The following is a 46,984-nucleotide window of genomic DNA, read 5'->3' as shown; positions in this document are numbered from 1 at the left end:
AAGCCGGAGATTTTGGTAAAACCGATCGAAGAAGAAAATAAAGAAGAAACAACAGAAGAATTAACAGAAGAAAAACCGGAAGAGCCAAAGGTAACAGAAGAACCGAATGTGTTAGAGAAACCAGAGGTAAAAGAGAAACCGGAAGTATCAAACAAACAAGAGGTACAAAACAAACAAGAAGTACAAAGCAAACAAGAGGTACAAAATAAATCTGAAGTACCATCTAGTAAAGAAAATAATAAGCAATCAAAATTACTTCCTCAAACAGGAGGAGCATCAACTGAATCTACTTCTATTATTGCAGGTATGTTCGCATTAATTTTGGGAGCGAGATTGTTTAGACGCCAAAAAAATTAATGGTGAGAGTTAGTTCGGAAACAAAATGTATGTGAAAAAGCGGAGACTATGGGTCTCCGCTTTTTATTATTTTTGCACGCAGCTAAGTGGGATGCTGCTTATTGATGAAAGATTTAAATGAAATGATTATTGTTTTAATTTATACGTTTTAAAATCACATGCTTTATTTTTTTGCGAAATCGGGTGATTAGCGTAATGATAATAATACCGAAGATAATTTTCCAAATGTGTTGTTCAAGTACTAGGAATATAACTTCTAGGTTTTCCCCTAACCAGTAACCACTGATTAAGAAGAATGATACCCAAAATAGGGCGCCTGAATAAATTGTCATCGCAAAGCGGCGAAACGGTAAGTTGATAATTCCTGCAAAGTATCCTGTGAAGTGGCGAACGCCTGGAATGAAAAAGGCGATAAAGATTAGAAAATATCCGTATTTATCAAACCACATTTTCGTTAAATTAATTTTCCGTTCTGTTAAAAATACATATTTCCCGTATTTCTGAATGAAAGGCATGCCAAGTTTATTTCCTAAAAAGTATTGGAATGTCATACCTACGCTTGTCCCAATAAAGGATAAAATAATTAAAATGGGTAAACTCAAATCACCTTGATGTGATAAAAATCCTGCATAGGCTAATGTTGGCTCTCCTGGAAACGGAAGAGCAATATATTCTAAAAGCAATCCAACAAGTACTACATAATACCCATATTGCTGAAATAATTCGTGAATCCATTCCATATTGTGCGCTCCTTTTTACATTGAAGTTGTTACACATCTTCCTCTTTTTCGCGCTAATCGAACTGAAACAATAGTAGTAGAAGAGTTTGGCTGGAGGATTTAAGCTAGTATGATTTTTTGACAACCATTCGCGAGTGATATCATACTTAATATAGCTCTTTGCTAATTAGCAAAGAGCATTGAAGTGTAAATGTTACTATTAGTTAAAGTTATAGCGGTACAAAAATATGTTGAAATCTTCTTCTTTTGGTCCGAAATTAACTGCTTTTTCTTGTATACGTTGGAAGTTTTGTCTGTCATAAAATTCATAGTTGCATTCATTGTCTGTATATAAATATAAAGATGTTACATCTTCTTTTGTCATGTATTGGAATAAATAATTTAATAAAGATTTCCCAACTCCAAGACCTCTAGATTCTTCGGATACGATGAATAATTGTATACAGCCTTGAAAATGATCTTCTTTTCCTTGAATTAGTTCTTTATATGTTTTTTGAACTTTTATAAATGCTTTTAAAAATCCTCTATTCTCTTTATTCGTCATGAATAGTTTCAGCGTGTTAAAGGAAAAGCTAACAGTATTATGGAATCTCTTTAAACGGTTTTTATCTTTTTCAGAATCGCCTAAAATGACACCGATAACTTTATTATCTTTTTCAGCTACCTTACTAAAGGAACTTCCTAAAATGCAACTGTGTAGGTAGAAGTTTAATAGTGAATTTAAAAATTTTTTATCTGTAATGAATTTATTAAACCCAAATGCCTCACCAATTAAATGTTTTATAGGCTCATAGTCTTCCTTAACAAGACTTCTATATTTTACTGTGTTCATATTGTATACTCCCTTTATTAATGTAAATGACTTATTATAAATAGTAAGGTCTCCTCTAAGGGGAGAGTCAATGGTTGCATGCGAAAAAATAAAAAGGAAGAGATTCAGGTGAAAACATTATTTTCTATTGGAGAAGTTGCAAAAATAAAGGATATAACGATAAAGGCATTAAGGTACTATCATAAGATGGGAATTCTTATTCCAAAACATATTGATGAATCAACAGGATATAGATATTATTCTATAGATCAATTCATTCACATTGATATTATAAAAAGTTGTAGAGAGTTGAATACGAGTATAGTAGAACTTCAAGAGATTTTTAAGGAATGCAATACGGACAATTTGCTGCAATTCTTACAAGTAAAGAGAGCGGAAGCGGAAGAACATATAAAGAAAATGAAAGAGGTAATTGAAACGATTGATGGGTTAAATGAGAAAGTAGGGAGTTCACAGGAAATATTAAAAAGTGATGAAGTGTGTATTCAGTTCTTTGAAAAGCGGAATGTGATTGTAGCGCCATGCAAAGAAGTGGGGAGTTTACAAGAGTTACTGTATTATTCTAATTTAGAGAAAATCATTCAAGAGTATGAAGATAAGATGTCAATGGAAATGGGTATTCTATACAATGTCAATGAAAATTGGGATGTAGAGCCAAAGTATGTTTTTAATAAGGTGCAAGATCATGTCCATATGGAAGAGATGCCAAATATAAAAGTATTACCGGGCGGGAAATATGTAACATTAGCGTATAGTAAAGAAAATGAAGAAGAACGTAGAAATACTATGATTAAATATACAAAAGAAAACGATATAGAAGTGGAGAGTTTTATTGAAGTAGAGTTAGTTAATGATTTTTTTAATACGGAGTCTTATAGTTGTCAAATTCAAATTTTTATAGGGGATAGTGAAAATAAGAAGTTTTGATTCCATAATTTTATGGAGGGGAGTTATGTTATTATTGGGTAAAATTGCAACAGTGCATGAAATTAAGTCGACTTAACTATAAAATACGACAATGATAGTCTACCTATTAATAAAGGCCGTCCCAAAAAACTTTGGGACGGCCTTTATTAGTAGTAAGAAACATATTATTTACGTGAGAAACCTTCTTCATCAAGGTATTCCGCAGCTTCTGGATAAGAGTTGAATGTACCGTCTAAGTTTACGCCAGCGTAAACGTTCCACATATCATCCTCTTGAATAAGAGTTAGGATATGACCGTCTTCGTTCTTCCATTCTTCTTCTGCAGCAGGTTCCATTGGTGCTACAATTGCCTCTTGCTCCTGTGATAGACGTTCAATTACTTTTTCAATTAATGAACGCAGTTCTTCTTCTGAAAACTCACGGATGTTAATCATACCTTTATCATCTGTTTTATAACCTTTAATGAAGTTTGCATATACAAATCCGTTTCCATTTGGGTGTAAATGATATACAACGTTCTTTTTATCTAAACGACTTTCTTCAAAGTGAAAGTTTACGCGTTTTAATGATACGTTCTTTCTTTCTAATTCCGGGAAAGATTCAATAATTGATAATTTTTCTTCAAAAGTTAGCATAGTGCCTCCAAGTATATAGTAAAAGATTTAATTTGTTCATTATAGCATAGTCAAGTTTGTTTCCAAAGGTAGATTCGTCATATTGCTGTTTTTTAGTTTGATTTGGGAAGGCTATTTATCAATGTAGACGTTTACTTCACGAGACTGTAAAGAGTTTTTTATAAATACGCTAACGAATGATTTGTTTTAGATGTACAATGGAACGTGGACTTTATACAAAGGTGGTTGTTTATATGTTTCAAAAAATAGCAAAGGAATGTTTAGCAGGGTTTACTGTTGCGATTGTTGCTTTGCCGCTAGCAATTGCATTTGGTATTGCCGCAACGGGAACGTCTGAGGGAGCATTGGTCGGATTGTATGGCGCGATTTTTGCAGGTTTGTTTGCGGCGTTATTTGGCGGTACACCGGGGCAAGTAACGGGTCCTACTGGGCCGATTACAGTTATTGCAACAGGCGTTATTGCAACTCACGGATTAGAAGCAAGTTTTATTGCATTTATGATGGCAGGGTTATTTCAAATCTTATTTGGTGTATGTAAGCTCGGCTCTTACGTTCGTTACATTCCGTATCCTGTTGTTTCAGGATTTATGAACGGAATTGCACTGATCATTATTTTAGGTGAAATGAAGCACGTACAAAATAGCTTTCTACTTGTGTTATTAACGATCATTGTAATGATTGTTTCTGGAAAATGGATTAAGGCCATTCCATCAAGTTTAGTAGCATTAGTAGGTGTTACAGTAACGTTGCCGTTATTTTCTTCTATGCTACAAGGAATTACGGTAAACTTACCAGTTGTAGGAACTCTTTCTTTAAATAAGATGATTGAAAAGATTGGTGCAATTCCAGAGGCGATGCCATCGCTTCACGTACCGAATTTAGACGCAAATGGCATGTTAGCACTTGTATTACCAGCACTTAGTATTGCTTTACTAGGATCAATTGACTCATTATTAACGTCTGTCGTAATGGATAATGTGACAGGGACACGTCATAAAAGTAATAAAGAGTTAATCGGACAAGGTATTGGTAATGTTGCGAGTGGTTTGTTCGGAGGATTAGCAGGAGCAGGTGCAACTGTTAGATCCATCGTCAATATAAGAAGCGGGGGGAAGACGGCACTTTCAGCTTGTATGCATAGCGTCATCTTATTCATTTTCATTATGGGACTCGGTTCAGTGGTACAATATATTCCGCTTGCTGTATTATCAGGCATTTTAATTTTAACTGGCATCGGGATGTTTGATTGGGAAAGCATGAGAAAAGCACATGTAGCACCGAGAGGCGATGTGATTGTTATGTTCGTGACGATGTTTGTGACAGTGAAATTCGATTTAATGGTTGCTGTTGCGTTTGGCATTATTCTTTCCTTCATTATATACATGGTGAAATGTAAAGAACGTAAAGCTTCTATTATAAAAGAAAAAGAAGCGACGTATACGATTCAGGGACCACTTTCATTTCTATCAGTAGATCGTATTTTTGCTTCTTTACAAAATGTGAAGTCACCAGTTATTTTGCGTATGAAAGATGTACGTTATATGGATGTATCAGGAGCTATGGCGTTATTAAACTTTGTTGAGCAATCGAATAAAGTAGGAGCGGGTGTGACACTTGAACATGTACATCCGCATGTTGAAAAGACGATAGTAATGATGGCGAATGATGAGCAAAAAGAGAAATTACACTTTTTGAAAGCTGAAGCAATATAATAATAACCTTCACATGAATTGTATTATAGAGTGTGAAGGTTATTATTATTTGTATATGTTTGTAACATCCTTCTTTTCTCTAAAAAAAGAAAGTATTCAACATATAAGAAATTTGTTATGATAATTTAATGAGAGAAAAGGAAGTCTCTATAGTTCATAACAATTTGTTTGAGAATATATGCTTGAACGCCCCGCTAGTTATTTTAGTAGGCTTTATCCGTATTTCCTACAGTGCAAAAAATTGTACACTGATTGGATCCATACGTACCTGAATGGCTTGGTTTTCGCTAGGTCCAGAATTTTACGTTGAAGATTTTACATTGTATACCCGCTACAACCTCATATCTTCAGTTTTCAATGAGAAATTTGTACAAAAAAACATATGTTTTTCTATACAAAAAGCCGATTCATCTTCCTCAATTTGTGTTTTACACTTACATACAAATTAAGGAAGGAGTCTTCTTGGTTAAGAATGATAAAAGAAAAGAGAAGGAACATGAATAAGAAGTTTGTAAAAGGTGCAGCAATTTTAACAATTACAACTTTTTTGTCGAAATTGTTTGGGAGTTTCTTTCAAATTCCATTGCAAAATATTGCAGGAGATGAAGTGCTTGGTATTTTTCGTCTTGTTTTTCCTGTATATATGATTGCTCTTACATTATCAGTAGCTGGTGTTCCGCTAGCGATTTCGAAATTGATTGCGGAGTTGAATGAAAAAAATAATCAAAAAGGAATTGCGAAATTATTTAAATCGGCATCGATTATAGGAGTGGCATTTGGAGCCTTCGGATGTTTCGTGATTATATTATTTTCTACTGAAATTGCAAATATGCTTGGTGGACAAGAAACAAGGGTGCCGTTACTTGTTACTTCATTGGCGCTACTTGTTGCACCATATATGGCGGTTTATCGTGGTTATTTTCAAGGGTTCGGTGATATGAAACCGACGGGGATATCACAAGTAATTGAGCAATTTGTGCGAGTATTATTTATGTTAATAATCGCTTATATACTAGTATATTGGAATAAGAGTAGTGCGGTTATTACTAGTGGTGCAATGGTTGGATCTTTTCTCGGAGTAATTGGTTCACTTATATATTTGCGTATGAAGTATAATAAAAGCCCATACTATTATAAGGACAGCTCGTATTCGCTTCGAGATTTAAGAGAAGACGGGAAAAGGATACTACAGGTATCGATTCCAATTGCTATAGGGGCTTTATCAATGCCACTTTTAAACTTAGTAGACTCTCTTACAGTGCCACATGTGTTACAAGGATCATCGACAGAGATTCAAGCGCAATTTGGAATATATAGCCGTGGCTTTGCATTCACGCAATTAATTGTTGTTTTCGCAAGTGCAATTGTATTTCCGTTAATACCGCTATTAACGTCTGCATTAGCAAAAAGAGATATAAATTTAGCGAAAATAACAGTTCAAAATACAAACAGACTAGTGCATGTTTTGACAGCGCCATTAACAATATGGTTAATGGCATTAACAGTACCATTAAATGAGGGATTGTTCACAGATGCAAAAGGAAGCGGTATGTTAGCGGTTATAATTGGTAGTTCGTATTTTACATCGGTTATGGTATTATCAATAGGGATTTTACAAGGGATTAACCGCTCTGCACAAGCTGCATGGATTGTTATTGGAGCAAGCTCTGTGAAAGTATTGTTAAACATCGTATTAGTGAGAAAGTTTGGCATCGATGGGGCGGCTTATAGCACATTGATTATATATATGTTAATCTGCATCGTAAATCATCTGTGTATTCGAAAATCTCTTTCCTATCCTATTCATATAGGAAGATTTTTTGCTGTAATAGGAATAGCTTGTATTTTTGGATTAGGATTGTATGAACTATCTACTATTATAGAGGTTACATCGTCAAGAATAATTACGCTATTTTATAGTGGTGTAGCACTTACTATTACGATAATTTTGTATGGGGCATGTGCTTTGAAATTAAACTGGATATCAAAAAAACAAATACCATTTTTGAAAAAATAAATATATAACTACGAAATTATGGGCTTATTAAGAGGATACATTTTAAAGTATTTCGTTTTTTAGGTAAGGAATTGGCGCCAATTTATGATGGGTGAAAAATTGGTTGCCAAATGTTGGAGGAGATTAAGAGTGCAGTTAGTTTTATCAGGATATTATGGTTTTCATAACATTGGAGACGAAGCTATTCTACAATCGATTATCAAATCGTTAAAAAAAGAAATTCCGAATATTCAACTCGTTGTGATGTCAAATGATCCTGACTATACAAGGGAAATGTACGATGTAGAAGCTGTAGATCGCTGGGACATAAAGGCGGTTTATGACGTGATAAAAAAAAGTGACGGACTTATTAGCGGTGGAGGAAGCCTCCTTCAAGATCAAACGAGTATGAAGAGCATTTTATATTATACAGGTATTCTGGGATTTGCACGGTTATTAAAAAAGCCCTATTATATTTATTCACAAGGAATAGGACCGATTAGGAAAAGACATAATCGTTTATTAGTAAAATGGCAGTTGTCGAAAGCAGCTTACATATCTGTGCGAGATGAGGATTCTTTTTTCTATTTAAAAGAACTTGGAGTGAAAAAGGATATTGAACTCGTTCCAGATCCAGTTTTAACATGGAAAAGAGAGAAACAATCAGATTGGTTACAAAAGCATTCGCTACACGGGAAAATAATTGCGGTTAGTGTACGTTATTGGGGTGCAAATGAAGATTATATAAAAAAGTTAGCTATTGCACTGAAAAAATTGAAGCAAGAAGGGTACCAAATTTTATTTGTCCCGATGCACAGTCCATTTGATCAAGATGCTTCGCGTGAAGTAGCGGATTTAATGGATGAAGAGATTTATATGCTTCCAGATAAAATGGATATTGATGAGAAAATATCTATTTTATCAGAGTGTTCACTTTTAATAGGCATGCGTCTTCACGCTCTTATTTTTTCTGTCGTAGCGAAAACGCCAATGGTCGGAATTTCATACGATCCAAAAATTGATTCGTTCTCACGACAAGTGAAGCAACCAGTTATAGGAAGTGTAGATGGAGACTGGAGTGCCGAAGATTTATATAAGATTGCGAAAAAGCAAATGACGCAGCAAGACAATATACAGCAAGCTTTACACCGGACAATAGATGAGCTTCAGTTGCAAGGCGAACAGGCAACAAAGAAACTCGTTCATCATATAGAAAAAAACACTCTATTAAAAAAATAGAGTGTTTTTTGTATTGTTTTTCTTTACGTAGCAATTTATAAAAAATAATAGTGTTAATATTTGCAGTGATTTAAGTACAACAGAGCTATCCTACGTAGTTATTTCTATAGGAATAGAATTGAATATGAAATCATAAAGGATTCAATATAGGTTTGAAATATCTTAATATAATAAAAAATAAATAATGTTTTATATTAATTTTTGTTTATTATTCCGATATAATTAGTATATAATCAGTTTTGGAATAATAAATTCGTAGATTACGAGGAGGACAACCGTGAAGACTTTTTCAAAAGGTATAACAGCAGTGGCATTAACGGGATCATTACTTTTAACTCCTATTTCAAGCTATGCGGCAAATGATGATATTACAGGACATATGTTTGAGACTAATATGCGTTCGCTCATTACTAAAGGAATTTTGATGGGGTATGGAGAGAATCTATATGCACCTGATAAACAAGTAACGAGGGCAGAGTTTGCTACATTAATAGCAAGGGCTTTAGATTTACCGAAAGCGGATTCGAATTTCGAGGATGTGCCGAAGACTTACGGTTTATATGATGGTGTAAGTAGAGCATATGGAGCGAAAATTATTAATGGACGTACTAACGAGACGTTTTCGCCAAATGATGTGATTACACGTGAAGAAATGGCGATAATGGTAAAGCGAGCATTAGACTATAAAAATATTAAAATAGCTGTAAGTCCGCTTACCTTTACTGATAAAGATAGTATTAACTATAAAGAGCATGTACAAGTTATGGTGGCTACTCAAATTATTAAAGGATATCCAGAAGATAATACATTTAGACCACATTTATCAGCTACAAGAGGTATGGCTTCAGCAATGTTGGATCGAATGCTTCAGACGATTGAAAAAAATGGGAATAGTAATCTTGTAGAAACAAAGAAATATGTCGTGACAAATGTAAGAGAAAATGGGACAGAGCAAGAACTAGAGCGCTATAGTACGTATAAAGAAGCGGTTACAGCTGCGCAAAATAAAGGTATTAATGCAGTGAAGTATGAAAATGAATTCTTATGGATTAAAGATGGATTTGCAAGTGCGAAGCGAATAACTGGGCAAAACATCATTAATATTTATGATGAGAAATTGTCAGCAGTATATACGTATATTCAGTATGGAACAGAATTGAAAGTGTTAGAAGTTGGCGAAGATCGTGTGAAAGTTCAACTTTCTGATTTAACGGGTTATGTGAAGAAGAATGAAATCAATTTAATTCCTACAAATGAAATGAAACAGTCATCTTATTATGTGAAATCAGATGGATATTTATACCATAAATATTATACATATAATACAAGTTCACCTGGATATACAGAATTTAGATATGGTGTGGCACCTTCTTTCATGAAGCAAGGACAGCAAATGTATAGTGTAGATGGAAAGACATTTGGAGACGAAACTTTCTATCAATATTTCAATTATTTATCATTACGTTCGAAAACAGATTATACAGCTGAACAACTAGATAGTTATGTGAAATCGATTAAGCCAGACTCTCCATTAATTGGTTTAGGAAAGAAATTTAAAGAAGTAGAAAGTAAGTATAATGTAAATGCATTATTCTTATATTCATTAGCAATTCATGAGAGTTACTATGGAACAAGCGCTCTTGCAAAAGACAAAAATAATTTATTTGGTTTAAAAGCAACAGACGATAGTCCATATGGTAATGGAGAAGCATTTAATTCAAAAGAAGATTGTATTGAACATGCAGCAAAAGTATACATGAATGAAGGATATTTAAATCCAGGACATTGGCGTTATACAGCAACATATACAGGTGATAAAGCTGCTGGTTTAAATGCGAAATATGCATCTGATGCGAACTGGGGTAAAAAAGTAGCTGGGCATATGAATCGTTTTGATTCTTATTTAGGTAAAAAAGAATACAACAAGTATAAACTTGCACGTGTGATGAATAATGTGGAAGTGAAAAAGAATCCTAGTATATCAAATGAGCGACTGTATCGTTTAAATACAAATGCAGTTGTCACAGTTACTGGTGAAGAAATAATAAATGGAAAGGCATGGGTTAAAGTTATTTCAGATAATCCTACTGTAACTGAAGCGTATATCGCAAAAGAAAGTTTAGAATATGTAAAACACTAATTAAATATAAAAGAGAAAAACTGATTATCTAGATGTATTTTAAAAAAAGGTGCTCCAAAAGCCAGCATAACTGACTTTTTGGAGCACCTTCTTTTTTATTATTCAATTTCAAAATCAACAATTAAGTAAGCGAGTATAACGACGAAGAAAATACTAACGGACGGTGCTGTTAATACGTGGCCGGACATAAAGCCGATTCCGAGTGATAGTACAACGGTGCTAGCTAATAGCATATATTTCACAGTTAATATTTTCTTGAAGTTTGTTAGGAAGCGAATGAATAATTTAATACCGAAGTATAGAAGTGGTATTAAGTAAATAAGGAAACCGACGATTCCGAATGCAAAGAATAGATCGTGGAAGTCCATTTCGATTAATTTAATTTTAACCGTATAGTTACCAGCATAGCCCATTCCGAATAATTTTTGTGATAGTGGTGCGTCTTTATAGTATTGTTTGTATACTTTTAAAAACTTATCGCGATCACTGTAAATTAAACTTTTGACCTCAGAGTCTGTTAGCTCACCTTTTGCATGTTTTTTTGCTTCGCCCGGGTCTTCTTTAATTACTTTTCCTTCTTTTCTATCCTTTTCTTCTTGTACTGATTTTTTGTATTCGTACATTTGCATGTGGATGCCCATATTTTTTGCGATAGGAGTATGTGGTGTAAGTACAATTAAACCTCCTAGTACAATAGCGGCAACAACTGTATTTACGAGATATGTGAATCCTTTTCCTTCTTTTTTGCGATGAATCATATATTCAATGAATGAGAATAACAGTGCCACGCCAAGCGTTAGAACAATTGCACCATATCCTACTTTCGTTCCGACCATAATACTTGCATACATCGCAAGTATTGTTGGAATCCAGTAATAGATTTTCGAGAAAGAAGTTGTTTTATGAATCGAATAGAGCACTACGATTGGGAACATAATTGCAAAAATAGAACTTAAATCATTTCCAGCAAAGAACCAACCTCTTGAGCCAATCTTTGAGTGAGGGTAGCTTGGGAAATCTGTACCAGTTTGCATTGCAACAATCAGTGTGATGCTTAAAATTAAAGTTGTATATAAGAAATATGTAATGATTTTATGCAACGTATATTCTTTATTTTTCAACTCTTTAAAGACGATAATATATCCAAACAGTAGCACAATTGGATATATGCTCTTTAAAATAAATTTCACTTCTTCGCCAAATGAAACTGGAGATTTAATCATCATATTATTTGCAAGACCAATTGCTAGTACGATCCCGAGTAGGCATAAATAGAGAATGTACTTTTTCGCTCCAGGTTGTTCTCTATGAAGAAGTAGATAACCTAATGCAAGAAGCATAAAGGCGAAACGGACTACGATTCCAACTGTTGCGCTCATGTGTAATACATAGATTGAAAAAGACGTTAATAAATCTAAAATTGGTTGAAACACAATGAATAGCAATAGGAAATGCGGGAAGTAGTTATCCGTTTGTTTCAACTTATTAACCATATATTCCTCCATGTCTTCATTCCTTTAGTTCAATACCCAAGAGATGGGGATAAAAGCCTTATTTACATAATAAGGCGAATGAATTTCAATATTTGTTTTTTTGCATCAAACTTAAGAATACACCATTTCATTGTAATGGTAAATAGATGAAAAGCATTGATAAACCGACTTTAATTTCTATATTTTTTAACGAAATTGTATGTTTTATACGGAGATATATACAAATTACGAGAAAATTAGACAGAAAATTAAGAAAAAAGAAGGATTTTTAATATGCTTTCTATAATTATATAAGTATAATCTTTATGTGGAAAAGAGGGGTATATATAATGGAAGTAACAAGTAAAACAGAATCTGTTGTTGTGAAATATGAAGGGCGCGTAGCAACGGTTATGGTCAATCGTCCAGAGGTTTTAAATGCATTAGATGAACCAACGTTAAAAGAGTTATTACAAAAGTTGAAAGAAGTGGCGGAAAGTTCTGTTCACGTTGTTGTTTTATGCGGAAGTGGCCGTGGTTTTTCTGCGGGTGGAGATATTAAATCCATGCTTTCAAGTAATGATGAAAGTAAGTTTGAAGGCATCATGAATACAATTTCTGAAATCGTTGTGACGTTATATACGATGCCGAAGCTTGTTATTAGTGCAATTCACGGGCCGACTGCTGGACTTGGATTAAGTATTGCATTAACAGCTGATTATGTCATGGCAGATATATCATCAGTTATTGCGATGAACTTTATTGGAATCGCTTTAATTCCAGATGGTGGCGGCCATTTCTTCCTTCAAAAGCGCGTCGGTGAAAATATGACGAAGAAAATCATTTGGGAAGGGAAAAAATTATCAGCGACAGAAGCGTTAGATATAGGTTTAATTGATGAAGTAATCGGTGAGGATTTCCAAACGGCTGTGAAGCAAAAAATTAATGAATGGTTACAAAAACCAATCAAGGCGATGATTCAAACGAAACAAATTTTATGTGAAGTAAATCGTTCTAATTTAGAACAAACGCTTCAGCTCGAAAAGCGTGGTCAATATGCGATGAGACAAACAGCGGACCATAAAGAAGGTATTGCTGCTTTTCTAGAAAAACGTTTACCAGCATTTAAAGGGGAATAAAGGGAAGAAAGTGCTAACACATTTTAGTATAATTGTGTTAGCGCTTTTTTTAAGGAGTAATAAATGAAGAAAATGGTCGGTGTTGTCTCTATTATTTTACTTACAGCCCTTCCGGAACGAGAAAGCCCATCGCCTTTAGGCATGGGATGAAAGTGAGGTTGGACACGGAGTGCCACTAAAAATCGCAAGGTTCGTGGTACTTTAAGTATCCAAAGTATAAGTAGTTTCTTCGGGGCTTTTTATTGTGATTTTTTGAAAATAAATGATAAATTGTAACTAGAATCAATGATGATAGAAGTACGTTTCAAAGTGTTTGAGAGAAAAATCGCCTCGTCTCATATAGTTGCAAAGTTTATGGACACGTTCTTATTTTGTTTCTATTGCTAGAAATGTATCAAATGAAAGATGTTGAAAATTAAACACCAAGGGGATGAAACGTATGTCACAGACCCTAACAGTGAAAGTGAAATTGATCCCAACAAAAGAACAAATCCGTTTATTAGAACAAAGTAGTCAGGAATATATCAAAGTCATAAATACACTTGTATCAGAAATGGTTGAAGCAAAAGAAAGTACGAAAAAAAGCACGAAAAATATTGAAGCAAATATCCCAAGTGCGGTGAAGAATCAAGCAATCAAAGACGCGAAAAGTTTGTTTGCTACAAAAATAAAGAAAAGCCATTATAAAATCATTCCGATTTTAAAGAGGCCTGTTTGTATATGGAACAATCAAAATTATTCATTTGACGCCACTCATATTTCAATCCCGTTTAAGGTAAATGGAAAGTCCACGCTTTATTAATCGATAAAAACAATCGCAATTTGAATTTGTTAAAATATAAATTAGGTACACTTCGTATCACAAAGAAATCGAATAAATGGATGGCCCAAATATCTGTCACGCTTCCAACAAATGAAAAGGCAGGGATGAAGATTTTAGGAGTAGACTTAGGTCTCAAAGTCCCCGCGGTAGCAATCACTGATGATGATAAGGTTCGTTTCTTTGGAAATGGTAGGAAAAACAAATATAGGAAGCGTAAGTTTCGTAGTGTTCGTAAAAAGTTAGGAAAAGACAAAAAAGTAAATGCCATTCGGCGAATGGATGATAAAGAGCAAAGATGGATGCAAGATAAAGATCACAAAATAAGTCGTGAAATCATTAATTTTGCGATTGCAAATCATATTTCTGTCATTCGATTAGAACAATTAACGAATATAAGACAGACGGCAAGAACAAGCCGTAAAAACGAAAAAAACCTACACACTTGGTCATTCTATCGTTTGTCAAAATTTATTGAATATAAAGCGATATTAGCTGATATTCAGGTTGAATATGTAAATCCTGCTTATACAAGCCAAAGCTGTCCGAAATGCGCTGAAAAGAACAGGGCACAAGACAGAAAGTACAAGTGTCCATGTGGGTTTGAGACACACCGTGATATCGTTGGGGCGATGAATATTCGCTATGCAACTGTGATTGATGGTAACAGTCAATCAGCCTAAGCACCTATATGGTCTGGTTTAGGAGGGGCAATGAGATGCTCTCATCTTGAAGGCTGTTCAAAACAGAAATGGACTGCGAACGCTTAGTCATTCAAGAATCCCACCCGTAATTCCGTAAGAATTCGGGCTTGCGACTTTAGTCGTGGGAGTCTCAAATATTATGCTTTGCATAGTACACCATCTCTTACGGTACGGACTGCATTATTCTTTGAAGGACATCCAACTGTTGCTTTCTCTGGTGAAGTGAAGAAAGAACGGGATGTGAAAAAAGAGTGGTTTTTCTATAAAGCAGAGCTCGGGTGTTTTTAAAAATAGGAGGTAAGTGATGTCAACTTATAACAGGTTAGTAAGAGATCGTGTCCCGGAGAAAATTTTAATGTCTGGAAAAACATATACAGCACAAAAATTAACAGGACAAGCTTACATACAAGCGTTAGCGAAAATTGGTACAGAAGAAATTCGTGAATTTGCTTCGATGAAAGATCGTGAACATGCGCTAGATTCACTTGCAGATGCACTTGAAGTTATTGTTTCATTAGCTCGCGCAGAAGGTGCAACAATTGAAGATGTTGAGCGTATTCGTAAGCAGAAAGAAGAAGAGCGCGGCGGGTTTACAAGAGGGATTTATTTGATGGACGTTTCGGAAGAGTAGTTTTATAGAAAAAGCACAGCTTACTGAGTAGCGCTGTGCTTTTTTGTCATTAAGATTAGGGTAAAGTGAATTTTATTACAATTTAGAAAATTAAACTATATTAGTAGAGGTTTTATAGTAATTTCTGTATACTAAATAGTAGAAAAAGCGAGGGGGAAACGACAGTGGCACATCATGCGAAAGAAACGATGGAATTAATTAAAGAGCTTGTCTCTATTCCGAGTCCATCTGGAAATACGGCGAAAATTATTAATTTTATTGAAAACTATGTAAGTGAGTGGAATATAGAGACGAAGCGTAATAATAAAGGCGCTCTTATTTTAACGGTTAAAGGGAAGAATGATGAGCAGCATCGTTTATTAACTGCACACGTTGATACGTTAGGGGCAATGGTGAAAGAAATTAAGCCTGATGGCCGTCTTAGTCTATCTATGATTGGTGGATTTCGCTGGAACTCTGTAGAAGGAGAATATTGCGAAATTGAAACGTCAAGCGGTAAGACGTATACAGGTACAATTTTAATGCATCAAACTTCTGTCCATGTGTACAAAGATGCAGGGGAAGCGAAGCGCGATGAGAAAAATATTGAAGTTCGTATTGATGAGCGTGTGTTTTCAGCAGATGAAGTACGTGGGTTAGGAATAGAAGTAGGAGACTTCGTTTCATTTGATCCACGCGTTCAAATTACAAAGAGTGGATACATAAAATCACGTCATTTAGACGATAAGGTAAGTGTAGCAATTCTATTAAAATTAATTAAAAGATTGCAAGATGAAAAGGTAACATTGCCATATACAACACATTTCTTAATTTCTAATAATGAAGAAATTGGGTACGGTGGAAACTCAAACATTCCAGAAGAAACGGTAGAATATTTAGCAGTTGATATGGGAGCGTTAGGTGATGGACAAGCATCTGATGAATATACAGTATCCATTTGTGCGAAAGACTCTAGCGGTCCATACCATTATGCTTTACGTAAACATTTAGTTGAACTGGCGAAAGCGAATGCTATTGAATATAAAGTGGATATTTATCCATACTACGGATCAGATGCATCAGCTGCGATTCGCGCCGGATTTGATGTGAAACATGCGTTAATTGGAGCCGGTATTGATTCTTCTCACGCATTTGAGCGTACGCATGAAAGCTCGATTGCACATACAGAAGCGCTTGTTTATGCATATGTAATGTCTAATTTAATTGAAGAATAATTTCATAGCAAATAGAGAGGGCTGATTGAAAATATTATTTTTAATCAGCTTTTCATTTTGGGGACAAGATGAAAAAACTATTGATAGGCAGTATCGTTGTAAGTTTAGCGTTAAGTGGATGTTCTCAAGAAAGTTCGGGGGGGATTTTTTATATTCATAAAGGGAAAGTACTCGAAATGAAAATTGGCGAAGGTGATCTAGGTATTGCAGGAACTTGTTTTAAAGCTTTAGATAAAGGGAAGTTTCTTATTGGAAATTAGGATAACAGAGAAGGAATATGGTACTTCTCGACTTTCCAAACAAATCTTGAGACGGGAAAAGCAGAAAGGATCGATCAGATAAAGCTTCCTTTGGAGGAAGGGAATATATATGTTAAAGAAAATTTTAAATAATACATTAGGAAAAGCGATTAGAGTAATATGTACTAATCGCTTTTTTATATACATTCATTATCAGTTATATATATGCGGTTTTTGTTATGTGAAGGGAAAACGTATTTACTATACATATATAATGTTATAAACTATGAAAGGATTAATTATTAGTTAATATTTTATAGTTAGTTTCGTGGGAATAATTGTATAAATATGAAGTTTCGAGAGGAGATTTATTTTTCATGAAGTACAAAGCAATAGCCGCAGGTATATTAGCAGCAAATTTACTAGCACATCCAATTAGTAGTTTAGCAGAAACGAAGAAATTTCCCGATGTTTCAGACAATGCGTGGTCAAAAGACGCAATTTATTATTTAGTAGAGAGAAATGTAATTAATGGTATGCCAGATGGTAACTTTATGCCACAAGGAAATTTAACACGTGCTCAGGCGGCAAAGATTATCGCAACAGCAATTGGCGTTAAAGTGGATCCAAACGCGAAGCCATCTTTTAATGATTCAAAAAATCATTGGGCAGCTCAATATATTGCAGCGATTGAAAAGAAGGATATTATTAAAGGACGAGGACCAGGAGTATTTGATCCTGAAGGGCAAGTAACTCGCGCTGAAATGGCGGCTATGCTTGTAAGGGCATATGAATTGAAAAGCCAAGTAACAGGACCAGTTCCCACAAAATTCGCTGATTTAGAAAATCATTGGGGTAAAGAAGAAGTAAATATTTTAGTAGAATTAAAACTTTCTTTAGGTACAGATGACGGCTGGAAACCAGATAATTCTATTACGCGTGAACAGGCAGCTCAGCTTACTGCTCAAACAGATAAATTTGGAAAGAATAGTAATCGTCCAGTAGAAACAAAGAAAATATATATGGATAGAAAATTCATTACATATCACGGACCATCATTAACATCTGGGATTAGTGCAAATCAGCATGATCCACAAATGGTTGAAGTAAAAGAAGAGCGAGATGGATGGATCAAAATTGCAACAAGTAACGGTGATAAATGGACACCTTTAGTAGAGAAAACAGAAGCTATTAATGAAGGATTCACTACATATGTAGGGGCTTCCCATACTTCTAAAGTACTAGGTACATATGGAGCACAACAAGTAACTGTTATTGAAGAAAGCGGTAGCTGGATTCGCATTCGTACAAATAGTGGTTTCCAATGGGTTGATAAAAATCAATTGAACCCAGTGAAACAAGGGAACTTCTTAGAAGGAAAAGCAATTATTATTGATCCGGGGCATGGCGGGGTTGATCCAGGGCATTCTGGTGTGAAAATGGATGAAAGTGCTATCGTATTAGATACATCTTTACGCGTACAAAAACTATTTGAACAAAAGACACCATTTACTGTTTTATTAACACGTGATGATGATACACGTCCAGGAAATACCCCTGGTGAATCTTTGAAAAAACGTATAGAATTTGCGCAAGAAAATAAAGGTGATATTTTTGTAAGTATTCATGCGAACGGATTTAATGAACAAGTAGAAGGAACGGAAACATTCTACTACAGATCAGCAACAAATCCAAACTCAGAAGAGAGCCGTGTACTAGCAGAAAAAGTACAAAAACGTTTAGTACAAGCACTTCAATCAAATGATAGAGGTGTAAAAACAGAAGACTTCTATGTAGTGAAATACAATACAATGCCTGCTATTTTAGCTGAACTAGGTTTCATCGATGCTAAAGGCGAAGGTGAAAAACTAGCTACTGAAAAATGGAGACAACGTGCAGCAGAAGCTATTTATCAAGGTATTCTAGATTACTATGAAGCAATGGGTAATAACGTATCTTCTTACCGTTAATAAATATAGAGAATGATAGAAGAGATTGCTGAGAGGCAGTCTCTTTTATTTATTAAATGAATTATAAAGGTTTCTCTTTATTTCGGGCATGTGATATCATTTAATTTTATATAAATAGTATTCGAGTAATTGTAATCATAACAATTTAAAATGATAAAGGATGATCATAGATTGAATAATCATAGTAAAACACCTGCATGTATATATACGTATGCGTTTCGCGAAGAGGAGCGTGCTTTATGTTACTTGGAAATGCGCTCGTTCTTTGGGATGGAGTCTCACGTTAATATTTTGAAAAGTGAAGTCAAGATTGCTCCGAGTAGAAGTCCGTTTATTAAAGAGCGCGTTGAGGTTATGTATGAAGGAGACGACTTAGAAAGCATCTTGAAACAAGTGGAACAAATTGACTTGGCGGGAGCGACGTTCAAAGTCATCTTCGTTAAAATTAATGACCTTGTTGGAGAAAATAAAATTGAATATGGGGAAAGACGCCTTATTGAACGAGACCTTGGCATGCATATTGAAGGAGAAGCGGATGTTCGTAATCCAGAGCGTGTATTCGGGATTGTTCCTCTTGGAGGACGCTGGTACTTCGGACACTATGTAGAAAGTGATCCGGTTTGGTATCATCATATAAAAAAACCGCATAGCTATTCGACATCACTGAGCACACGTGTTGCTAGAGCTGTCGCAAATATCGCTGTACCAAACCCAGAGGGAGTACGAGCTATTGACCCGTGCTGCGGCATTGGAACAGTAGTAGTAGAAGCACTTTCTATGGGGATTAACATCGTTGGTAGAGATATAAATCCACTTGTAGTTCTTGGAACGAGAAAAAACATCGCATATTTCGGGTTTGAAGGAACAGTAACAAAAGGCCCAATTGAAGAAATTACTGAGAACTACGACGTCGCAATTATCGATATGCCGTACGACCTATTTACGCACGCAACACCAGAAGATCAACTCTCGATTCTTTCAAGTGCGCGCCGCATTGCAAAAAAAGTAGTCGTTGTCACGATGGAAACAATGGACGACATGATTCATGAAGCGGGATTTGAAATTACAGACCGCTGTATCACAAGAAAAGGATCATTTTCTAGACAAATTCTTGTTTGTGAATAGGAAAGAAAGGTCACCCGTTTGGGTGACCTTTTTATTGTAGCCTGATGTGTGATTGGTTGGTGGAATGGAGGGATGATTTGGCGGGATTTGTCGATAAGTTGATATTCCATGTCGAATCGCCGATATATTCAGAGAATCAACCGATATCAAATTATTCTTCTTGCGTCTTCTCTTGTTGTGCGATTAATAAATTGCGTAATACGTGTCCGCGGTAACTTTCTAGTTTTCGTCCTTCATGATAGCGAACACCTAATTTTTTAAGCTCAGCTACGTACCAGCCCTTTGTTCCGTAATACATTGGATCACTTCCTTTTTTCTTTTGAACAGTATATGTGGCGAGGTAAGAGAATTTTCTTTTTTTATTCATGAAATTTACAAAAGTGAATATTGAATATTCTGTTTATTTGTATTATGATTAGCTTATTATCGGATGACAGTGATTAGCCTCCCTGCAAGCCCGAGTTTACTTTTGTTCAATTGAATAGCGGAGCTTCTTTCCACTTGAACTTCCTTAGCAGGAGGACGAGCCATACGGATAGAGACAGTAAAATCCAATGTAAATGTGTACATTGTTTTTCTGGCTCTTTTTATTTTTTAGTCAAAGTAGGAGGGGATTTTTAGAAAGCGTTGTCAATGGAGTATGGTGCACGTTCACGCTAATGGAGGGGCTGGTGAATTGTTTGGCTAAAGAGAAAAAGGAGTTACAGAAGGATTTAAAAACTCGGCATATAACAATGATTTCGATCGGCGGGGTTATCGGTGGTGGTTTGTTTGTAGGAAGTGGAACGATTATTCAATCGACGGGTCCAGCAGCGATTTTGTCCTATATTATCGGCGCTTTAATGGTTGTGCTCGTGATGCGGATGTTAGGAGAGATGGCAGCAGAAAATCCTGATAGCGGTTCTTTTGCAACGTATGCGAATAAAGCAATTGGGCCGTGGGCAGGGTATACGATTGGGTGGTTATATTGGTTTAACTGGGTCATTATTATCGCAATTGAAGCGGTGCTTTTAGGCGTGATGATTAACAATTGGTTCCCGTCGGTTCCAGCATGGCTGGCGAGTTTATGTATGGTCCTTTTAATGACGATGACGAATGTATATTCAGTAAAACTCTACGGTGAGTTTGAATATTGGTTAGCGTTTATTAAAGTTATTGCGATTGTTGCGTTTTTAATTTTAGGAGTTTCGATGTTTTTTGGACTTGTTCCGGGAGTGGAGAGACCGAGTCTCGCTATGGTTACGGAAAATGGAGGCTTCTTCCCGAATGGAATTGTTCCTGTCTTACTGAGCGTTGTATTTATTTCTTTCTCTTTATCGGGAAGCGAAGTCGCCGCGATTGCAGCCGGGGAATCGGAAAATCCAGAGAAGAATGTTATACGAGCTATTAATAGTGTAGTATGGCGCCTTATGCTTTTCTTCGTAGGTTCGGTAACGATTTTAGTTATGTTTATTCCGTGGACGGATAAGGAGTTATTAAAACTTCCGTATGCAAGTTTATTTAATATGGCAGGGGTACCTGCAGCCGCAGAAATTATGAATGGTGTTGTATTTTTATCACTACTTTCCGTTATGAACTCAGGTATATATACGAGTTCGCGTATGTTATTTTCACTTGCTAAAAAAGGCGATGCTCCGGCTAGTTTCTCACGGTTAAATAGTAGAGGGACACCGGTTGTAGCGATCTATGCAAGTATCGTATTTGCATTTATTTGCGCGATGTTGAAATTTATATCTCCTGATAAACTGTTTGCGTTTTTAGCGAATAGTTCAGGCGGGGTAACGATGCTGATGTATATGTTCGTTGCCGTTTCACATGTCAGGTTAAGACGAGAGAGGGAAAGAGACGGGGCTGGAAAGCTGAAAGTGAAAATGTGGTTATTCCCTTATCTCACATATGCAACGCTTTTAATGATTATTACGATATTTGTTTCACAAGCATTTATAGCAGATATGCGGATGCAGTTTTACATGACGTTACTAGCAACGATCCTAGTAATAATAAGTTATTTTCTAAGAGTTAGAAAGTTCGATAAGCAAAAGTTGAATGATTTTACGATTATAAAAGATTCGGAAGTTAGCATAGAGAAAGAATAAGAAAAGGGGTTGTGTTCCATGTTGAAAGAAAAGAAAGATATTACAACTACAAAATCTAGCATATTACATGAAAGAAGAAAAAATGCGGTGCCAGAAGGTCCTTACAATATTACAGAGTTGTATGTGCAATCAGCAAAGGGAGCGATTATTACTGATGTAGATGGCAATGAATTAATCGACTTTGCGGGCGGAATTGGTATGCAAAACGTCGGGCACTGTCATCCGAAAGTAGTGAAGGCGATTCAAGAGCAAGTGGAATCTTCTATTCATAGTTGTTTTCACGTAGCGCCGTATGAAAGTTATATTGCATTAGCTGAAAGACTGAATGAGTTAACGCCAGGTGATTTCAAGAAAAAAACGATGTTTGCGAATAGCGGAGCTGAAGCAGTAGAAAATGCGGTGAAGATTGCGAGAAAAGCTACGGGAAGAAGCGCGATTGTTTCGTTTGAGCGTGCATATCACGGACGTACACTTTTGACGATGTCACTGACAAGTAAAGTGAAACCGTACAAGCATGGATTTGGGCCGTTTGTATCAGAAGTATACAAATTACCATATCCGTACTATTACCGCGCTGAAGAAGGACTGACACCAGAAGAAGTAGACGCGCAAATTTTAGCGTATTTCGAACGCTTTATGTTAGAGGAAGTAGCAAGTGATAATATCGCTGCAATTATTTTGGAACCGCTTCAAGGAGAAGGTGGATTTATCGTTCCGACGACTACGTTCATGCAAGGTGTTCGTAATATTTGTGATAAGTACGGAATCATTATGATTGCGGATGAAATTCAAACTGGTTTCGCTCGTACGGGCAGTTTATTTGCAATGGATCATTTCGGCGTAGCTCCTGATTTAATGACATTTTCAAAATCAATCGCTGCTGGAATGCCGCTGAGCGCGATAACAGGAAGAGCGGATTTGATGGATGCACCTGGACCAGGTCAATTAGGTGGTACTTTCTCAGGAAGTCCGGCTGCTTGCGCGGCTGCATTAGCTGTTTTAGATGTAATCGAAGAAGAGAATTTAGTAAATCGTGCTGTAGAAATTGGCGAGCGCATGATGGAAGTGTTTAATAGCTGGAAAGATAAATACGAACTAATTGGTGATGTCAGAGGCCTTGGCGCCATGACTGCAATTGAGCTTGTAAAAGATAAAGAGACGAAAGAGCCAGCAGCAGAAGAGGTTAAAGCGATTATGAAGGAAACGCATAGTAAAGGGGTCATTACGATAAGCGCTGGTATTTATAGTAACGTACTTCGCTTCTTACCGCCTCTCGTTATAACAGATGAACAGCTTGAAGAAGGGCTTACTATTTTAGAAGCTGCTATTGCGAAACTATCAAAATAAAAACGGTGGGGGCAGGGGAATGAGGTTTTTCAATTATATAAACGGTGAGTGGAGAGAACCTTCTACGAATGCATACGTGAAAAATTATAATCCGCATAACGGGGAAGTACTAGGTGAATTCCCGTTTAGTTCAGTAGAAGATACACGAGTAGCAATCGCATCAGCGAAAGAAGCGTTTCATAAATGGCAAAAGTTATCGTTTCAAGAAAGAGCGAGCTATTTATGGAAAGCGGCAGCTATTTTAAAAGAAAAGGTAAATGAAGTTGGCCTAGATGTAACAAGCGAAGAAGGAAAGACGATTGCGGAAGGAATAGGAGAGACGAAGCGGGCGATTAGCATTCTTGAATATTATGCAGGGGAAGCAAATCAGCCAATCGGAGAGATTATCCCGTCTGCTAATGAAAGTACAATGCTTTACAGTAAACGTGTAGCAGTAGGGCCAGTTGGATTAATTACACCGTGGAACTTTCCAATTGCGATTCCAGCGTGGAAAATGGCGCCGGCACTTATTTACGGAAATACGATTGTCATTAAGCCGGCCGAAGTTACGCCAAAATCGGTGTACCATCTTGTAAATGCCTTTCATGAGGCAGGCATTCCAGCAGGCGTTATAAATTGTGTATTCGGAAAAGGCTCTGAAGTTGGAGCAGAATTAACGGGAAATCCGGATATAAAAGCGGTATCCTTTACTGGTTCTAATCACGTTGGAAACATCATTCAAAAAGCAGCGGTTGAAACTCAGAAAAAAGTACAATTAGAAATGGGCGGAAAAAATCCGTTAGTTGTATTAAACGATGCCGATATTGAAAAGGCGGTAAGTATTGCGATAAAAGGTGCGTTTATGTCAACGGGGCAAAAATGTACCGCAACAAGTAGAGTAATCGTGGAAGAGGATATTTATGAAGCGTTCAAGGGTCGACTGTTGCAGCGCACTGAAGCTCTTACAGTTGGGAACCCGCTAGAACCGGATACATTTATGGGCCCATGTGTTTCCAAGGGTCAGCAGCAATCTATTTTATCAATGATTGAAGTAGGAAAAGGAGAGGCTAGCTTACTGTATGGAGGTAGCGTGCCAGGCGAAGCTAAACTGGAGCGAGGGTGCTATGTTTTACCGACTATTTTTGAAAATGTCGATAAAGATGCACGCATTGCGAGAGAAGAGATTTTCGGTCCAGTTATATGTTTATTTAAAGTGAATAGTTATGAAGAAGCAGTTTCTTTAGCGAATGATACAGAATACGGACTCAGTGCATCGATTTGTACGAATAATTTAAGTTTATCGCAAAGGTTTATTGATGATATGGAAGTTGGAATGGTACACGTGAATTCAGAAACTGCAGGAGCAGAACCACAAGTTCCGTTTGGCGGAATGAAAAACTCTAGTGCTGGACCGCGTGAACAAGGAAAAGCGGCGAAAGAATTTTATACAAGAATAAAGACAGTATACGTAGATCAAGTATAAGAGCCAAAAAACATAGTAACGGAGGATGAAATATGCGTAAAGGGACATTTTTTATGGCAGGACATTCGAGACTTCCGAAAGGGATGGCTGTTCGCAGTATGTACGAGACACTAACAATTACAATTGAGGCAGATCATAAATATCATGTCATTATTGAAGCGTCATGTACGCTTGCGACAGAGCATGGTAGAGACTTCGTCGCTCAAATGTTGAGAGGGCATAGTTTGCAAGATGGTATTGAAGAAATCGTTCAAGATATTATGGACCATTATCAAGGAAAAGCGCAAAATGCTATCGTTAGTGCGGTAAAGGATTTACATCGCCAATACGTAAGTTATTTAAATGATGAACAGTCTGGGCGTGAGTACGAGGAAACAACACCATAAAAACTGTCTAGTTTGTATAGCTATAAACGAGAGCCAGTTGTATTTCTTTTAAAGGGATACGACTGGCTTTTTATATTGAGGAGGCAAGGAATATGAAAAAGTTAAATGAAGTTCAAGTTGTAAAACAAGAGACGAAAAAAAGAGGATGTGCGGAAAGTAAGGGGATTTGCAAAATGTGTAAAGTATGTCGAGAAAATAATAAAAAACGAATTGACAGTTAGAATATTTTGAATTATTATTTAATTAATAAGGTCCATACGAGAAATTAGCCTTCTCTATATTCGATCTTGCTTTCCTGTTTTACAAATATTTTCATACAAACTGTCTATTATTATTGTACTTTAAGAGATTAAAGAACACTCGTAATTATGAGCCAGTTGTACGTTTCTACGATTTTATGTCGTGGATGCGTATGACTGGCTTTTTCGATGTTAGGGCAGTAAGACCGAATCTCAGCATAAGAAGATAAGGATAACTGTCTGTAAAAAACGTCAATAAGTTCTTCATATTTAAATTAGGGAGGAATTGAAATGTCGATTATTACAGAACAAAGTACGAAGATGAAATTTGCAAAGAAATATGAGGGATATGAGATTGTTCCTCATCCAGAGCATAAGCGTTTATACCATATTGTGTTAAATCAGCAATTGCTTAAGCAGTTTTTTGAAGAGGTAAAAGAGCATTCAGAGCAGTCATTACAATACATTCCTTATTCTCGGTTTAATCTTGCTGATGGAATGAGAAAGATTTTTGGGCAATCATTTATGGATAACATTCGCGGCATTGTTCATGACCGTGAAACGGGCGGATTTACAATTGGGGTACAAGGTGAAACGGCAGATCCAGCAGACTACGTGAAATTTGCAACAGCGTTAACACATTTAATCGGGGAGCCAAACTTTGATGCAATGACAGGAACGTATTATGCTAGATTTAATGTGAAAGATACAGATAGCAGTGATTCTTACCTTCGTCAAGCGTACCGATTGTTTACACTTCATACAGACGGTACATTCGTTGATGAACCGACAGATTGGCTTCTTATGATGAAAATTGAAGAACAAAATGCAGTAGGAGGGGAATCCCGTTTACTACATTTAGATGATTGGGAAGATCTTCAGAAATTTAGAGATCATTCGCTCGCATCTGTTAAAATTACGTATAAAGCACCACCAAGTAAAAATGCGCAAGAAATCGTCTATCGTGAAACGTTTTTTGATGTGAATAACGCACCATGTATTTGTTTTATTGATCAGTTCGCTTATCCAGATAATATTGAACAAGCAAACTATCTGAAAGACTTATCATATTCTGTTGAAAACTCACCAGCAACACATGCATTAAAATTACCAATTGGTGATTTAGTTCTTTTAAACAATTTATTTTGGATGCACGGAAGAGCTGCGTTTGAGAAAAATAAAGATTTATATAGAGAACTAATGCGTCAACGTGGTTGTTTTTCTAAATAATATGTACGGCGGGTCTTTTAAAGAGACCTGCCTTTTATACTATTAAGGGGGAAGTAGGATGTATGACTTTATAATTATTGGCGGAGGAATTGTTGGGCTTTCAACTGGGATGGCTTTAACGAAAAAGTTCCCTCGTGCGAAAATCGCGATCATTGAAAAAGAAAAGGAACTCGCACATCATCAAACTGGACATAATAGCGGTGTAATTCACTCTGGAATTTACTATAAACCAGGGAGTTATAAAGCGAAGTTTGCTAAAGAAGGAAACGCAGCTATGGTTCAATTTTGTAAAGAAAATGACATCGCTTATGACATGTGCGGAAAAGTAATTGTCGCTACAGAAAAGGACGAACTTCCTCTTTTACATAACTTATATGAAAGAGGCTTACAAAACGATTTACATATTTCAAAAATAGATAAGGAAGAATTAGCTGAAATTGAACCTCATGTAAAAGGACTTGGGGCAATCCGTGTTCCTTCTTGTGGGATTGCTGATTATAGAGGAGTAAGTTATGCGTTTGCTCGCTTAATTCAGGAAAGCGGTGGGGAAGTACATTTTGGAACAACCGCAGAGCGTATTACTGAGAAGAAAGACGCTGTAACAATTGAGACAAATCAAGGTGTATTTAAAACGAAATTTCTCATTAACTGCGCTGGATTACATAGTGATCGCATTGCGAAAAAGACAGGAATATTAACGGATATGAAAATTGTTCCATTTCGTGGTGAATATTACGAACTTGTCCCAGAAAAACGCCATCTCGTAAAACATTTAATCTATCCCGTTCCAAATCCAGAATTCCCGTTTTTAGGTGTTCATTTCACAAGAATGATAAACGGAGACGTACATGCAGGACCAAATGCAGTATTAAGCTTTAAGCGAGAAGGCTATACGAAAACAGACTTCGATATTAAAGACTTCATGGAAACAATGACATACGCAGGATTTTGGAAAATGGCGATGCCCAATATGAAAGAAGGCATAAAAGAAATGGTGCGCTCATTTAGTAAACAATCATTCCTAAAAAGCTTGCAGCACCTAATACCAGAACTTACAGAAAAAGATATCGTGCCAACCCATGCTGGCGTAAGGGCACAAGCCATTTTATCAAACGGAAATATGGTTGATGACTTCTGCATTATCCCTGGCATCAATTCTCTGCATATTTGCAATGCACCGTCTCCGGCGGCAACGGCTAGTATAAAGATTGGTGAGGAGATTGCTAAGCAAGTGCCGGATGTGGTGGCGGTGAGGGTTTGATGGGTCCCCCGAGGTTTCGGGGGATTTTTTTGTTGGGGTTAGGTGTGTGGGTTTGAAATAAAGTTACGATGTTGCTAAAAAAGATGCAAAAAACAAATAGAGCTACATCACTTTGTTAAATTAAGTAGTCGCCCTTATAATAGAGAAGTCCGCGCTATTATAAGGACGAATTAGTGCATTCTTATTTCCTTCCACTCAAAATCATTGCATTTCCTAATACTTTTTTGTTCAATAAGAGTTTTGGTAACTCCATTTCTTCAGCAAGCTTGTAGCTATTCAATTCAGATACACCATGTTTCTTTAAGACATTTAAGAGCTCTATTTCATCCCCAAATATTTTTTCATCCATAAACAAATCTAAGAAAACAAATTCACCACCAGGTTTTAACACTCTTAATGCCTCTTTAATTACTTCAGTTTTATTTTCTCTATCTTTTACTTCATGAAATGTTAGACAGCTTACAATTATATCAAATTCATCATCAGTAAAAGGGAGTTCTGCAGCACTTGCTTTCAGAAAATCAATTCTATCAGAGACCCCTTCTATTTCAGCATTCTGTTGGCATTGGGATTTGGAATATTCCCAATTTCCGCCCCAATAATCAATTCCAGTTAGAAAGGACTTAGGAAAAGTCTTTGCCAGTTTAATAATCAGTGAGCCACTACCGGTTCCTATATCTAGTATTTTTCCTTTTTCATCCCAATTCACTTTGGCAACAATTAAATCATGTATTTTTGACTGATAATTCCCCCCAACTGCTGCAAATTGGTAAACTGAATAAGAAAGTATAAATGCTATATAAATAAAAGGTAACGCAAAAATACCTGACAGGACTCGCAAATATAAATTAACAGGTAATAATGTTACCAAGAGAAGAATGAGTGAAATAACCAAAAAAATAATTAGTTTGTAAATTCGTATCCAAGTTTGATATTTAGTTTTTGTATTCAACATATCAGCCATCCTTAAATAACCTATCTTTTGTTTACTATAATTATATAGGAAATAAATAATCCCGTCCTATAGTTTAAGTACATGACTTCATAATCCCCATCTATTTTAATATTAATATCCAATTATTTTAGAAGAGACCCTCAACAATCTGGCCCGTTTGTTGCAAAAGAAAAGGAGGTGCCACAGCACCTCCCAAGAACGAATATGTAGCTTGAATTCCACAATGAATAAATGACTTTTTAATGGCTTATGAACATACACACACACCGCTGATTATCGCTCTACTTCATAAGTAATCCCATACTTCTTCAGTTTCTTATATAAATTAGCCCGGGACATGCCTAACTTTTTCGCAGCGATGCTTTTATTTCCGTACGTGTCTTCGAGAGTTTGTACAATTCTAGTTTTCTCTAAGTTCTTTTTCTCATCAGTGAGTGAGCGCTCTGTATGATAGACAGATTTTTGCGAAGGTAATAGTTGTAAAATATTCGCTTCACGTATTTCTTTCCCGTCATGAAGGACAATTAATCTTTCTATTATATTGCGTAGTTCGCGAATATTACCCGGCCAAAAATATGTATGTAGCCTGTTCATTGCTTCTTGATGAACGAATGGAGCGGGCTTGTTATAATTAAAAGAAAATTCCTTTAAGAAATGATGAGTTAAAAAGGAAATATCGTCTGTTCGCTCTCGCAGCGGCGGGATGTGCGCCGTAAAAACATTTAATCTATAAAACAAATCAGATCGAAACGTCCCGCTGAGCACCATGTCTTCTAAAATACGATTCGTTGCGGCGACAATTCTTACGTTTATTTTTTTCGGCGTTTGCCCACCGATGCGGTAAATCTCTTTTTCTTGTAAAGCGCGAAGTAGTTTTACTTGCATATCAAGCGGTAGTTCTCCCACTTCGTCTAAAAATAAAGTGCCGCCATTTGCTAATTCTAACTTTCCTGCCTTTCCGCCCTTAGCGGCTCCAGTATATGCTCCGGATTCATAACCAAATAACTCACTTTCAAATAGGGCGGCAGGAATAGCGCCGCAATTAATCGGGATAAAAGATTGCTTGTTTCTCGGGCTCGCTTCATGAATAGCCTGGGCAAAGAGTTCCTTCCCAACGCCGCTTTCGCCTGTAATTAAAATCGTCGCATCTGTTTTCGCTACCTTTTTCATGTTGTGGATAATGTGCTGAAGTGTTGCGTTACTTCCTTTAATCGTGCTGAAGGGGTCATCTTGTTGATGCTGAATCATTTGCTTTAATTGCTGTAATTCTTCAGAAGTGGAGGATAGTTTTTCATTTAACTTAATCGTTACGGTAATATCTCTTTCTACAGACATAGATCCAATTAATTCATTGCTTTCGTCATAAATAGGAGTCGTACTAATTAATACATGCTTATCTGGCCGAGGAAGATGATAAATATCTCGAACCGGTTGCCCGCTCTCAAGAACTTTCAAATTCATAATATCTTCTTTTGAAAAAAACTCTTGCACATTCTTTCCGATAATATCTTCCTTTTTAATGTCATACATTTTTTCTGCTGCCTCATTCCAGTACAACATAACGCCCTTCGTATTTACGATAGAAATCGCTTCTTCCACGTAAGAGAGGAGTGTATGCAACGTTGGAACTGCAAAGTTATCGAATTGTTTCATAACATGGCCTCCAAAGAATTTATCCCGCTATTTATGGGCTAATAATCAGTAGGAGATTTATAAAACCCCACTGATTTTATAAAAAAGTAGACAGTAGTATACAGATTTGTTGCCAAAAGGATACACCTTTTTCAGAAAAATGTAAACAAATTAACGCTTTGCACTTTGGCATGATAATTGCAATAAAAATAGTATCAACATATAGAGGAGAGATAGAAATGAAGGTTAGTAAAATATACACAACAATTGATGCGCACGTAGCTGGGGAACCGCTTCGAATTATTACGGGCGGCGTGCCAGTGATAAAGGGAGAAACACAACTAGAAAGACGCGCGTACTGCATGGAACATTTGGATCATCTTCGTGAGATTCTTATGTATGAACCGAGAGGACATCACGGAATGTACGGTTGTATCATTACTCCGCCCGCAAGTGCTCACGCTGATTTTGGCGTGTTATTTATGCATAATGAAGGCTGGAGTACGATGTGTGGTCATGGCATTATTGCTGTTATTACAGTTGGAATTGAAACAGGTATGTTTGAAGTGACAGGTGAAAAACAAAAATTCATTATTGATAGCCCTGCTGGGGAAGTTATTGCGTACGCAAAATATAACGGAAGCGAAGTTGAGTCAGTATCATTCGAAAACGTTCCTTCGTTCGTATATAAAAAAGACGTTCCTATCAAAATAGATGACTATGAATTCCAAGTAGATATCGCATTCGGCGGAGCATTCTACGCTGTTGTAGACTGTAAAGAATTTGGTTTGAAAGTAGATTTCAAAGACTTATCTGCTATTCAAACGTGGGGCGGTAAAATTAAACATTATATTGAAAGTCAAATGGAAGTAAAGCACCCACTTGAAGAAGATTTAAAAGGAATATACGGCGTTATTTTCTCAGATGAACCGAAAGAAAAAGACGCTACTTTACGAAATGTAACGATCTTTGCTGATGGGCAAGTAGACCGTTCCCCTTGCGGCACAGGAACTTCCGCAAGAATCGCAACCCTTTTTGAAAAAGATGCCTTACAAAAAGGAGAGATTTTCATCCACGAATGCATTACTGACGGCAAATTTGAGGGAGAAGTATTGTCGGTAACAGAAGTAGATAAATATGAAGCTGTCGTTCCGAAAGTGACGGGGAATGCGTTTATTACAGGATTCCACCAGTTTGTTGTAGATCCGAGGGATGATTTGAATCGGGGGTTTTTGTTAGCTTAATGTTTTCTTAAGGGAGGGACCTTTGGATGAAGTGGTGGCGAAAACAAAATTTACCTGTGAAAATTTTGATAGGGGCATTAATCGGTATTGCTTTAGGGATAGCATTTGGACCGAAAGTAGCTGTTTTAAAGCCGATTGGGGATATATTTATTCGCTTATTACAAATGATTATTGTTCCTTTAACTTTTTTAAGTATCGTCTCAGGTATCGCGCAGCTTGAAAATCCGAAAATGTTAAGGGCGATTGGCGGCAGGATTTTTATTTACTATGCAGTTACAGCGGTATTAGCGACAAGCATTGGCGTAGTGATCGCTTTTATTATCAACCCTGGTAAAGGAGTAGAAGGTCTTCTTGCGAATGGGCAGAACTTTAAAGAAGAGAAGTTTAGTTTTGTAGATAATATCGTGCAATGGTTTCCTTCTAACGTCATTCAAGCAGCTTCAGAAACGAGTATGCTTCAAATTATTATCTTTGCTATTTTTGTCGGGGTGGCACTTATTCTTCTCGGGGATCAAGCGAAAGGAATTCGTAAATTAGTGCATGAAGGATCAGGAGTCATGATTAAAATTGCAGAGCTCGTTATCGGATTTGCCCCATACGGAATTATGGCGTTAATTGCTCATGTAGTTGGCACATTTGGAGCTGACATGCTTACTGCGGTCGTTAGCTATGTAGTAGCTGATTATTTATCATTGCTACTCATTGTGTTCATTATGTACCCAATTGTACTGAAAGTTTTCGGGAAGATAAGCCCAATTCATTTCTACAAACAAGTGAGTCCAGCTATGCTCGTAGCTGCTAGTACGACATCAAGTAGCGCAACGCTTCCAGTAACGATGGAAGTTGCGCAAAAAAGACTTCGTATACCTGAATCGGTAGCTGGTTTCACCATTCCACTTGGAGCTACTGTTAATATGAACGGACTATCAGCAGCGCTCGGTGTTTTAGCGGTCTTCGCATTAAACGTATATGGTATTCCGATTACATTTGGGCTTATTATGCAAACTGTATTTTTAGGAATCGTCCTTGCGGCGGGCTGTGCTGGTGTAAAAGGTGCGGACGTTATTACCGCGACTATTTTACTTTCTACACTAGGGCTCCCGCTAACAATTATTCCGATCATTGCGGCGGTTTCTCCGCTCGTTGATATGGGCCACACAGTTGTAAATATTACGGGTGATTTAGTAGGGGCGCAGGTCGTGAATGAAAATATCACATCTAGTGAAGAAAAGAATTTAGAAAAGGGTGAACAAATATGCTAGTCATAAGCGCGAACGAACAAAAAAACTTAGTAAATATGAATGAAGTCATTGAATACGCGGCGCTTGCTTTAAAAGAATTTTCAGCAGAAAGAACGATTACACCAATTCGCGGCTCATTACCATTTGCGAACGAGCAAAATACCGCATTAATTATGCCTTCAGTAGCGGAAGGACTTGAAGCACTCGGCTTAAAAGTAGTAACAGTAGCTCCTCATAATAAAAAGATAGGAAAGAAAACGATAAATGGGATCGTTATGCTATCAGATTTTCAAACGGGAGAACCGCTTGCACTTTTAGAAGGATCGTACTTAACGATGATCCGAACAGGCGCTTTATCAGGTGTAGCGACAAAACATTTAGCTCGTCATAATGCAAAAAACTTATGCATTATCGGTACAGGTGAACAAGCGAAAGGAATTGCAGAAGCTGTGCTCGCCGTTAGGGACATTGAAAAAATCATCCTATATAACCGAACGGAAGAAAAAGCGTATGCATTCGCGCAATATATACAAGAAAAATTCGGCAGGCCGGCTTACGTTTACACAAATCCAAATGAAGCAATAAGCGAAGCAGACATTATCGTCACAACAACGAATGCATCCACACCAGTCTTCACAGAAACATTGCAAAAAGGCGTCCACATAAACGCCGTCGGCTCATTTAGACCAAGCATGCAAGAGCTACCATCTCACGCCATCGCGAACGCAAATAAAGTAGTAGTCGAATCAAAAGAAGCAGCACTTGAAGAAACGGGTGACCTCCAAGTACCGATAAAAGAAGGCTTATTTGAGGCAAGTGATATCCACGCCGAACTTGGTCAAATTATAAGTGGAGAAAGACCTGGCCGAGAAAATGATGAAGAGATTACTATTTTTAAATCAGTCGGTTTGGCGGTAGTAGATATTATAGTTGCGAAGTATTTGTATGAAAAAGCGGTGGAGCGTGGAGTTGGTACTACGATTCAGTTGTGAGGCTGTCTTTTGGTGGTCTTTTTAGTTTGGGTTGAAAGTTACTCTATTTGGCGATCTATATATATTTGTACATGAAAGTGTATTGAGATTGTGCTGTTCTTTTTGTTTATAATGCGTGTATGCATTTCAAATGTAATGCAAAAGCTAGTGTTAAAGGGCATTCACAAGTAGTTGTTGAACTCCTTCGCAAGGGAGAGCTTGAATGATAAGAAAGCAGCCGACTTTTATACAAAGAGTCGGCTGTTTTTCTGTTTATTTAATACTCTAAAGATACACATCTTAAAAAATATAAAATATTTATGTTCAGAACGCCTTGGTAATTGATTAGAGAAATGAGTTTGGAAAATAGATTAATTTTAGTTAGAGAAGAAGAACTTAGAAAAACATCTAATCATATTATTAATTTGAATGAAAATTTTAATATATCTCAGTATTTGATTCTATTGGAGTTGTCTTTGTTTGTCCCTTCTTTTCCAATTGGAGAAGAAGGGACAAAGTTTTATGAAGGAGTAAATTTAGACACCAAGTATGCAGCTTATTTACCATTCTCGCCATTCTTCTGTGATGTCTTCTTCGGATTCTAAGCCAGCTATTCGTGCTGCTGTATCGATAAATTCATAGAGATCTTCTCTTTCCATTGTTTCGATAAAATAGTCATGTTCGACATTTAATTCATTTATTTTAATAACTACCTCTTTAACGACTTGCATTATTTCGACTTCGGTTGGGTTCTCTCCCAATTGCTCTAAATTGTTAATGTAAGTGTCGAGCACTTTATTTGTTGCACTTATATTTTCTTCGGTGAAAAACTCCCCATCTTCATCATTCTCAATCCATGGGTTTGTTGGTTTATTTTTTTTCAATTCATCAAATGTCATGATAACCTCCTAAAAATGTTTTTTTATCTTTAATCTCATTCTACATTTTCAATTATATATAACAACCATTTCAGAGGAGTTTCTTGTAGGCTGCTAGTTTTTCAACTCATTTTACGAGGCCATCTATTCGTGGTCTTTTTATTTTATCCTCCGCATAAATATAGTTTATCGCAAGGATTCATTGATAGATTTCAAACTTTCTACCTTTGCGAAAAAGTTTGACAATACATACGGGCAGTGGTAATTTAAAACCTATAAGAAAACTCGGTATTAATTCCGAGTTTTCTTATAGGTGTAAATAGTCGAGAGGAGTCGAAATATGAAGAAGAAGTTGTTTGCATTACCATTTGTCCTACTATTACTTATTGCATTAGCGGCTTGCTCAGGGGAGAAAGATTCTTCGAAGCAAGCAAACACTAGTAAATCAGGGACTCCGAAAGATGGAGGAACGTTAACAGTTGGTGTTAGTGATAATCCAGATACGATGAATCCGCTTTATGCGAATGATCGAGTGTCATTAACTGTGCAGCAAGCTTTATATGCACCGCTGTATCATATGGAAGACGGTAAGAAAAAGTTTGTTCTTGCTGAGAGCTTTACGCCTTCAGAGGATCAATTAACATGGACTTTAAAACTAAAAGATAATTTGAAATGGCATGATGGTAAGAAAATTACATCAGATGATATTGCATTTACATTCCAATCTATTTTAGATGAGAAGCAAAATAGTTCAAGCCGTGAAAACTTTATTTTTAAAGGAAAGCCACTTGAGGTGAAAAAAGTGGATGAGCTAACGACTCAATTTGTATTACCACAAGTAAGTGCATCTTTCGAAGGGGTTATGAATGACTTTTTCCCAATTCCGAAACATGTATTTGAAGGTGAAGCGGATTTAGTGAAGAGTAAGAAAAACCTACAACCTGTTGGATCAGGTCCATTTAAATTAAAAGAGTTTAAATCAGATGAATATGTTGCGCTAGAGCGATTCGATGATTATTTTGCTGGTAAAGCGAAATTAGATTCTGTCGTGTACCGCGTTGTAAAAGATCGTAATACAGCAAATGTTTCACTTCAAAATGGTCAAATCAATATGAAGATGATTGAGCCGCAAGACTTTAAGAAATTAGATAGCACGGGGAACTTCTCAATGGTGACATTCCCTGAAGGTAGATTATTCTACTTAGCTTATAACTTTAATACAGACCTTATGAAGAAAAAAGAAGTGCGCCAAGCAATTGCGCATGCATTAGATAAGAAAGAAATGATTAACTCAGCGTTCGTTTCTAGTCAATTTGCAGAACCGGCAAATTCAATCTTAACACCAGACGCTATGTATTATGCGAAAGATATTAAAGAGTATAAGTATGATCAAAAAGAAGCGAAAGATTTATTAGCAAAAGCTGGTGTGAAAGATAAAGAAAAAGTACGCGTTATGTATGTAACGAATAATAAAATTATGGAAAGCTTAGCACTTTATACGCAGCAAAAATTACAAGAAGTAGGCTTACAAGTTGAACTAAATGCATTAGATGCAAGTGCGGCAAGTGAAAAAGGCTTAGATAAAGAGAATAAAGAATATGACATTACATTCGGTGGTTACATAATGGGACCTGAGCCTGACTCATATAAGAGCTTATTCTTAAGTAATGCGGAATACAATTATGCACGTTATAAAAATACTGATTTCGATAAGTTATGGGAAGAAGCTGCAGTTGAAACAGATAAAACGAAACGAGCTGAGCTATACCATAAAATTCAAGATACAGCGAGAGAAGACTTACCTTATCTTCCAATCGCATATCCGAAAGCAGTTATTGCAGTAGATAAAAAGTTTGATGGATTAAAAGAAGCAAAAGCAATTCCAGTTACAATGTTTGAAGATCTATCGAAGATTTATGAAGTGAAATAAGAAACTGTAAAGAAGCTGGTGAAAATCAGCTTCTTTATCTTGAGGGGGGAAGTTTGTGTATAAAGTAATTGCAAAGAGGCTTTTAAATGCAATTCCGCTTTTATTTGTTATTTCTATTATTTCTTTTCTATTAATAAAACTAGCGCCGGGCGATCCCGTTCGAAACTTTGTAACGCCGAATATGAGTCCGATTGACGTTGAACGTATTCGCAAAAGTTTAGGACTAGATCAGCCGATTTACGTGCAATATTTTTTATGGTTAAAAAATATTTTAACAGGGAATTTTGGATACTCACTTCAAAATCACCGTCCTGTTTTAGAACTTATCACAGAAAGATTACCCGCAACAATCGGATTAATGGGATCATCTTTACTCGTCTCATTCGTAATCGCAATACCACTTGGACTATTTACAGGGGTGAAAAAGAATTCGTTCTTTGACCGCATTGTGAACTTCATTTCCTATGTGGGAATCTCAATGCCAGTCTTTTGGTTCGCGTTACTATTAATCTATTTATTCTCTTTAAAGTTGAACATGCTTCCGAGTATGGGTATGCGCACAGTCGGTCAAGATTCCTTCTGGGATATTGTCCAGCACGGTATTTTACCTTGCATGGTGCTAGCGTTCCAAAACATCTCTGTCTATATGAGATATATTCGCTCAAGTACCATCCAGCAATTAGAGGAAGATTACGTACAAATTCAATATGCGTACGGTGCTTCACAGAAAACAGTTTTATTTAATCACGTACTTCGAAACGTATTAATACCGATCATTACAATTTTCGGATTATCTATTCCGAGTTTAGTAGGCGGAGCTTTTATTACGGAAACAGTATTCTCATGGCCGGGACTTGGTTCACTCGGGGTAAATGCTATTTTTAGATTTGATTATCCAATTATTATGGCAATCACATTATTATCATCGTTCATGTTAATTCTCGGTAATTTAATTGCTGATATTTTATATGGCGTAGTAGATCCGCGCATTCGAATGAGGGGATGATGGAATGAACAATAGGAGATTTCAAACGATAAAAAATAGTTTTACGAAAAATAATTTTGTAGTAATGGGAGTTATTATACTTAGTGTTTTAACAATAGCGTCTCTTTTCGCATTCGTATCACCGTATGATCCTAGCAAAATGTCTATTCCAGATCGTTTACAAGAACCGAGTATGAGTCATCCGTTCGGCACAGATGATTACGGAAGGGATTATTTAACGAGAGCGTTATATGGCGGACGAGTTTCGCTTGCTGTTGGTTTTCTAGCAATGATTGTTTCCATTACAATCGGTACGGCAGTTGGAACAATTAGCGGATATTTTGGCGGAAAGTTAGACAACTTCTTAATGCGAATTGTTGAAGTTTTAATGTCAATTCCATCATTCTTTTTAATGCTGTTATTAAATGCGTATTTAAAACCAGGAATTACAACGCTTGTTCTTATTATCGGATTATTAACGTGGATGGACACCGCGCGTATCGTAAGGGCAGAAACGTTATCTGTAAAAGAGCGTGAGTACGTTTTATATGCAAAAGTGTCGGGACAAAAGTCACTTATGATTATTGTAAGACATATCATTCCTAACATTTTATCGACGATTATAATCGCAGCGACATTAACAATTGCGACATCTATTTTAATGGAATCATCACTTAGCTTCTTAGGATTAGGTATTAGAGAACCAGATTCTTCTTGGGGAAGCATGCTAAATAATGCGCAAGGATACATAGGTGAAGCTTGGTATTTAACACTCTTCCCAGGGTTCCTTATTTTATTAACAGTACTAAGTTTTAACGTAATCGGTGAAGCGTTGAAAAAAGCTTTCGCACCAAAAGGGGCTCATCATGAGAACTAATGCTTTAAGTGAGGGGGAGTGAAAAGCGTGTCTGAAAAACTATTAGAAGTAAAAAATTTAAAGACTTCTTTTTTCATAGAAGACGGCGAAGTAGAAGCGGTCCGCGGCGTTTCATTTAGTTTGAAAAAGGGTGAAGTCGTTGGGATTGTTGGCGAATCGGGAAGCGGAAAGAGCGTTATGGCGAAATCCGTTATGGCTCTCGTTACGTCGCCAGGGAAAGTGAAAGAAGGAGAAATTCTTTTTCAAAATGAAAACGTGCTTTCTAAATCGGAGAAAGAATTGCGTTCTATTAGAGGAAATCAAATTTCACTCATATCCCAAGATCCAATGTCTGCCTTAAACCCAGTTGTGAAAATTGGGAAGCAAATGACAGAAGTAATTATACGTCATCAAAAAGTGAAAAAGAAAGAAGCAGAGCACATCGCGGTCAACTTGTTAAAACAAGTCGGTCTCTCTTCACCGGAAGAAAGGGTAAAACAATATCCGCATGAACTAAGCGGCGGTATGAAGCAGCGGGTTATGATCGCGATGGCAATGTCTTGTAATCCAGACCTTCTCATTGCGGATGAACCGACGACAGCGCTTGATGTAACGATACAAGCACAAATACTAGACTTAATGAAAAACTTAAAAAACGAAACGAATATGTCGTTACTTCTTATTACGCATGATCTTGGAATTGTTGCGCAAAACTGTACACGCGTCATCGTTATGTACGGCGGGCTTATTATGGAAGAAGGACATGTACTTGATATTTTCCAATCGCCGAATCATCCGTATACGAAAGGGCTATTAAACTCTCTGCCAAAAATATCGAACGGAGTAAAAGAAAGACTAGCTCCAATTCAAGGTGTAACACCAAACTTACTACACCCGCCGAAAGGGTGCCCATTCGCAGAGCGTTGCCCACATAAAATGGACATTTGTGAAAAAGAATGTCCACCATATTTTGAAATCGGAAACGGAAGACGCTCTATGTGCTGGCTAAACGATAGGGCGGTAGGTGATTCCCATGCATGAAGAAAACTTAATTGAAGTTCGGAACTTAAAAAAGTATTTTCCTATTAAAAAAGGACTATTCGGCAGAAAAACAGAGCAATTAAAAGCAGTCGATGACCTTAGCTTCACAATAAAGAAGGGTGAAACATTCGGATTAGTAGGAGAATCAGGCTGCGGAAAATCAACGACAGGAAGAAGTATCATTCGCTTACACGACGTCACTTCAGGTAACATTCTATTCGACGGAAAAGATATCGCAGATCTAAAAGAAAGCGAACTAAAAGATTATCGAAAAAGAATGCAAATCATTTTCCAAGACCCGTACGCATCATTAAACCCGACAATGAATGTATTCCAAATTATTAGCGAACCGATGAACATTCATGGCTCTTACGAAAAAGAAGAACAAAGAGAAATCATTTTAGACCTGCTGAAAAAGGTAGGCCTAAAAGAAGAACACTTATATCGCTACCCGCACGAATTTAGCGGAGGCCAGCGCCAGCGCATTAGCATAGCGCGCGCACTATCTGTAAAACCAGACTTCATCCTATGTGACGAACCAATCTCAGCACTCGATGTCTCAGTCCAAGCACAGGTCGTAAACATGCTGCAAGACATTCAAGAAGAAACAGGCGTCACATACTTATTCATCGCACATGACCTATCCATGGTAAGACACATATCAGACCGAATCGGAGTCATGTACTTAGGAAACATAGTAGAAATTGCCGACAGTGAAGACCTATACACAAAACCGGCACATCCATACACACAAGCACTACTCTCATCTATGCCAGAACCAGACCCAACAAACGCAGGCAAAGAACGAATCATCCTAGAGGGGGAAGTTCCAAGCCCGCTCAACTCACCATCCGGCTGCAAATTCAGAACGCGCTGCAAATTCGCCACTGGAAAATGCGCGCAGGAAGTACCGAAAATGGTCGAGATTGCAAAAGGGCATCAGGTAGCTTGTCATTTGTTTTAGGGGAAAGCACTAGGGGGACCTAGTGCTTTTTTCTTTTGTGTGGGGGTGTGGGATTGGTTGTAGACTAATGGTCAGTGACTGTTTATATTTGTATCTCCTATCATATACTTCTCTTTATTTTTCAACTATAATTTTAATGATGTGTTAGATTGTATATTTTGTCCTTAATATATTTAAAGGAAGGGGACTCTCTATGAAATTGCTTCGTTCATTTCTCATTTTCACTCTTGTTGTATTGTTAAGCGCATGTAATACAGCAACAAAAGTCACAAAGGTTCAAAAAAATGGCGAAACGACTTTAACAATTGGTTCTTTGCAGGGGTATTACGATTTACAAACGCTTAAAGCTGAAAAAGGAAATGTGGAAATTCCTTATGAGGCAGCAGTTGAAGAAGGTACGATTTTATTGCAAGTCACAAAAGACGATAAGGTCATTTATGAAGAAGAAGTCACTTCTCAAAAAGAAGGTTTGCTTTCTTTTGAAGCGCCAAAACCCGGATCATATGATTTAATTGTACGCGTGAAGGGTGAAGAAGAGAAAGCGAAAGGAATTCAAATACATACGAAGCTATGAAAAAACGGCAAGCGGAGTATACTCGCTTGCCGTGTCCATTTCCAGTTGGTTCTGGCATAACAAATGCTCATCAATTTTAAGAAACGTAAAGTGATTCTGAAATATACAATATTTTACTTTTGGCGATGTAATCCCTAATAGAAGATTCAATAAATTTTATAATATAAATATTTAATTCTAATCATTAAAAATCCTACTTTTTCTTACTTTAATTGTTTCTAAAGTATAAAGAAGAATACCTAAACCAAATATTTTTTCAGCATTAGAAATATTATTACCTAATTTAATAATCGGTACATTTAAGCCAAATCTTTCACTCCATTCTAAAGGCATATATCCCCTCTTGCAGTTTATTAATATACGATCATCCATTGTATGAAAAGAAGTTTCGAAAAAATCAAATTCCACTTCTATCTCAGAAATTTTTATCTCTTTTTCATTCATCAAAGAACCACGTACCATTCCAAATCCTTGTATCATATTTTCTTTAAACATACCTACACAATTATAATTCGAATCATAAATAGCCCAATCATAATTTTCAACTTCACTATGAAAATATGCAAGAATTTCTCCATCACTTGCTTCCAATCCAAAAACTTCTTTATTTTTTAAAATAGGTAATGTTGAAGAAATCATCTTTGTTCCTGCTACATATCTTCCATCAGGAGTATATAAACCTAAATGTTTATTATTGCCGGGTAATTCTAACAAAACATAAGTATCAATATCCCAAAATGTTAAATCATTTTTAACTATATTTTTTTCTAGTAAATTTCCTGTTCTTAATTGCCAAAATCCAATACTAAAAAATACAAGAGAAGCTATAATAATTAAGATTACTGGTCCCCAATTAATATTACCCCAAGTATTATACATACCAATTAATCCATAAAGAAAAAGCCCAGTTCCAATTAAACACTTAAACTTCCCCTTTTTTTTATAATACTCAAATAATTCCACACAAACACCTCTATCAGTTCGTCTTAATATTTCAATTATCCTTCAAATAGGGGTCACATTACCGAAAGTTAAAAATTGTACGCTAAGGGTGTAAAAACCTATTATAGCAGGTTTTATAGAGCATATAAGTCTATGTTGATGCTACCCCAATATAGACGTTATATTTACCTTTATAATAAAAGAGGACGTGGAGTAACTTGATTATTCTTAATCATTCGACAAGATGCAACAATTTAAGATGGTATTTTTCGCTATGATAAGTAAGGAATTTACATATCGTGTTATTGGGGGATAAAAAGAGATGTTGAAAAAATTTACTACATGTATTTTAGGTGGCGCTTTAGTATTCAATTTATCTGGTTGCGGCAATACATCCGACAAAACTTCTTCAGAATCTAAAGAAACCAATTCTAAACAAGAAGAAAAGAAAGTGCAAACAACTGATGAGGCGAAAACGAAAGAGAATACAAAGCAGAAAAATACAGAACAAACAAAAGAGAAATCAAAAATAAAAGAAAAAGAGTATGCTGTAAACAAGGATTTTCATACACCTAAATTTGATGTAACTGTAAAAAGAGTTGTAGAAAGAGATAAGGTTGGTAAAGAAAGTATAGGATTCCAAAAACCTGAAGATGGACATGTCTTTATTGTTGTAGAAGCAGAAGGGAAAAACATCACAAACGAACCGATGAAACTAGCCGTTTTACCATCAGTGGATTTAGTGGATGAAAATGATAATGCTTACCAAAGTGATGTGTGGGCAGCTAGTAGTTATGGGGTTGAAAAAGGCGAGACCTCTACTATTACTAAGGAATTAAAACCAGGGGAGGTAAGGAGAGAAAGTAAAGTTTACGTGATTAATAAAGAAAAATTTGATACAGGAAAATGGTATGTACTTGTTAACCATGAGTATAAGGAACAAATTAAGTAGTGTTTATTTATTAAGAGGAGATTGCTCCTCTTTTTTTGTTACAAGTTAACACAGAATTTCGTTCTGAGGACACTATTAAATTTTTAAGTTGATGGAGATAGGACGCTACCCCTAGATGAAGAGATTACTATTTTCAAATCAATTGGTTTGGCTGTAGTAGATATTATAGTTGCGAAGTATTTGTATGAGAAAGCGAATGATAATAAACAGCCTATTATGACTCGAGAATTAACATATGAAGTAAAAGGTCAAAAAATTATAATTCAAGATCATTCAGAGGGTCATAAGTTTGGAGAAGGTGGAATTGGAGATCAGCCACCGCATCATAATGTAAGACCTGAATACAATACACGAACAGGACAGGTAGATGGTATGGAGGATCATTATTATTTTGAGAAGAGAAATAAAAAATAGGGAGTATAAAAATGATTGATCAATTTAAATTTTTAAATCCACAAGCGTTAATTAGTATTTTTGGGAAAATACCAAAGTTTGAAGAATCAGAGTTATTAGATGTGCGTCTTAAAAGAGATGGTCCTACTTTAGTTATTCAATTGATGACAAAGGAAAATGTTGAAAACAAGCCAAAACGATGGAATAAGTGGGATGTAATTTATGTAGAGATATCTTTCTTTACTATTCATAATTTAACAATAAAAGGTTTAGGGACAGAAAATATAATTGATTATTTTGAAATAAATACGATAGAAGAAGAAGGTTTATTAAAAATTAAGTGTAAGAATCAAATGTTAGTTGAGTGCTCGTTTGAATGGGCAAAGGTAGAAGGGGTAACCCCAGGCTTAATAGGATTACCATAATTTTGATGGGAAGTAGATAGTTAATTTTTATAGTATTCATATTTTAATATTTTTGGATTAAATAAGGAATGTATCAAGGACATTATCTTTTTCTTCTTTATTGATACCAATGTATTTAAGTGTAATTTGTGGTGTGCTTTGATTGAGTATGTCTTACAACATAGCGACATCTTTTGTTTATTTATAGAACCAATAGCCGAAGGTTTTGCGCATGGTGTGAGTCCCAATAGATTCGATACCAGCAAACTCTCCGGCTTTTTGAAATTTTTGATAAGCCTAGATCTTATTAGTGGGTTGATCTCCTTTTCGAGTAGGGAATAATATTTCACAGAAGGTGTAAAATGGGATGTTGATTTAGATGGGGATGGTGAAGATGATAGTATTAAGGATATGGTGAAAACGGGTGCAAAAAAACTTGGTCAACAGTAGCGGGGTGGTTTAATTAACATGAAAAAAAATACAGATTTTAATAAAAAAGCTTTTGAATATTATATGGCTCTTTATGCTGTAAATGATATAAGATCGACTATAATTACTCTTGTGATTGGGATAGCAGATATATTTGTGCTTTTACCTGCTTTTGCGAATCCTGTTCAACCGATATATATGTACATAATAGTTCCACCAGTTGCTTTTTTAAATTTATGGGCAATATGGATTGTTATAAATCCTAGGAAGCGGCAATTACAATATACTCTATTTCGTGGGGTATTTGGCATCGTATGTTCAGTAGGATTATTAGTTATAACCCAAAAGTTTGCATATGGAATGTTAGGATTACAAACTCCAATCTATTTTGTTTTTTCAGTTGGTTTGTATATTTTTGCTTTGAATCATTATTATAAAAATCATATTAAAAAACTTCAGGAACCAATCAAAAAATCAAAGTCATCGAAAAAAAACTCTGGTTTCGGAGTAGTGGCTTTTGTAGGATTGGGTCAACTCGTTGCTAATATCAGCCTTGGTTTTGCAACACAAAAGATGGTAGCAATTGTATTAATGTGTGTATACTCAATGCTTTCGTTTATTTTGTTTCATTTCATTATGGAACTCCATAGGTATTATTATTTAAGGAAGCATATAGAAGATGGGGGTAGAACACATGAAACCTTTTAAAGAGTCTGTATTGAATATTCAGTATATAATTGCGGTTCTCCTATAGTCAGTAAAGACTACGGAAAAGAAAAGGGAGAAGCAACATCATGAATATAGAATTACATTTAGATAAAGGAAGGATAGAAAAATAACAAAGGAGAGTAAAAATGAAAATTTGGGAATTAAAGAGTTCATTTGATGACTATGAATCCTTTCAACTATTGAATTTAGAAGAAGATTCTAAAAAGTATTTTGAAGGAAAAATTGACTCGGCAGTAAAAGCATCTGATTCATGGGGAGAAATACGTATTAAATGTGTAGAAGAAGGAAATCAAAGTGATTTTCCTCATTTTTGGGGAGAAGTTGGTACACCAATGGTTAGTGGGAAAGCTAAAAAATTCTTAGAGTCTATGCTTGGTGATAATGTAGAATTTCTTCCCCTAATTCATGATGTGACGGGAGAAGTGTATTATATAATTAACGTTCTAAATGCAATAGATGCTATTGACTATGAGAAAGCTATACTAAAGAAACTACGTTCTGGCTTAGTAATAGATTTCAAAAAATACGCATTCTTACCTAATATGGTTAAGAACCAAACAATATTTAAAGTTTACTTAAATGAAATATTACATATTCCTTCCGTTTTTGTATCAGATGAATTTAGAAATACAGTGTTAGAAAGTGATTTAAAAGGTTTTGAATTTATAGAGGTATGGGATTCAGAAGCAAACATGTAAAAGAAAGTCCTAAAATAACTGATAGAAGTTGAAGCAATGGTTTACATTAACTAGATACTTACAAGATGGAGATAGTGCAGATATAACTTGGTCTATACCCAAATATAATACCTATCCTAAAGGAGAATAAATACTCTTAGAAAGAAGTTTTTTATATGTGGAAAAATATGATTTTAGAAATTGAAAAAATAGAGAAAAGTTTTAATGATAAACTGAATACACCAGTAACAGATAGTGAAGTTCAGAAATTAAGAGAACGCATGAAAGAGAGTTTTAATGTTGACCTACCGAGTGAATATGAGGAGTTTCTTAAAACTGTAAATGGATTAGATTTTAACGGGCTAGTACTTTATGGAGTTGACTCTTATTTGTTAGATACAGAAAGGGACGAATCAATTTGCGGGCTTATAGAAACCAATGAGATTTGGTATGAAAATGAATTTCAAAAAGAGTATCTTTTCCTTGGAGATTCAAATATAGCATGGTTCTGTAAAAACTTATCTGATGGTACTTATTTAGAACTTGATAAACCATCTGGTACAGTGATGAATACATATAATGATTGCAACACAATGCTTGAGGAAGCATTGAAAACAGCCCTTCTTTAATAGAGGGTATTAAAAGTTATGTTTAATTTTTTGAAAGAATATGTTGTAGCAGACAGAAGTGTCCGTTCTAAACAAAAACCTATTTTCTATCCTATATATCAAGATGAGATAAATGAGGCAGAAAGCTTATTACAAATGGAACTTCCAAAAGAACTGAAACGCTTTTATCAAGAAATAGGTTGTGGGTTTTTAAATTCTGATAAAAGAACGTTTTTCAACAGATTTATGGACCCGATTTCAGTTGCAGATTTCCGTTTAAGGCAAGATATTTATGAATATAATCCAAACCTAGATGATGATGAATCATTAGTGTTTTTTGAAGTAACAGAACTTAACTTTTTAACCATTAAATTTAAAGAGGAAAATGAATTAGGTCAATGTCCTATTTACTCTGAGGATGAGAAAATAGCGGATTCTTTAGAAGAATTTTTAATTAAAATGGATGAAAATCCTGATTATTATATTTAATCTTTTTAAGACTTGCTTTAAGGTGTAGCATTTGAAAAATATCTAATCATGAGTAAAAAAGCTTATGTATAACCTGCATAAGCTTTTTTAATGACATGTTAGATTGTATATTCCGTTCTTAATATATTTAAAGGGTGATTGGGTATTAAGATTAATTAATGGAATGAAAGATTTGGA

At 36.0% G+C, this 46,984-nt stretch carries 45 protein-coding genes and 5 pseudogenes; 40 read left to right on the top strand and 10 right to left on the bottom strand.

The features are described 5' to 3' along the window. The coding region (locus tag V7038_RS19365; RefSeq protein WP_335471432.1) for an LPXTG cell wall anchor domain-containing protein at nt 1–357 on the top strand (357 nt) is incomplete at its 5' end. 134 nt (nt 358–491) lie between these two features. Here the strand turns inward: V7038_RS19365 and V7038_RS19360 are convergent. Beyond that, the gene (locus tag V7038_RS19360; RefSeq protein ID WP_335471429.1) at nt 492–1,097 is read right to left on the bottom strand and encodes a DedA family protein; all 606 of its coding nucleotides are present in this window, start codon (nt 1,095–1,097) and stop codon (nt 492–494) included. Between the two features lie 199 nt (nt 1,098–1,296). Continuing rightward, the gene (locus V7038_RS19355) at nt 1,297–1,929 is read right to left on the bottom strand and encodes a GNAT family N-acetyltransferase (RefSeq protein ID WP_070127983.1); all 633 of its coding nucleotides are present in this window, start codon (nt 1,927–1,929) and stop codon (nt 1,297–1,299) included. A gap of 78 nt (nt 1,930–2,007) precedes the next feature. Here V7038_RS19355 and V7038_RS19350 point away from each other — a divergent pair, with 78 nt between their 5' ends. Further along, nucleotides 2,008–2,856 (top strand): MerR family transcriptional regulator, encoded by an 849-nt coding sequence (locus tag V7038_RS19350; protein WP_283746961.1) that lies wholly within the window; start codon nt 2,008–2,010, stop codon nt 2,854–2,856. Nucleotides 2,857–3,020: 164 nt separating this feature from the next. Here V7038_RS19350 and V7038_RS19345 read toward each other — a convergent pair whose 3' ends face one another. Further along, a complete protein-coding gene (locus tag V7038_RS19345) occupies nt 3,021–3,491 on the bottom strand; it encodes a hypothetical protein (RefSeq protein ID WP_283746962.1) in 471 nt (156 codons plus the stop codon). Nucleotides 3,492–3,724: 233 nt separating this feature from the next. Between V7038_RS19345 and V7038_RS19340 the strand changes: the two genes are divergently transcribed. The 4 genes from V7038_RS19340 to V7038_RS19325 all read left to right on the top strand — a co-directional run bounded on the left by V7038_RS19340 (nt 3,725) and on the right by V7038_RS19325 (nt 10,578). Next, a complete protein-coding gene (locus tag V7038_RS19340; RefSeq protein WP_286119193.1) occupies nt 3,725–5,203 on the top strand; it encodes a SulP family inorganic anion transporter in 1,479 nt (492 codons plus the stop codon). A 496-nt stretch (nt 5,204–5,699) separates the two neighbouring features. Further along, a complete protein-coding gene (locus V7038_RS19335; RefSeq protein WP_335471424.1) occupies nt 5,700–7,220 on the top strand; it encodes a putative polysaccharide biosynthesis protein in 1,521 nt (506 codons plus the stop codon). A 129-nt stretch (nt 7,221–7,349) separates the two neighbouring features. Then, entirely contained in the window at nt 7,350–8,438 is a 1,089-nt protein-coding gene (csaB, locus tag V7038_RS19330; protein WP_199661105.1) for a polysaccharide pyruvyl transferase CsaB, read from the top strand. A gap of 277 nt (nt 8,439–8,715) precedes the next feature. Continuing rightward, nucleotides 8,716–10,578, top strand: coding sequence for an S-layer homology domain-containing protein (locus V7038_RS19325; protein WP_283746964.1), 1,863 nt, complete (start codon nt 8,716–8,718; stop codon nt 10,576–10,578). Between the two features lie 98 nt (nt 10,579–10,676). Here the strand turns inward: V7038_RS19325 and V7038_RS19320 are convergent, their stop codons facing one another. After that, the gene (locus tag V7038_RS19320) at nt 10,677–12,071 is read right to left on the bottom strand and encodes an O-antigen ligase family protein (RefSeq protein WP_199661103.1); all 1,395 of its coding nucleotides are present in this window, start codon (nt 12,069–12,071) and stop codon (nt 10,677–10,679) included. A gap of 329 nt (nt 12,072–12,400) precedes the next feature. Between V7038_RS19320 and V7038_RS19315 the strand changes: the two genes are divergently transcribed. From V7038_RS19315 to V7038_RS19275, 9 genes and pseudogenes are all read left to right on the top strand, one after another. Beyond that, the gene (locus V7038_RS19315; protein WP_002010905.1) at nt 12,401–13,189 is read left to right on the top strand and encodes an enoyl-CoA hydratase; all 789 of its coding nucleotides are present in this window, start codon (nt 12,401–12,403) and stop codon (nt 13,187–13,189) included. 304 nt (nt 13,190–13,493) lie between these two features. Continuing rightward, nucleotides 13,494–13,601, top strand: a pseudogene (locus V7038_RS19310) (IS200/IS605 family transposase); the annotation flags it as partial. 27 nt (nt 13,602–13,628) lie between these two features. Continuing rightward, nucleotides 13,629–14,692 (top strand): annotated as a pseudogene (locus tag V7038_RS19305) (RNA-guided endonuclease InsQ/TnpB family protein). A gap of 120 nt (nt 14,693–14,812) precedes the next feature. Then, nucleotides 14,813–15,001 (top strand): hypothetical protein, encoded by a 189-nt coding sequence (locus V7038_RS19300; protein ID WP_081339767.1) that lies wholly within the window; start codon nt 14,813–14,815, stop codon nt 14,999–15,001. Between the two features lie 16 nt (nt 15,002–15,017). Next, nucleotides 15,018–15,344 (top strand): nucleoside triphosphate pyrophosphohydrolase, encoded by a 327-nt coding sequence (locus tag V7038_RS19295; RefSeq protein WP_002201613.1) that lies wholly within the window; start codon nt 15,018–15,020, stop codon nt 15,342–15,344. A 164-nt stretch (nt 15,345–15,508) separates the two neighbouring features. Beyond that, on the top strand, nt 15,509–16,558 hold the full coding sequence (locus V7038_RS19290) for a M42 family metallopeptidase (RefSeq protein ID WP_002114800.1): 1,050 nt from the start codon (nt 15,509–15,511) through the stop codon (nt 16,556–16,558). A 68-nt stretch (nt 16,559–16,626) separates the two neighbouring features. Next, nucleotides 16,627–16,818: a hypothetical protein gene (locus V7038_RS29585; RefSeq protein ID WP_438825117.1), complete on the top strand. Its 192-nt coding sequence runs from the start codon at nt 16,627–16,629 to the stop codon at nt 16,816–16,818. 356 nt (nt 16,819–17,174) lie between these two features. After that, nucleotides 17,175–18,767 carry an N-acetylmuramoyl-L-alanine amidase gene (locus V7038_RS19280; RefSeq protein ID WP_283746966.1) on the top strand — a complete coding sequence of 531 codons (1,593 nt, stop codon included), beginning with the start codon at nt 17,175–17,177 and terminating at the stop codon, nt 18,765–18,767. A 171-nt stretch (nt 18,768–18,938) separates the two neighbouring features. After that, entirely contained in the window at nt 18,939–19,892 is a 954-nt protein-coding gene (locus V7038_RS19275) for a TRM11 family SAM-dependent methyltransferase (RefSeq protein WP_215558039.1), read from the top strand. A 151-nt stretch (nt 19,893–20,043) separates the two neighbouring features. Here the strand turns inward: V7038_RS19275 and V7038_RS19270 are convergent, their stop codons facing one another. Further along, on the bottom strand, nt 20,044–20,259 hold the full coding sequence (locus V7038_RS19270) for a YflJ family protein (RefSeq protein ID WP_199661096.1): 216 nt from the start codon (nt 20,257–20,259) through the stop codon (nt 20,044–20,046). Between the two features lie 304 nt (nt 20,260–20,563). Between V7038_RS19270 and V7038_RS19265 the strand changes: the two genes are divergently transcribed. The 7 genes from V7038_RS19265 to lhgO all read left to right on the top strand — a co-directional run bounded on the left by V7038_RS19265 (nt 20,564) and on the right by lhgO (nt 27,913). After that, the gene (locus V7038_RS19265; RefSeq protein ID WP_070127991.1) at nt 20,564–21,988 is read left to right on the top strand and encodes an amino acid permease; all 1,425 of its coding nucleotides are present in this window, start codon (nt 20,564–20,566) and stop codon (nt 21,986–21,988) included. Nucleotides 21,989–22,006: 18 nt separating this feature from the next. Then, a complete protein-coding gene (gene gabT, locus V7038_RS19260) occupies nt 22,007–23,335 on the top strand; it encodes a 4-aminobutyrate--2-oxoglutarate transaminase (RefSeq protein WP_335471419.1) in 1,329 nt (442 codons plus the stop codon). 19 nt (nt 23,336–23,354) lie between these two features. Beyond that, complete coding sequence (locus tag V7038_RS19255; RefSeq protein ID WP_078181940.1) at nt 23,355–24,797, top strand: aldehyde dehydrogenase family protein; 1,443 nt, start codon at nt 23,355–23,357, stop codon at nt 24,795–24,797. A gap of 32 nt (nt 24,798–24,829) precedes the next feature. Next, nucleotides 24,830–25,183, top strand: a complete 354-nt coding sequence (locus tag V7038_RS19250) for a DUF3870 domain-containing protein (protein WP_335471416.1) — start codon at nt 24,830–24,832, stop codon at nt 25,181–25,183. A 92-nt stretch (nt 25,184–25,275) separates the two neighbouring features. Next, nucleotides 25,276–25,404 carry a hypothetical protein gene (locus V7038_RS19245; RefSeq protein WP_002159095.1) on the top strand — a complete coding sequence of 43 codons (129 nt, stop codon included), beginning with the start codon at nt 25,276–25,278 and terminating at the stop codon, nt 25,402–25,404. 309 nt (nt 25,405–25,713) lie between these two features. Beyond that, nucleotides 25,714–26,652 carry a glutarate dioxygenase GlaH gene (gene glaH, locus V7038_RS19240; protein ID WP_335471411.1) on the top strand — a complete coding sequence of 313 codons (939 nt, stop codon included), beginning with the start codon at nt 25,714–25,716 and terminating at the stop codon, nt 26,650–26,652. Between the two features lie 58 nt (nt 26,653–26,710). After that, a complete protein-coding gene (lhgO, locus tag V7038_RS19235) occupies nt 26,711–27,913 on the top strand; it encodes an L-2-hydroxyglutarate oxidase (RefSeq protein ID WP_002114771.1) in 1,203 nt (400 codons plus the stop codon). Between the two features lie 181 nt (nt 27,914–28,094). Here the strand turns inward: lhgO and V7038_RS19230 are convergent, their stop codons facing one another. Together V7038_RS19230 and V7038_RS19225 are read right to left on the bottom strand one after the other, a co-directional pair. Next, entirely contained in the window at nt 28,095–28,868 is a 774-nt protein-coding gene (locus V7038_RS19230; RefSeq protein WP_335471407.1) for a class I SAM-dependent methyltransferase, read from the bottom strand. Between the two features lie 273 nt (nt 28,869–29,141). Beyond that, nucleotides 29,142–30,521 (bottom strand): sigma-54 interaction domain-containing protein, encoded by a 1,380-nt coding sequence (locus V7038_RS19225; protein WP_335471404.1) that lies wholly within the window; start codon nt 30,519–30,521, stop codon nt 29,142–29,144. A 170-nt stretch (nt 30,522–30,691) separates the two neighbouring features. Between V7038_RS19225 and V7038_RS19220 the strand changes: the two genes are divergently transcribed. The 4 genes and pseudogenes from V7038_RS19220 to V7038_RS29580 form a co-directional block, all read left to right on the top strand. Beyond that, nucleotides 30,692–31,744 (top strand): proline racemase family protein, encoded by a 1,053-nt coding sequence (locus V7038_RS19220; protein ID WP_283746971.1) that lies wholly within the window; start codon nt 30,692–30,694, stop codon nt 31,742–31,744. A gap of 26 nt (nt 31,745–31,770) precedes the next feature. Next, nucleotides 31,771–33,006 carry a dicarboxylate/amino acid:cation symporter gene (locus V7038_RS19215; RefSeq protein ID WP_199661085.1) on the top strand — a complete coding sequence of 412 codons (1,236 nt, stop codon included), beginning with the start codon at nt 31,771–31,773 and terminating at the stop codon, nt 33,004–33,006. After that, nucleotides 33,000–33,977 carry an ornithine cyclodeaminase family protein gene (locus V7038_RS19210; RefSeq protein WP_335471402.1) on the top strand — a complete coding sequence of 326 codons (978 nt, stop codon included), beginning with the start codon at nt 33,000–33,002 and terminating at the stop codon, nt 33,975–33,977. The genes V7038_RS19215 and V7038_RS19210 overlap by 7 nt, the downstream gene beginning before the upstream one ends. Before the next feature lie 123 nt (nt 33,978–34,100). Next, nucleotides 34,101–34,183 (top strand): annotated as a pseudogene (locus V7038_RS29580) (hypothetical protein); the annotation flags it as partial. A 333-nt stretch (nt 34,184–34,516) separates the two neighbouring features. Here V7038_RS29580 and V7038_RS19205 read toward each other — a convergent pair. Then, nucleotides 34,517–34,855 carry a hypothetical protein gene (locus V7038_RS19205; protein WP_199692855.1) on the bottom strand — a complete coding sequence of 113 codons (339 nt, stop codon included), beginning with the start codon at nt 34,853–34,855 and terminating at the stop codon, nt 34,517–34,519. 319 nt (nt 34,856–35,174) lie between these two features. Between V7038_RS19205 and V7038_RS19200 the strand changes: the two genes are divergently transcribed. The 6 genes from V7038_RS19200 to V7038_RS19175 all read left to right on the top strand — a co-directional run bounded on the left by V7038_RS19200 (nt 35,175) and on the right by V7038_RS19175 (nt 41,184). After that, a complete protein-coding gene (locus tag V7038_RS19200; RefSeq protein ID WP_335471400.1) occupies nt 35,175–36,764 on the top strand; it encodes an ABC transporter substrate-binding protein in 1,590 nt (529 codons plus the stop codon). Between the two features lie 55 nt (nt 36,765–36,819). After that, nucleotides 36,820–37,770, top strand: coding sequence for an ABC transporter permease (locus V7038_RS19195; protein WP_002035186.1), 951 nt, complete (start codon nt 36,820–36,822; stop codon nt 37,768–37,770). A 4-nt stretch (nt 37,771–37,774) separates the two neighbouring features. Beyond that, the gene (locus tag V7038_RS19190; protein WP_335471397.1) at nt 37,775–38,626 is read left to right on the top strand and encodes an ABC transporter permease; all 852 of its coding nucleotides are present in this window, start codon (nt 37,775–37,777) and stop codon (nt 38,624–38,626) included. Nucleotides 38,627–38,653: 27 nt separating this feature from the next. Then, entirely contained in the window at nt 38,654–39,646 is a 993-nt protein-coding gene (locus V7038_RS19185) for an ABC transporter ATP-binding protein (protein WP_335471395.1), read from the top strand. Then, nucleotides 39,639–40,610 (top strand): ABC transporter ATP-binding protein, encoded by a 972-nt coding sequence (locus V7038_RS19180; RefSeq protein WP_335471392.1) that lies wholly within the window; start codon nt 39,639–39,641, stop codon nt 40,608–40,610. The genes V7038_RS19185 and V7038_RS19180 overlap by 8 nt, the downstream gene beginning before the upstream one ends. Before the next feature lie 193 nt (nt 40,611–40,803). Continuing rightward, complete coding sequence (locus V7038_RS19175) at nt 40,804–41,184, top strand: BA_1872 family lipoprotein (RefSeq protein WP_002114740.1); 381 nt, start codon at nt 40,804–40,806, stop codon at nt 41,182–41,184. 177 nt (nt 41,185–41,361) lie between these two features. Here V7038_RS19175 and V7038_RS19170 read toward each other — a convergent pair whose 3' ends face one another. Continuing rightward, entirely contained in the window at nt 41,362–42,147 is a 786-nt protein-coding gene (locus V7038_RS19170) for an ABC transporter ATP-binding protein (RefSeq protein WP_335471388.1), read from the bottom strand. A gap of 301 nt (nt 42,148–42,448) precedes the next feature. Between V7038_RS19170 and V7038_RS19165 the strand changes: the two genes are divergently transcribed. The 4 genes and pseudogenes from V7038_RS19165 (at nt 42,449) to V7038_RS19155 (ending at nt 43,896) form a co-directional block, all read left to right on the top strand. Then, entirely contained in the window at nt 42,449–43,078 is a 630-nt protein-coding gene (locus V7038_RS19165; RefSeq protein WP_002069205.1) for a hypothetical protein, read from the top strand. A gap of 114 nt (nt 43,079–43,192) precedes the next feature. After that, nucleotides 43,193–43,273 (top strand): annotated as a pseudogene (locus V7038_RS29575) (hypothetical protein); the annotation flags it as partial. 21 nt (nt 43,274–43,294) lie between these two features. Beyond that, on the top strand, nt 43,295–43,492 hold the full coding sequence (locus tag V7038_RS19160; RefSeq protein WP_018783699.1) for an HNH/endonuclease VII fold putative polymorphic toxin: 198 nt from the start codon (nt 43,295–43,297) through the stop codon (nt 43,490–43,492). A gap of 11 nt (nt 43,493–43,503) precedes the next feature. After that, the gene (locus V7038_RS19155) at nt 43,504–43,896 is read left to right on the top strand and encodes an immunity 50 family protein (protein ID WP_000566919.1); all 393 of its coding nucleotides are present in this window, start codon (nt 43,504–43,506) and stop codon (nt 43,894–43,896) included. A 57-nt stretch (nt 43,897–43,953) separates the two neighbouring features. Here V7038_RS19155 and V7038_RS19150 read toward each other — a convergent pair. Next, nucleotides 43,954–44,217: pseudogene (locus V7038_RS19150) on the bottom strand (tyrosine-type recombinase/integrase); the annotation flags it as partial. Nucleotides 44,218–44,343: 126 nt separating this feature from the next. Between V7038_RS19150 and V7038_RS19145 the strand changes: the two are divergent. The 4 genes from V7038_RS19145 (at nt 44,344) to V7038_RS19130 (ending at nt 46,807) form a co-directional block, all read left to right on the top strand. Further along, on the top strand, nt 44,344–45,012 hold the full coding sequence (locus V7038_RS19145) for a hypothetical protein (protein ID WP_335471385.1): 669 nt from the start codon (nt 44,344–44,346) through the stop codon (nt 45,010–45,012). A 146-nt stretch (nt 45,013–45,158) separates the two neighbouring features. Next, nucleotides 45,159–45,731: an imm11 family protein gene (locus V7038_RS19140; RefSeq protein ID WP_199692848.1), complete on the top strand. Its 573-nt coding sequence runs from the start codon at nt 45,159–45,161 to the stop codon at nt 45,729–45,731. 155 nt (nt 45,732–45,886) lie between these two features. Continuing rightward, nucleotides 45,887–46,339, top strand: coding sequence for a YrhA family protein (locus V7038_RS19135; RefSeq protein ID WP_335471381.1), 453 nt, complete (start codon nt 45,887–45,889; stop codon nt 46,337–46,339). 18 nt (nt 46,340–46,357) lie between these two features. Beyond that, complete coding sequence (locus tag V7038_RS19130; RefSeq protein ID WP_335471378.1) at nt 46,358–46,807, top strand: SMI1/KNR4 family protein; 450 nt, start codon at nt 46,358–46,360, stop codon at nt 46,805–46,807. Nucleotides 46,808–46,984: the final 177 nt, after the last annotated feature.

It is taken from the genome of Bacillus sp. JJ783 (assembly GCF_036963225.1).
Taxonomy (GTDB): Bacteria; Bacillota; Bacilli; order Bacillales; family Bacillaceae_G; genus Bacillus_A; species Bacillus_A cereus_U.
Note: the sequence above shows the minus strand (reverse complement) of the source record. Positions and strands in the feature narration are given on the sequence as shown.

Excerpts from the sequence above, each read along its gene's own strand:
- V7038_RS19360 (WP_335471429.1), bottom strand. The coding sequence starts at position 1,097 with ATGGAATGGATTCACGAATTATTTCAGCAATATGGGTATTATGTAGTA.
- V7038_RS19355 (WP_070127983.1), bottom strand. The coding sequence starts at position 1,929 with ATGAACACAGTAAAATATAGAAGTCTTGTTAAGGAAGACTATGAGCCT.
- V7038_RS19350 (WP_283746961.1), top strand. The coding sequence starts at position 2,008 with ATGCGAAAAAATAAAAAGGAAGAGATTCAGGTGAAAACATTATTTTCT.
- V7038_RS19345 (WP_283746962.1), bottom strand. The coding sequence starts at position 3,491 with ATGCTAACTTTTGAAGAAAAATTATCAATTATTGAATCTTTCCCGGAA.
- V7038_RS19340 (WP_286119193.1), top strand. The coding sequence starts at position 3,725 with ATGTTTCAAAAAATAGCAAAGGAATGTTTAGCAGGGTTTACTGTTGCG.
- V7038_RS19335 (WP_335471424.1), top strand. The coding sequence starts at position 5,700 with ATGAATAAGAAGTTTGTAAAAGGTGCAGCAATTTTAACAATTACAACT.
- V7038_RS19320 (WP_199661103.1), bottom strand. The coding sequence starts at position 12,071 with ATGGTTAATAAGTTGAAACAAACGGATAACTACTTCCCGCATTTCCTA.
- V7038_RS19315 (WP_002010905.1), top strand. The coding sequence starts at position 12,401 with ATGGAAGTAACAAGTAAAACAGAATCTGTTGTTGTGAAATATGAAGGG.
- V7038_RS19295 (WP_002201613.1), top strand. The coding sequence starts at position 15,018 with ATGTCAACTTATAACAGGTTAGTAAGAGATCGTGTCCCGGAGAAAATT.
- V7038_RS29585 (WP_438825117.1), top strand. The coding sequence starts at position 16,627 with ATGAAAAAACTATTGATAGGCAGTATCGTTGTAAGTTTAGCGTTAAGT.
- V7038_RS19280 (WP_283746966.1), top strand. The coding sequence starts at position 17,175 with ATGAAGTACAAAGCAATAGCCGCAGGTATATTAGCAGCAAATTTACTA.
- V7038_RS19270 (WP_199661096.1), bottom strand. The coding sequence starts at position 20,259 with ATGAATAAAAAAAGAAAATTCTCTTACCTCGCCACATATACTGTTCAA.
- gabT (WP_335471419.1), top strand. The coding sequence starts at position 22,007 with ATGTTGAAAGAAAAGAAAGATATTACAACTACAAAATCTAGCATATTA.
- V7038_RS19255 (WP_078181940.1), top strand. The coding sequence starts at position 23,355 with ATGAGGTTTTTCAATTATATAAACGGTGAGTGGAGAGAACCTTCTACG.
- V7038_RS19250 (WP_335471416.1), top strand. The coding sequence starts at position 24,830 with ATGCGTAAAGGGACATTTTTTATGGCAGGACATTCGAGACTTCCGAAA.
- V7038_RS19245 (WP_002159095.1), top strand. The coding sequence starts at position 25,276 with ATGAAAAAGTTAAATGAAGTTCAAGTTGTAAAACAAGAGACGAAAAAA.
- glaH (WP_335471411.1), top strand. The coding sequence starts at position 25,714 with ATGTCGATTATTACAGAACAAAGTACGAAGATGAAATTTGCAAAGAAA.
- lhgO (WP_002114771.1), top strand. The coding sequence starts at position 26,711 with ATGTATGACTTTATAATTATTGGCGGAGGAATTGTTGGGCTTTCAACT.
- V7038_RS19230 (WP_335471407.1), bottom strand. The coding sequence starts at position 28,868 with ATGTTGAATACAAAAACTAAATATCAAACTTGGATACGAATTTACAAA.
- V7038_RS19225 (WP_335471404.1), bottom strand. The coding sequence starts at position 30,521 with ATGAAACAATTCGATAACTTTGCAGTTCCAACGTTGCATACACTCCTC.
- V7038_RS19220 (WP_283746971.1), top strand. The coding sequence starts at position 30,692 with ATGATAATTGCAATAAAAATAGTATCAACATATAGAGGAGAGATAGAA.
- V7038_RS19215 (WP_199661085.1), top strand. The coding sequence starts at position 31,771 with ATGAAGTGGTGGCGAAAACAAAATTTACCTGTGAAAATTTTGATAGGG.
- V7038_RS19210 (WP_335471402.1), top strand. The coding sequence starts at position 33,000 with ATGCTAGTCATAAGCGCGAACGAACAAAAAAACTTAGTAAATATGAAT.
- V7038_RS19205 (WP_199692855.1), bottom strand. The coding sequence starts at position 34,855 with ATGACATTTGATGAATTGAAAAAAAATAAACCAACAAACCCATGGATT.
- V7038_RS19200 (WP_335471400.1), top strand. The coding sequence starts at position 35,175 with ATGAAGAAGAAGTTGTTTGCATTACCATTTGTCCTACTATTACTTATT.
- V7038_RS19190 (WP_335471397.1), top strand. The coding sequence starts at position 37,775 with ATGAACAATAGGAGATTTCAAACGATAAAAAATAGTTTTACGAAAAAT.
- V7038_RS19180 (WP_335471392.1), top strand. The coding sequence starts at position 39,639 with ATGCATGAAGAAAACTTAATTGAAGTTCGGAACTTAAAAAAGTATTTT.
- V7038_RS19175 (WP_002114740.1), top strand. The coding sequence starts at position 40,804 with ATGAAATTGCTTCGTTCATTTCTCATTTTCACTCTTGTTGTATTGTTA.
- V7038_RS19165 (WP_002069205.1), top strand. The coding sequence starts at position 42,449 with ATGTTGAAAAAATTTACTACATGTATTTTAGGTGGCGCTTTAGTATTC.
- V7038_RS19160 (WP_018783699.1), top strand. The coding sequence starts at position 43,295 with ATGACTCGAGAATTAACATATGAAGTAAAAGGTCAAAAAATTATAATT.
- V7038_RS19155 (WP_000566919.1), top strand. The coding sequence starts at position 43,504 with ATGATTGATCAATTTAAATTTTTAAATCCACAAGCGTTAATTAGTATT.
- V7038_RS19145 (WP_335471385.1), top strand. The coding sequence starts at position 44,344 with ATGAAAAAAAATACAGATTTTAATAAAAAAGCTTTTGAATATTATATG.
- V7038_RS19140 (WP_199692848.1), top strand. The coding sequence starts at position 45,159 with ATGAAAATTTGGGAATTAAAGAGTTCATTTGATGACTATGAATCCTTT.
- V7038_RS19135 (WP_335471381.1), top strand. The coding sequence starts at position 45,887 with ATGTGGAAAAATATGATTTTAGAAATTGAAAAAATAGAGAAAAGTTTT.
- V7038_RS19130 (WP_335471378.1), top strand. The coding sequence starts at position 46,358 with ATGTTTAATTTTTTGAAAGAATATGTTGTAGCAGACAGAAGTGTCCGT.